The sequence below is a fragment of the Massilia sp. Root351 genome (genome assembly GCF_001425045.1).
Lineage (GTDB): Bacteria > Pseudomonadota > Gammaproteobacteria > Burkholderiales > Burkholderiaceae_D > Rugamonas.
Window position 1 is genome coordinate 55662 of sequence record NZ_LMDJ01000031.1, and the last position, 56174, is coordinate 111835.

49 protein-coding genes, 4 tRNA genes and 1 pseudogene (2 of these 54 cut by a window edge) are annotated in these 56174 nt (G+C 66.7%); 34 read left to right on the top strand and 20 right to left on the bottom strand.

Going from position 1 to position 56174, the window contains the following annotated elements; translation table 11 throughout:
• Window positions 1–412: the 3' portion of an Rrf2 family transcriptional regulator gene (locus ASD15_RS20300; RefSeq protein WP_057156858.1), read on the top strand. It extends 62 nt beyond the left edge of the window; only the last 412 of its 474 coding nucleotides appear in the window; its start codon lies off the left edge, out of view; it ends in the stop codon at window positions 410–412.
• A 4-nt stretch (window positions 413–416) separates the two neighbouring features.
• Here ASD15_RS20300 and ASD15_RS20305 read toward each other — a convergent pair whose 3' ends face one another.
• Together ASD15_RS20305 and ASD15_RS20310 are read right to left on the bottom strand one after the other, a co-directional pair.
• Complete coding sequence (locus ASD15_RS20305; RefSeq protein ID WP_057156859.1) at window positions 417–1256, bottom strand: HDOD domain-containing protein; 840 nt, start codon at window positions 1254–1256, stop codon at window positions 417–419.
• 107 nt (window positions 1257–1363) lie between these two features.
• A complete protein-coding gene (locus ASD15_RS20310; protein ID WP_057156860.1) occupies window positions 1364–2647 on the bottom strand; it encodes a D-amino acid dehydrogenase in 1284 nt (427 codons plus the stop codon).
• A gap of 106 nt (window positions 2648–2753) precedes the next feature.
• On the opposite strand from ASD15_RS20310, the gene ASD15_RS20315 reads away from it, so the two are divergent.
• The 3 genes from ASD15_RS20315 to ASD15_RS20325 all read left to right on the top strand — a co-directional run bounded on the left by ASD15_RS20315 (window position 2754) and on the right by ASD15_RS20325 (window position 5171).
• On the top strand, window positions 2754–3245 hold the full coding sequence (locus tag ASD15_RS20315; RefSeq protein ID WP_057156861.1) for an Lrp/AsnC ligand binding domain-containing protein: 492 nt from the start codon (window positions 2754–2756) through the stop codon (window positions 3243–3245).
• 71 nt (window positions 3246–3316) lie between these two features.
• A complete protein-coding gene (locus ASD15_RS20320) occupies window positions 3317–3622 on the top strand; it encodes a hypothetical protein (protein WP_057156862.1) in 306 nt (101 codons plus the stop codon).
• 7 nt (window positions 3623–3629) lie between these two features.
• Window positions 3630–5171: a hypothetical protein gene (locus tag ASD15_RS20325; protein ID WP_057156863.1), complete on the top strand. Its 1542-nt coding sequence runs from the start codon at window positions 3630–3632 to the stop codon at window positions 5169–5171.
• Between the two features lie 29 nt (window positions 5172–5200).
• On the opposite strand, the gene ASD15_RS20330 is transcribed toward ASD15_RS20325, so the two are convergent.
• Genes ASD15_RS20330 through ASD15_RS20345 form a run of 4 tightly spaced genes read right to left on the bottom strand, consistent with a single transcriptional unit; the run spans window position 5201 to window position 9889 of the window.
• A complete protein-coding gene (locus ASD15_RS20330; protein ID WP_057156864.1) occupies window positions 5201–6370 on the bottom strand; it encodes an HlyD family efflux transporter periplasmic adaptor subunit in 1170 nt (389 codons plus the stop codon).
• Window positions 6371–6382: 12 nt separating this feature from the next.
• Complete coding sequence (locus ASD15_RS20335; RefSeq protein WP_082552000.1) at window positions 6383–7933, bottom strand: TolC family protein; 1551 nt, start codon at window positions 7931–7933, stop codon at window positions 6383–6385.
• A 4-nt stretch (window positions 7934–7937) separates the two neighbouring features.
• Window positions 7938–9404, bottom strand: coding sequence for an MDR family MFS transporter (locus ASD15_RS20340; protein ID WP_057156865.1), 1467 nt, complete (start codon window positions 9402–9404; stop codon window positions 7938–7940).
• 50 nt (window positions 9405–9454) lie between these two features.
• Window positions 9455–9889, bottom strand: a complete 435-nt coding sequence (locus ASD15_RS20345) for a MarR family winged helix-turn-helix transcriptional regulator (protein ID WP_200954022.1) — start codon at window positions 9887–9889, stop codon at window positions 9455–9457.
• A 119-nt stretch (window positions 9890–10008) separates the two neighbouring features.
• Here ASD15_RS20345 and ASD15_RS20350 point away from each other — a divergent pair, with 119 nt between their 5' ends.
• The 3 genes from ASD15_RS20350 (at window position 10009) to ASD15_RS20360 (ending at window position 12733) form a co-directional block, all read left to right on the top strand.
• Window positions 10009–10815: a transporter gene (locus tag ASD15_RS20350; protein ID WP_229418281.1), complete on the top strand. Its 807-nt coding sequence runs from the start codon at window positions 10009–10011 to the stop codon at window positions 10813–10815.
• Window positions 10816–10898: 83 nt separating this feature from the next.
• Window positions 10899–11375, top strand: coding sequence for a hypothetical protein (locus ASD15_RS20355; protein WP_057156867.1), 477 nt, complete (start codon window positions 10899–10901; stop codon window positions 11373–11375).
• 23 nt (window positions 11376–11398) lie between these two features.
• Entirely contained in the window at window positions 11399–12733 is a 1335-nt protein-coding gene (locus ASD15_RS20360) for an NAD(P)/FAD-dependent oxidoreductase (protein WP_057156868.1), read from the top strand.
• Window positions 12734–12772: 39 nt separating this feature from the next.
• On the opposite strand, the gene ASD15_RS20365 is transcribed toward ASD15_RS20360, so the two are convergent.
• Together ASD15_RS20365 and ASD15_RS20370 are read right to left on the bottom strand one after the other, a co-directional pair.
• Window positions 12773–13477, bottom strand: a complete 705-nt coding sequence (locus ASD15_RS20365) for a sensor histidine kinase (RefSeq protein WP_057156869.1) — start codon at window positions 13475–13477, stop codon at window positions 12773–12775.
• Between the two features lie 95 nt (window positions 13478–13572).
• Window positions 13573–15216, bottom strand: a complete 1644-nt coding sequence (locus ASD15_RS20370) for a response regulator (protein ID WP_057156870.1) — start codon at window positions 15214–15216, stop codon at window positions 13573–13575.
• A gap of 190 nt (window positions 15217–15406) precedes the next feature.
• Here ASD15_RS20370 and ASD15_RS20375 point away from each other — a divergent pair, with 190 nt between their 5' ends.
• Window positions 15407–15829 (top strand): hypothetical protein, encoded by a 423-nt coding sequence (locus ASD15_RS20375; protein ID WP_057156871.1) that lies wholly within the window; start codon window positions 15407–15409, stop codon window positions 15827–15829.
• Between the two features lie 73 nt (window positions 15830–15902).
• Here the strand turns inward: ASD15_RS20375 and ASD15_RS20380 are convergent, their stop codons facing one another.
• From ASD15_RS20380 to ASD15_RS20390, 3 genes are all read right to left on the bottom strand, one after another.
• Complete coding sequence (locus ASD15_RS20380; RefSeq protein WP_057156872.1) at window positions 15903–16895, bottom strand: diguanylate cyclase domain-containing protein; 993 nt, start codon at window positions 16893–16895, stop codon at window positions 15903–15905.
• Between the two features lie 152 nt (window positions 16896–17047).
• Entirely contained in the window at window positions 17048–20041 is a 2994-nt protein-coding gene (locus ASD15_RS20385) for an ATP-binding protein (protein ID WP_057156873.1), read from the bottom strand.
• Between the two features lie 124 nt (window positions 20042–20165).
• Complete coding sequence (locus ASD15_RS20390) at window positions 20166–21008, bottom strand: response regulator (RefSeq protein ID WP_057156874.1); 843 nt, start codon at window positions 21006–21008, stop codon at window positions 20166–20168.
• A 322-nt stretch (window positions 21009–21330) separates the two neighbouring features.
• On the opposite strand from ASD15_RS20390, the gene ASD15_RS20395 reads away from it, so the two are divergent.
• The 7 genes from ASD15_RS20395 to ASD15_RS20425 all read left to right on the top strand — a co-directional run bounded on the left by ASD15_RS20395 (window position 21331) and on the right by ASD15_RS20425 (window position 24017).
• Window positions 21331–21407: transfer RNA gene (locus ASD15_RS20395), tRNA-Arg, on the top strand.
• Window positions 21408–21463: 56 nt separating this feature from the next.
• Window positions 21464–21540: transfer RNA gene (locus ASD15_RS20400), tRNA-Arg, on the top strand.
• Between the two features lie 35 nt (window positions 21541–21575).
• A tRNA-Arg gene (locus ASD15_RS20405) sits at window positions 21576–21652 on the top strand.
• A gap of 40 nt (window positions 21653–21692) precedes the next feature.
• Window positions 21693–21769 (top strand) — tRNA-Arg (locus tag ASD15_RS20410).
• Between the two features lie 102 nt (window positions 21770–21871).
• Complete coding sequence (locus ASD15_RS20415; RefSeq protein ID WP_057156875.1) at window positions 21872–23026, top strand: alpha-hydroxy acid oxidase; 1155 nt, start codon at window positions 21872–21874, stop codon at window positions 23024–23026.
• Window positions 23027–23029: 3 nt separating this feature from the next.
• Window positions 23030–23506, top strand: a complete 477-nt coding sequence (locus tag ASD15_RS20420; protein ID WP_057156876.1) for a cupin domain-containing protein — start codon at window positions 23030–23032, stop codon at window positions 23504–23506.
• A gap of 7 nt (window positions 23507–23513) precedes the next feature.
• Window positions 23514–24017: a VOC family protein gene (locus tag ASD15_RS20425; protein ID WP_200954024.1), complete on the top strand. Its 504-nt coding sequence runs from the start codon at window positions 23514–23516 to the stop codon at window positions 24015–24017.
• Here ASD15_RS20425 and ASD15_RS20430 read toward each other — a convergent pair.
• Window positions 24014–25000, bottom strand: a complete 987-nt coding sequence (locus ASD15_RS20430; protein ID WP_157201051.1) for a hypothetical protein — start codon at window positions 24998–25000, stop codon at window positions 24014–24016. The genes ASD15_RS20425 and ASD15_RS20430 overlap by 4 nt on opposite strands.
• A 275-nt stretch (window positions 25001–25275) precedes the next feature.
• Here ASD15_RS20430 and ASD15_RS20435 point away from each other — a divergent pair, with 275 nt between their 5' ends.
• Window positions 25276–25719: a YciI family protein gene (locus ASD15_RS20435; RefSeq protein WP_082552001.1), complete on the top strand. Its 444-nt coding sequence runs from the start codon at window positions 25276–25278 to the stop codon at window positions 25717–25719.
• Window positions 25720–25982: 263 nt separating this feature from the next.
• On the opposite strand, the gene ASD15_RS20440 is transcribed toward ASD15_RS20435, so the two are convergent.
• Together ASD15_RS20440 and ASD15_RS20445 are read right to left on the bottom strand one after the other, a co-directional pair.
• On the bottom strand, window positions 25983–26936 hold the full coding sequence (locus ASD15_RS20440) for a D-2-hydroxyacid dehydrogenase (protein WP_057156879.1): 954 nt from the start codon (window positions 26934–26936) through the stop codon (window positions 25983–25985).
• Window positions 26936–27883: a LysR family transcriptional regulator gene (locus ASD15_RS20445; protein ID WP_057156880.1), complete on the bottom strand. Its 948-nt coding sequence runs from the start codon at window positions 27881–27883 to the stop codon at window positions 26936–26938. The genes ASD15_RS20440 and ASD15_RS20445 overlap by 1 nt, the downstream gene beginning before the upstream one ends.
• A 123-nt stretch (window positions 27884–28006) precedes the next feature.
• Here ASD15_RS20445 and ASD15_RS20450 point away from each other — a divergent pair, with 123 nt between their 5' ends.
• The 7 genes from ASD15_RS20450 to ASD15_RS20480 all read left to right on the top strand — a co-directional run bounded on the left by ASD15_RS20450 (window position 28007) and on the right by ASD15_RS20480 (window position 39740).
• Window positions 28007–28216: a hypothetical protein gene (locus tag ASD15_RS20450; protein ID WP_057156881.1), complete on the top strand. Its 210-nt coding sequence runs from the start codon at window positions 28007–28009 to the stop codon at window positions 28214–28216.
• Window positions 28213–29067: an alpha/beta hydrolase gene (locus ASD15_RS20455; protein ID WP_373888194.1), complete on the top strand. Its 855-nt coding sequence runs from the start codon at window positions 28213–28215 to the stop codon at window positions 29065–29067. Before ASD15_RS20450 ends, ASD15_RS20455 begins: the two co-directional genes overlap by 4 nt.
• Window positions 29068–29247: 180 nt before the next feature.
• Window positions 29248–30492 carry an efflux RND transporter periplasmic adaptor subunit gene (locus ASD15_RS20460; RefSeq protein WP_057156882.1) on the top strand — a complete coding sequence of 415 codons (1245 nt, stop codon included), beginning with the start codon at window positions 29248–29250 and terminating at the stop codon, window positions 30490–30492.
• Between the two features lie 28 nt (window positions 30493–30520).
• On the top strand, window positions 30521–33706 hold the full coding sequence (locus ASD15_RS20465) for an efflux RND transporter permease subunit (RefSeq protein ID WP_057156883.1): 3186 nt from the start codon (window positions 30521–30523) through the stop codon (window positions 33704–33706).
• A 1-nt stretch (window position 33707) separates the two neighbouring features.
• Window positions 33708–35201 carry an efflux transporter outer membrane subunit gene (locus ASD15_RS20470; protein ID WP_157201052.1) on the top strand — a complete coding sequence of 498 codons (1494 nt, stop codon included), beginning with the start codon at window positions 33708–33710 and terminating at the stop codon, window positions 35199–35201.
• A gap of 142 nt (window positions 35202–35343) precedes the next feature.
• The gene (locus tag ASD15_RS20475) at window positions 35344–36555 is read left to right on the top strand and encodes an efflux RND transporter periplasmic adaptor subunit (RefSeq protein ID WP_082552002.1); all 1212 of its coding nucleotides are present in this window, start codon (window positions 35344–35346) and stop codon (window positions 36553–36555) included.
• The gene (locus tag ASD15_RS20480) at window positions 36552–39740 is read left to right on the top strand and encodes an efflux RND transporter permease subunit (protein ID WP_057156885.1); all 3189 of its coding nucleotides are present in this window, start codon (window positions 36552–36554) and stop codon (window positions 39738–39740) included. The genes ASD15_RS20475 and ASD15_RS20480 overlap by 4 nt, the downstream gene beginning before the upstream one ends.
• Before the next feature lie 13 nt (window positions 39741–39753).
• Here ASD15_RS20480 and ASD15_RS20485 read toward each other — a convergent pair whose 3' ends face one another.
• Window positions 39754–40551: an ABC transporter substrate-binding protein gene (locus ASD15_RS20485; protein WP_082552003.1), complete on the bottom strand. Its 798-nt coding sequence runs from the start codon at window positions 40549–40551 to the stop codon at window positions 39754–39756.
• 121 nt (window positions 40552–40672) lie between these two features.
• On the opposite strand from ASD15_RS20485, the gene ASD15_RS20490 reads away from it, so the two are divergent.
• From ASD15_RS20490 to ASD15_RS20500, 3 genes are all read left to right on the top strand, one after another.
• Complete coding sequence (locus tag ASD15_RS20490; protein WP_157201053.1) at window positions 40673–41338, top strand: polyphenol oxidase family protein; 666 nt, start codon at window positions 40673–40675, stop codon at window positions 41336–41338.
• Between the two features lie 214 nt (window positions 41339–41552).
• Complete coding sequence (gene ligD, locus ASD15_RS20495) at window positions 41553–44207, top strand: DNA ligase D (RefSeq protein WP_057156888.1); 2655 nt, start codon at window positions 41553–41555, stop codon at window positions 44205–44207.
• Window positions 44208–44251: 44 nt separating this feature from the next.
• Entirely contained in the window at window positions 44252–44608 is a 357-nt protein-coding gene (locus ASD15_RS20500) for a ribonuclease E inhibitor RraB (RefSeq protein WP_057156889.1), read from the top strand.
• A gap of 27 nt (window positions 44609–44635) precedes the next feature.
• Here the strand turns inward: ASD15_RS20500 and ASD15_RS20505 are convergent, their stop codons facing one another.
• Together ASD15_RS20505 and ASD15_RS20510 are read right to left on the bottom strand one after the other, a co-directional pair.
• Window positions 44636–45673, bottom strand: a complete 1038-nt coding sequence (locus ASD15_RS20505; protein ID WP_057156890.1) for a Ku protein — start codon at window positions 45671–45673, stop codon at window positions 44636–44638.
• Window positions 45674–45687: 14 nt separating this feature from the next.
• Window positions 45688–46674 (bottom strand): SDR family oxidoreductase, encoded by a 987-nt coding sequence (locus tag ASD15_RS20510; protein WP_057156891.1) that lies wholly within the window; start codon window positions 46672–46674, stop codon window positions 45688–45690.
• Window positions 46675–46834: 160 nt separating this feature from the next.
• Between ASD15_RS20510 and ASD15_RS20515 the strand changes: the two genes are divergently transcribed.
• A complete protein-coding gene (locus tag ASD15_RS20515) occupies window positions 46835–48319 on the top strand; it encodes a diguanylate cyclase (protein ID WP_057156892.1) in 1485 nt (494 codons plus the stop codon).
• A gap of 157 nt (window positions 48320–48476) precedes the next feature.
• Here ASD15_RS20515 and ASD15_RS31880 read toward each other — a convergent pair whose 3' ends face one another.
• The gene (locus ASD15_RS31880) at window positions 48477–48758 is read right to left on the bottom strand and encodes a hypothetical protein (protein ID WP_373888195.1); all 282 of its coding nucleotides are present in this window, start codon (window positions 48756–48758) and stop codon (window positions 48477–48479) included.
• A 65-nt stretch (window positions 48759–48823) separates the two neighbouring features.
• Between ASD15_RS31880 and ASD15_RS20520 the strand changes: the two genes are divergently transcribed.
• Complete coding sequence (locus ASD15_RS20520; protein ID WP_057156893.1) at window positions 48824–49411, top strand: TetR/AcrR family transcriptional regulator; 588 nt, start codon at window positions 48824–48826, stop codon at window positions 49409–49411.
• A 57-nt stretch (window positions 49412–49468) separates the two neighbouring features.
• On the opposite strand, the gene ASD15_RS20525 is transcribed toward ASD15_RS20520, so the two are convergent.
• Window positions 49469–50176 (bottom strand): DUF6622 family protein, encoded by a 708-nt coding sequence (locus ASD15_RS20525; RefSeq protein ID WP_373888196.1) that lies wholly within the window; start codon window positions 50174–50176, stop codon window positions 49469–49471.
• Between the two features lie 55 nt (window positions 50177–50231).
• Here ASD15_RS20525 and ASD15_RS20530 point away from each other — a divergent pair, with 55 nt between their 5' ends.
• The 4 genes from ASD15_RS20530 (at window position 50232) to ASD15_RS20545 (ending at window position 53825) form a co-directional block, all read left to right on the top strand.
• Window positions 50232–51893 carry a SulP family inorganic anion transporter gene (locus tag ASD15_RS20530; protein ID WP_057156895.1) on the top strand — a complete coding sequence of 554 codons (1662 nt, stop codon included), beginning with the start codon at window positions 50232–50234 and terminating at the stop codon, window positions 51891–51893.
• An 8-nt stretch (window positions 51894–51901) separates the two neighbouring features.
• Window positions 51902–52444, top strand: a complete 543-nt coding sequence (locus ASD15_RS20535) for a sugar O-acetyltransferase (protein ID WP_057156896.1) — start codon at window positions 51902–51904, stop codon at window positions 52442–52444.
• A gap of 94 nt (window positions 52445–52538) precedes the next feature.
• Window positions 52539–52955 carry a DUF2061 domain-containing protein gene (locus tag ASD15_RS20540; protein ID WP_057156897.1) on the top strand — a complete coding sequence of 139 codons (417 nt, stop codon included), beginning with the start codon at window positions 52539–52541 and terminating at the stop codon, window positions 52953–52955.
• Between the two features lie 60 nt (window positions 52956–53015).
• Window positions 53016–53825 carry a ferritin-like domain-containing protein gene (locus ASD15_RS20545; RefSeq protein ID WP_057156898.1) on the top strand — a complete coding sequence of 270 codons (810 nt, stop codon included), beginning with the start codon at window positions 53016–53018 and terminating at the stop codon, window positions 53823–53825.
• A 2-nt stretch (window positions 53826–53827) separates the two neighbouring features.
• On the opposite strand, the pseudogene ASD15_RS20550 reads toward ASD15_RS20545, so the two are convergent.
• Window positions 53828–54281: pseudogene (locus tag ASD15_RS20550) on the bottom strand (Rrf2 family transcriptional regulator); the annotation flags it as partial.
• A 103-nt stretch (window positions 54282–54384) separates the two neighbouring features.
• On the opposite strand from ASD15_RS20550, the gene ASD15_RS20555 reads away from it, so the two are divergent.
• Window positions 54385–55350, top strand: a complete 966-nt coding sequence (locus ASD15_RS20555; protein ID WP_057156900.1) for an NAD(P)/FAD-dependent oxidoreductase — start codon at window positions 54385–54387, stop codon at window positions 55348–55350.
• A 90-nt stretch (window positions 55351–55440) separates the two neighbouring features.
• On the top strand, window positions 55441–56174 hold the 5' portion of the coding sequence (locus ASD15_RS20560; RefSeq protein ID WP_057156901.1) for a sensor histidine kinase. The gene runs 517 nt beyond the window's last position; 734 of the gene's 1251 nt are visible here — the first part of the coding sequence; its start codon is at window positions 55441–55443; its stop codon lies off the right edge, out of view.

A 56174-nucleotide genomic window follows, 5' to 3' on the forward strand; every position in this document is an offset into this window, starting at 1 on the left:
CGACAAGCTGGTCACGATTCAGGACATCGCCGACTTGCACAGCATCTCCAAGAATCACCTGACCAAGGTGGTGCACCAGCTGGGCGTCAACGGCCTGGTGGAAACCGTGCGCGGGCGCAACGGCGGCCTGCGCCTGAAGCGCGAGCCGGCCGACATCAACATCGGCGCCGTGGTGCGCGAGAGCGAGAGCGATTTCTACATGGCCGAATGCTTCGACGGCGAGCACAACACTTGCGCCTTCAATGGCGCCTGCTACCTGAAGACCAAGCTGGAGGAGGCCACCGACGCCTACCTGAAGGTGCTGGACGGGGTGACGCTGGCCGACTTGCTGCCCAAGCGGGGCGCGCCGAAGGACGGCCAGCTGCATCCGCTGCAGCTGATGCCGAAAACCCAGGCCGAACGCCTGGCTTGACTCTTTAAACCAGCAGCGCCGCGTTCATGGCCTCGGCGTCCTTGCCGGCCTGGGCCAGTAGTTCTTCCATCATTTCCTCATCGATGAACAGGTCGATCACCGATTCCGAGTGCGGCGGCAGTTCGCGCGGCGCGGCTTGCAAAGGTGAAGCCACCGGCGACAGGTGATTGGCCAGCAGCAGCGTGTCGAGCAGCGATTCGGGCGGAATCTGCAGGAAGCTGTCGCGCATGCCCTGGATGGCGGTGCTGACCGGCTCGGGAATGTTGAGCTTGTTCAGCACTTCGCGCGTGATGATTTCCTCGCTGGCCGGCTGCCAGTTTTCCGGGTCGTCTTCCAGCAGGCCGGGAAACTCGTCGGCGCGCGACAGCAGGTAGAAATTGCCCACTTCATGCACGATGGCGGCAAACAGCGCCGTGTCCGGGTTGGTGTAGGTGACGTCGCGCGCGATGATGCGGGCCAGGCAGGCCACGTACACCGTGTGCTGCCACAGCTGTTCGGCCTTGGCGCGCAGGGCCGGGTCGGCGATCTTGCTGCCGAACTGGCGCACCACCATGGCGGCGGCCAGCGCAAACAGGTTGTGGTAGCCGATGCGCATGATGGCGGCGCGCACATTGGTCACCTCCGGGCCGCCGGTGCGGTTGAACATGGCCGAGTTGGCCAGCGCTACCGTGCGGGCGGCCAGCTGGGGCTCGGCCAGCACCAGGCGGATCGCTTCATCGATGGGGCATTCGGGGTCGTCCAGCGCGAGTTGCACGCGCAGCGCCGCGTTGACGCTGGTGGGGAAAACCAGGTCGCCGCGTATCGCCAGGGCGGCGATGTGGCCATAAGCTTCAAGTTTATTCATGCAAAAATTATACGCAGTGCGCGGTGGCCGCACAACGGCCAATCGCAGCCGCTGCCGGCCGGTGGTGCGGGCACAACGGCGGGCACGGCCGTTGGCCGCGCCGCAGCTTAGGCATTGACCAGTTGCGGGGCGCGCTGGCCGGGCTGCCGGCTGTAGCGGCTGACGGACAGGTCGTCGGCCAGGATGGCGGGGCGCTTGGCCGAGATGATGTCGGCCAGCAGCTGCGCCGAGCCGCAGGACATGGTCCAGCCCAACGTGCCGTGGCCGGTATTGATGAACAGGTTGCGCACGGCGCTGCGGCCCACCACCGGGGTGCCGTCCGGCGTCATCGGGCGCAGGCCGGTCCAGAAGCTGGCGCTGGCGGTGTCGCCGGCGCCGGGGAACAGGTCGTTGACCACCATTTCCAGCGTTTCGCGGCGGCGCGGGTTCAGCCGCGTGTTGAAGCCGGCGATCTCGGCCATGCCGCCGACGCGGATGCGGTCGTCGAAGCGGGTCACGGCGATCTTGTAGGTTTCGTCCAGGATGGTCGAGGCGGGGGCGCGCGCCGCGTCCACGATGGGCACGGTGATCGAATAGCCCTTCAGCGGGTAGACCGGGATCTTGACGATGTCCTGCAGCAGCTGGGTGGAGTAGGAGCCCATGGCCACCACGTAGCTGTCCGCATGCACCAGGCCGGCGTCCGTGACCACGCCCTTGATCTCGCCGCCGTCCATGACCAGGCTGCGGACCGCGGTGTTGTAGCGGAATTTGACGCCCAGCTCTTCGGCCATGGCGGTCAGGCGGGTGGTAAACAGCTGGCAGTCGCCGGTTTCATCGTTCGGCAGGCGCAAGCCGCCCACCAGCTTGTCCTTGTCCAGGCCGGGTTCGGCGCCGACCAGCTGCTCGCGGCTCAGCAGTTCGTAGGGCACGCCGGTGTCCTTCAGTACTTCGATGTCCTTGGCGGCGCCGTCCATCTGCTGCTGGGTGCGGAACAGCTGGGTGGTGCCTTGCTGGCGGCCCTGGTATTCGATGCCGGTGGCGGCGCGCAGCGCCTTGAAGCAGTCGCGGCTGTATTCGGCCAGGCGCACCATGCGCTCCTTGTTGACCGCATAGCGCTCGGCATTGCAGTTCTGCAGCATCTGCCACATCCATTGCAGCTGGAACAGGGTGCCGTCCGGCGTGATGGACAGCGGCGCGTGGCGCTGCAGCATCCATTTCATGGCTTTCAGCGGGATGCCGGGGGCGGCCCAGGGGGAAGCGTAGCCGGGGGAGATCTGGCCGGCGTTGGCGAAACTGGTTTCCTGCGCGGACGCGGGCTGGCGGTCCAGCACCGTGACGTCGTGACCGGCCTGGGCCAGGTAGTACGCGGTGGTGACGCCGATGACGCCGCTGCCAAGAATCACGATACGCATAACGCTCCCTTATAGATTTTAATGGCTTGCGCCAGATATAACGCTATGATAAGTTGCTTCAACCAGTATTTGTTACTATATAAAAGCCGATATTCAGTAAAAAATCATGCGAACACAGAAAGATTCGGTCCGTACCCTGGACAAGCTGGACCGCAAGATCCTGCGCATCCTGCAGGAGGACGGGCGGATTTCCATGAAGGATTTGAGCGAACAGGTGGGGCTGTCGATCACGCCGGCCATCGAGCGGGTCAAGCGCATGGAGCGCGACGGCGTCATCACCGGCTACCATGCCCGCATCGACCCGCCGGCGCTGGGGGCCAAGCTGCTGGTGTTCGTCGAGATCACGCTGAACACCAAGTCGGCCTCGATGTTCGAGCAGTTCCGGCGCGAGGTGCTGCGCATCCCGGAGGTGCAGGAGTGCCACCTGGTGTCGGGCGACTTCGACTACCTGATCAAGGCGCGCATCCACGAAATGGCCGAGTATCGCAAGCTGCTGGGCGAGATGCTGCTGCAGCTGCCGGGGGCGGCGCAAAGCAAGAGTTACGTGGTCATGGAAGAGATCAAGGAAACGCTGTTCCTGTCCACCGAAGCGGTCTGATACACGGTTGAGCGTTATCAAGGTTGCCACATCCTGTAAGATCACTATAATGATTTCGACTAGGGGGCGCCATGTCCGCCTACGAATTCGATCTGAGCCGGTACGCCGAACGTCTGGAAATGGCTGGCGTGCCAGGGGAGCAAGCCTTGCTGCATGCTGAACTGACCGCTGAAACGCTGCAGCAACTGGTCACGAAGGACTATTTGCACAGCGAGCTGCTTGCGCAGGAAGCGCGCATGGATGCCCGCTTTGCCGCGTTCGAAGCACGCATGGAGACGAGCCTGGCAAAGTTGCAGGCTGATCTGTTCCGCTGGCTCTGTATCGCAGTCTTCGTGCAAGGCGGTTTCATACTCGCCTGTTTGAAATTACTAGCTTGAGTACTGGATGGATGCCGAAAAACCCTTAGAAATCCGCACGCTGGACGAACACCTGTCCTCCGATCAAAGCTTTGCCTCCGCGCTGGCGCGTACCGTGGGCGCGCTGGCCGCTGCCGACGGCACCGTCACGCTGGGCCAGTTTGCCGCCGTGACCGACCTGGCCGGCGAAGGCAAGGCTTCCGCCGTATTCACCGCACTGGTACTGAACGCCATCGAGTCGGGCGTGAGCGTCGATTGGGCGCTCAATGCGCTGGCGCGCTGCGCGCCGGCGGTGGACCTGCAGACCCGCGAGCATGCCTATGACATGCTGCGTCCGCTGGTGGCGCTGCAGGGAGCCAAGGCGCGCGCGCTGGCGCAGCGCGTGGCCAAGGCGCTCGACCTGCGCCTGCGCACCGACGAGCTGGCCATGCTGCCGCCCGATGACGAGCGCGGCCTGCTGGGCAGCATCGGCCAGCAGGCGCGCAAGCTGGTCAAGGGGCGCGGCCTGGGCGACGTGGTGGCCGACTTCGGCCGCAGCACCGGCCACACGGAATTGATGGACGGCGCGCGCCGCTTCCAGGGCGGCAAACTGGACCAGGCGCAGTTGCGCGGCATGGTGCAGCAGGCCACCGCCAGCATAGGGCAGGGCATCCGCGCCTATCAGGAACTGGCTGCCAGCATGGCCGCGTCGGCCGCCAACGCGGACCGCATGATGGCCTCGGCGCTGGAACTGCGCCACCAGGTGCAGCAGCGGCTGGCGCTGGTGGACGCGCGCGTGGCCTACGAGCGCAGCATGCTGTTCCAGGATATCGACGATGCGGTGCACGATGCCGGCAACGCCATCGAGCTGGCGATTGCCGACCGCCTGGCCACCGACCAGTGGAAGGACGGCGACGTGTGGGAAAGCATAGGCCGCAACCAGTTCGGCCAGGAGATGGAGCGCCGGCTGGACCGCGTGGTGCGGCGCAAGGAAGAGGCGCTCAAGCTGATGCAGCACGACTTGCGCCTGTTCCAGTCCGGCATGCGGCTGGGGCAGACCAATGTGTTCCAGCGCGAACACCATGCGGCGCTGGCCAAGCTGATGCCCAGCTTGCGCATCGGCACGCGGCTGGTCAACACGGTCGATACGGCCGCCAGCCTGACGCTGATGGGCGGCGCGGTGGCGGCGGCGGGCACCGGCACGGTGGCCTACCTGTTCGGCGTGGCGGTGGTGATGCCGGTGCTGGCGCCGGCGGCGCCGTTTGTCGGCGGCGCGGTGCTGCTGGCGGGCGCGTTCAAGTGGTTCGCCGACGGCGGCAAGCGCAAGCGATCGGAAATCCGCGACAAGCGCCGCGCCTTCGAGGAGGAACTGCGCGCGCGGCTTAAGGTGGCCGAGCAGTCCTACCTGGCGCAGCTGGACGAGGTGGCGCAAGGCTTCCATGAATCGGCCCGGCAGATGCTCACGCCGCTGTTGCTGGAGGCCGAGGCCGCCGGGCGCGTGCAGGGCATGCGCGAACGCATCGCCAGCAAGGTGATCGCCCAGTCGCAGGCCGCCATCGAACAGCTTGAGAACCAGCTGCAGCAGGATTGAGGCAGGATAGATGTCCCCGTCATGCGGCCTCAGTGCGCCATGTTGCGCGCGATGATGGCGTCGGCGGCCGCGCTGGCCTGCTGCAGCGGCTGGGCCAGCGCGCTGGTGCTGTAGATCGGCGCCCGCGGCATCGGGGCACCCAGCATGGGGCCGTCGGTCTTGCTGATGTCCACCTTCACCGTGGTGGACAGGCCGATGCGCAGCGGATGCCTGGCCAGCTCTTGCGCATCGAGCGCTATCCTCACCGGCACGCGCTGCACCACCTTGATCCAGTTGCCGCTGGCGTTCTGCGCCGGCAGCACCGAGAACGCGCTGCCGGTGCCTGCCGACATGCCCAGTACTTTGCCGTGGTAGGCCACCTTGCCGCCGTACAGGTCCGCCTCCACCGTGGCGGGCTGGCCGACGCGGATGTCGCGCAGTTCCGATTCCTTGAAGTTGGCGTCCACCCACAGCTGGTCCAGCGGCACGATGGACAGCAGCGGCATGCCGGGCGTGACGCGGGCGCCCACCTGCACGCTGCGCTTGGCCACGTAACCGGACACCGGCGCCACGATGGCGTTGCGGCGCGCGGCCAGCCAGGCTTGCATGTAGTCGGCGCGCGCCGCCTGCACGGCCGGGTGCTCGGCCAGTGCCACACCGGCCACGCCCGCGTGCGCCGCCGCGCTTTGTTGCAGCGCCACTTCGATCGCCGCCTGCGCGTTGGCCACGGCCTGGCGCGCGTGTTCCACCTCCTCGCCGGAGACGGTGTGGTCGGCCGCCAGCGGCGCGCGGCGGGCCAGGTCGTCCTGCGCGTTGTTCAAGGCCAGCCTGCGCTGGGCGACGGCGGCGTCGAACTGGCCGGCGTCGGCGTAGCGCTGGCGTTCCTGGCGCACGGCGGCGCCCAGGCGGGCCCGGGCCAGTTCCAGCGCCACCTCGGCGTCCACCGGGTCGAGCTTGACGATTTGCGCGCCGGCCTGCACCAGCTGGGTTTCGTCGGCGCCGATCTCGGCCACGTTGCCAGCCACTTGCGAGGATAGCGTGACGAGATTGCCGCCGACGTAGGCGTTGTCGGTTTCCTGCTGTCTGGACAGCACGGATTCGTAGTAGAAGGCGTAAGCGGCGCCGGCGGCCACGAAGGCCAGCGTGATGCCGGCCAGCACGCGGGTGCGTTTTTTGTTGTTGGCTGGGGCTGCGGCGGTGGTTTCGGGTGCGGTGGTCATGGCGAGCTCGGATTAGTTCAGGGTAAGTGCGGTGCCGGCGCGGTAGCCGCCGCCGAGCGAGTGGATCAGCGCGACTTCGGCTTGCAGCTGGATTTGCCGGAGGTGCAGGGCGGCATCCTGCTGGCGCAGCGCGTTCAGTTGCGCATTCAGCACGGCGTGCCGGGTGGCCAGGCCGCCTTGCAGCCTGGCCTGGGCGGAGCGCAGCAGGGCTTGCGCGGCGGTGCTGGCGGCGGCCTGTTCGCTGGTTTCGGCTTCCAGCGCTTGCACGGCGGCGGCGTCCTGCGCCACGTCGCGCACGGCGGCCACCACGGCGCGGTTGTACTCGGCCACCAGCGCGTTGCGCTCGCTGCGCGTACCTTCCAGTTGCGCGGCCAGGCGTTTGCTGTCGAACAGTGGCAGGGTGATGGTGGGGCCGACGAACAGCGTGCGGCTTGGTGCTTCCAGCAGGCGCTCAAGGGAGATCGAATTCAGGCCGGCGGCGGCGCTGATGTTGATGTCCGGGTAGAACGCGGCCTTGGCGGCGTCGATGCGGCTCAACGCGGCTTCCACGCGCCAGCGCGCGGCTTGCAGGTCCGGCCGGCGCGCCAGCAGCTCCATGCCGAGGCGCGACGGCAGCGCGTGCAACCCCTCGGGCAATGCGCGCTGCTGCAGCGCGGCCAGCAATTGCGCTGTGCTGGCGCGGGGCGCAGCGGGGGCTGCAGCGTCCGCCGTGCCAGGTGCACGCGTGCCGCCGGCGTGGGCGTCGGACTGGCCGGCGTTCGGCGCGTTGTCGCCGCCGAGCAGGGCGCGCAGGGCCTCGCGTTCGCGCAGGTTGTCGCCGTCAAGCTGGGCGAGCTGCTGCCTGAGCTGCGACAGCTCGGCGCCGGCTTGCCGCGCTTCGTCCTGCACGCCCAGGCCGCGCGCGATGCGCTTGGCGGCATCGGCGATCACGGCCTGCTGCGCGGCGATCAGCTGTTCCAGGTTGGCGCGCCGCGCCCAGCCGCCCTGCAGGCGGAAGTAGCTTTGCGCGATGGCCGCCGACAGCGCGCGCTCGGCTTGCGCGTAGCCGGCCCGGTGCGCGTTGAGCTCGCCCGCCGCCGCCGCCACTTGCGCCTTGTTGCGGCCCCACCAGTCGAAGTTGTAGCGCGCATCCACGCGCACGGTCTCTTCGGTGAAGTAGCTGCCGCCGATGGGCGCCGGGAACAGGCCGGTGCCGGAGTAGCGCTGGCGGTTCATGCCGCCGTACACGCCGGCTTCCAGCCCCGCCGCCGCGCGCGTGCGGTCCAGCGAAGAATGCGCCGCAGAGATGTGCGCGGCGGCCGCATCCAGGTCCGGGCTGGCGGCGAGGGCGGCCGAGATCAGGCGGTCCAGCTGGGCGTCGTGGTAGACCTCCCACCAGCGCGCTTCCGGCCAGCCGTCGCGCGCCAGCTTGATGTCGGCGGCGACCGTGGCGGCCGGCACGTCGCGTTGCGCCAGCGGGGCAGTGCGCTCGGCGGGAACGTGGGCGCAGCCGGCCAGCGCGAACGCGCAGGCAAGGGCGCTGGCCAGTGCGGACGGCGGGAGCAGGGGAGTACTTGTTCTCATAGTCTCAATCCATGGCCGCATGGCCGGCAGGCGCAGGTGCGGCGGTTTTGGCTGCGGGACGCACCAGCAGCAGAAGCGGAATCACCGCCAGGGTCAGCAGCGTCATCAGCCAGAAGTCGTCCACGTAGGCGATCATCGAAGCCTGGCGCGTCACTTCCGCGTTCAGCAGCGCGAGCGCGTCGGGCGCGGTGTCGGTCACGGCCACGCGCGCCACCAGCGCCGCATGCACGGTTTGCGTGTTGCGCACCAGCAGCGTCTGCACCAGCGCGATGCCGACGCTGCTGCCGATGTTGCGCACCAGGCTGTAGATCGCCGTGCCTTCGGCGCGCATTTCGGGCGCCAGCGTGGCGAAGGTGGCCGCGCTCAGCGGTACAAACACCAGTCCCAGCCCCAAGCCCTGGATCACGCCCGGCCAGACGATGTCGGCGGCGGACAGCACCAGCGTGTAGCCGCTCATCTGCCATAGCGAGAACGCGGTGACGGCGAAGCCGATGGCCAGCAGCAGGCGCACGTCGTAGCGGCCCACCAGGCGCCCGACCAGCAGCATCGCCACCATGGTGCCCAGGCCGCTCGGCGCCGTGACGAGGCCGGCCAGCGCGGCCGGATTGCCCATCAGCCCCTGCAGCAGCGAGGGCGTGAGCGCGCGGGTGGCGAACAGCACCAGGCCGACGATGAAGATGAACAGCAGGCCGCTCACGTAGTTGGCGTTTTTCAGCAGGCGGTAATTGAAGAAGGACTTGCCGGCGGGGGTGAGCGCGGTGTGCGCCACGAACCAGGCCAGGCTGAGCGCCAGCACGGCCGCTTCGATCCAGGTTTCGGTGGCGGCGAACCAGTCGTTCTGTTCGCCCCGGTCCAGCAGCATCTGCAGCGCGCCGATGGCCAGGCTGAGGGTGGCGAAGCCGAAGGCGTCGAAGCGCATGCTGCGCGCGGCGGGCGTGGGATGGATGTATTTCCAGATCCCGTAGAACGCCATCGCTCCCACCGGCACGTTGATGAAGAACACCCAGCGCCAGTCGTAGCTGTCGGTCAGCCAGCCGCCCAGCGTGGGACCGAGGATGGGGCCTATCATCACGCCCATGCCCCACACGGCCATGGCCGAGCCGTGCTTTTCGCGCGGGTTGATGTCCAGCAGCACGGCTTGAGATAGCGGTACCAGCGCGGCGCCGAAAACGCCCTGCAGCAGGCGGGCGGCGACGATCTCGCCCAGCGTGGCGGACAGGCCGCACAGCACCGAGGCCACGGTGAAGCCTGCCACCGACACCAGGAACACATTTTTCTGGCCGAAGCGGTCGCACAGCCAGCCGGTCAGCGGGGTGGCGATGGCGGCGGCCACGATGAAGGAGGTCAGCACCCAGGTGATCTGATCCTGCGAGGCCGACAGGCTGCCTTGCATATGCGGCAGCGCCACGTTGGCAATGGTGCCGTCCAGCGCCTGGATGATGGTGGCCAGCATGATGGACAGCGTGATCATGCGCCGGTTCAGCGGCGCTTGCCTGGCTGGACCGGCTGCGGCGGCAGGGCTCACAGCTTGGCCTCGACCGCCGCTTGCAGCTGTTCGAGAAAGCCGGTGACGATGGCCAGCGTGGCTGGATCGGTGTTGCCCAGCAGCTCCTGGCGGAAGGCGTTGGCTTCCTTCTTCACGCGGGTGTAGATGTCCTGGCCGGCCGGCGTGAGGCTGACCAGCTTGACGCGGCGGTCGCTGCCGGACGGCGTGCGCTGCAGGTAGCCGGCTTTCACCAGGCGGTCGAGCATGGCAACCATGGTGGGGTCTTCCACGCCCAGGTGGCGCGCCAGTTCGGTTTGCGACAGCGGCTGGGCCTTGGCCACGGCGGCAATCGCCATCCAGCTGGCCTGGCCCATGCCCAGGTCTTTCAGGCGCCGGTCCAGCGCCAGGCGCCAGGCGCGGGCGGTGGTGTGCAGGGCGTGCGAGAAGCGTTCGTCGAGGGAAAGTGACATGTCTATGGGATAATGGTTAGATATCTAATCATTAGTCTACCATGGTATTTTTCTGAATTGCAATGCCGGCCAGGCATGGTAGGCTGCGGTATCGACTCGGAGGACTGATGAGACTGCGAATGACGATGCGGCGGGGCGCGCTGGCCGCTGCCATCCTGGGACTGGCGGCGGCGGGGTGCGGGCCGGCGATGGCGCAGGCTGCGGGGGACGACAGCACCGGCAGCGCGCCGCCGGTGCTGCCATACCGCCCGTCGGTGTCCAGCCCGGCGCAACTGCCGGCTCCCGGCCAGCTGGAACTGGAACTGGGCGGACTGGCCAGCCGCGACGGCGGGGCGCGCCGCGCCAGCCTGCCCTATACCCTCAAGCTGGCGTTCAGCCCGCAGTGGGGCGTGCTGCTGGGCGGCGAAGCCTGGGTGTCGGACCGGCAGGACGGCGCGCCCCGGCTGCGCGGCGCGGGCGACACGCTGGTGGTGCTGAAGCGCGCCTGGAGCGCCGGCGGCGAGGGCGGCCCGGGCCTGGGCCTGGAGCTGGGGGCCAAGGCGCCCACGGCGCGGGACGGCATCGGCAGCGGCCGCGCGGACTACAGCATCAACGGCATCGTCAGCCGCGATTTCGGCACCGTGCACATGGACGCCAATCTGAACCTGACCCGGCTGGGGGGCGCAGAAGCGGGACTGGGACGCGTGCAGCGCGGCGCCTCGGCATCGTTCTCGGTGCCGCTGGACGCGCAATGGGGGGCCACGGTCGAACTGGCGGGCACGCGCCGCAGCGGGGCGGGCAGTACGGCGCAGCTGCTGCTGGCTGCCGCCTACAGTCCCCATCCGCGCCTGGCCATCGACTTCGGCCTGGCGCGCGGCTTGAACCGGGCCACGCCCGAGTGGCAGTTTTTCAGCGGCGTAGTGTTGCCTTTGGCCAAAATTTGGTAGCTTGTGTGCGCAAGCGTACATACGGAAAGTCACTGTCGGCTTAGAATAAAGGTGCAGTAAACCCATAACCATAAGATGACACCATGAAAAAACTCCTCATCGCCGCCAGCCTGCTGGCAATTTCCCTGACCGCCGCTGCGCAAAATGTCTCCATCAGCGTGGGTCAGCCCGGCTTCTACGGCCGTATCGATCTGGGCAACATGGCGCCGCCGCCGGTCATCTATGCGGAACCCATCATTGTGCACCGCCCGGTGCGCGTGATCGAGCAGCCGCTGTACCTGCGCGTGCCGCCCGGCCATGCCAAGAAGTGGTCGAAGCACTGCGGCGCGTACAACGCCTGCGGCCGCCGCGTCTACTTCGTGCGCGACGACTGGTATGTGAACGACTATGCGCCGCGCTACCGCACGGAACACGGCCGTGGCGGCCAGCATGACGGCCGCCGGGACGACCATCGCGACGACCACCGCGACAAGCATGACAAACACGACAAACACGACAAGGGCCATGGCAACGGCCATGGCAATGGCCACGGCAACGGCAAGGGCCACGGCAAGGACTGAGTTCGATCCACTTCAGGAGCCACATGCATAGCAAAATCGTCGTCGTGGGAGGCGGGGCCGGCGGACTGGAGCTGGCCTGCAAACTGGGCCGCAAGCTGGGGCCGCGGCAGGTGATGCTGGTCGATAGCCGGCTGTACCACATCTGGAAACCTTCGCTGCACGAGGTGGCGGCGGGCACCCTGGATATCCACCAGGAAGGCCTGTCCTACCAGATGCTGGCGCACGACAACGGTTTCACCTATGTCTATGGCGCCCTGACGGCGCTCGACGCGCCCGGCAAACAGCTGACGGTGGCGGCTATCGCCACCTCAGAGCATGAGGAACTGCTGCCCGAACGGCGCATCGGCTTCGAGTCGCTGGTGCTGGCCATCGGCAGCACCTCCAACTACTTCGGCGTGCCCGGCGCCGAGCAGCACACCATTTCCCTGAACGCCACCGAGGACGCCGAGCGCTTCCGGCTGACCCTGCTCAAGCTGCTGACCAAGGCCGCGCTGAAGAAGGGCGCGCCGGGCGCGACCGAGGTGGTCGAACCAGCGGCCGCGCCGGCCGGGGCGGGGGTGGACATTGTCATCATCGGCGGCGGCGCCACCGGCGTCGAGCTGGCGGCGGAATTGCGCGAAGCGAGCGGGGTGTACGCCGCCTACGGCTTCGGCCACCTGAAACCAGAGCAGGACGTGCGCATCACGCTGCTGGAGGGGGCGCCCCGCATCCTGGCGCCGCTGCCCGAGCGCGTATCGGCAGCCGCCCTCAAACTGCTGCAAGAGCGCGCCATCAAGGTGGTGACCGGCACGCGCGTGACAGCCATCGACGCCGAGCGTGTGACGACAGGCGAGGGCGCGCACTACGCGGCCGACATCGTGGTGTGGGCGGCGGGCATCAAGGCGCCCGCGCTGCTGGCCACGCTGGGCCTGCCGACCGCCAAGGGCGGCCAGCTGGAGGTGGACGGCCACCTTGCCGTCAAGGGCCAGACCGGCATTTACGCGCTGGGCGACTGCGCCCTGTGCCTGGGGGTGGACGGCAAGCCGGTGCCGCCGCGCGCGCAGGCCGCGCACCAGCAGGCCGGCTACCTGGTGCAGACCTTGCTGCGCCAGGCGCAAGGCAAGGCGCCGCCGAGCGCGCCGTATGTCTACAAGGATTATGGCTCGCTGGTGTCGTTCGGCCAGACCTCGTCGGTCGGTAGCCTGATGGGTTCGCTAAAGGGCTTGAGCTGGTTTGTCGACGGCTTCGTGGCGCGGCTGATGTACACCAGCTTGCACCTGATGCACCACCAGGCGGTGCTGGGCACGGTGCGCACCGGCGTGCTGGCGCTGGCGCGCTTCCTGATCAAGCGCACCACGCCGCTGGTGAAGTTGCACTAGGGGAGGGCTGCAGCCGGCCAGGGCCAGCCCGGCCGGGCGCTAGGGCGCCGGCTTGGGCAAGACCACCGTCAGGACGGCGCCGCCGCCGCTGCCGGCCACCAGGGTCAGCGTGCCGCCCAGGTAGGCGGCCCGTTCGCGCAGCACGCGCAGGCCATGCTTGGCGCTGTCGGCGCCGATCACGTCCGCCTGCGGCGCCGGCCCCACGCCGTTGTCCTTCACCGTCAGCATGATTGCGTCGTCGTTGTCGTCCACGATCACGTCCACCGTGCTGGCCCGGGCATGGCTGACGATGTTGCGCAAGCCTTCCTCCAGCGCGCGCAGCAGCACCACGTTGTGGCTGCGCGGGCAGCGCGGCTCGTCCTCCGGCAGGCTGCAGCTGGCCGCCACGCCGTGCTGTTCGCCGAACTGCGTCACCAGCTCGCCCAGCGCCACGCGCACGCCGAGGAATTCCAGCTTGTCGTTCCACAGCCGGTGCTGCATCTGGCGGTTGGTTTCGATGATGGTGTGCAGCAGATTTTTCATCTGCGTGGCGCGCTCGAGCAGCGCCGGATCCGGCGGCAGCTTTTGGGTCAGCAGGCCGAGGTGCATGGTCAGCGCCGTCAGCGAGGAGCCCATGCTGTCGTGCAGCTGGCGCGACAGCGAGCGGCGCTCGTTGTCCCAGCAGGCGTTGACGTGGCCGAGCAGTTCGCTCAGCTCGGCGGCGCGCTGGCTGTCGTAAGGGGCGGGATGTGCCTGTGCGGACATAAGAAGGGTCTCAGAGTAAGATGATCTGTTTTTATGCGGCGATCATACCTGAGGTTGATTTTCTTTGTCGCACTGCCACATGGCGTGCGGCATGCTCACGGCCGCGCGATGGCCGGGTCGGCGCCGGCGCCTGCCGGGGCCGCGCAACTGCCGATCGCTTTCATCAGGTTGTCGATGTCGACCGGCTTGACCAGGTGCATGTCGAAGCCGGCCTCCAGCACGCGGCGCTGGTCTTCCGCCAGGCCGTAGCCGGTCAGCGCGATCAGCTTCATGCCGCGCGTGTCCTCGCTGGCGCGCAGCCGCCGCGCCACCTCGTAGCCGTCGATGCCGGGCAGGCCGATGTCGACCAGCGCCAGGTCAGGGCGGTAGGTGGCGGCCAGCTCCAGGCCCTGCAGGCCGTCGGCCGCATTGCGCACTTCATAGCCGTAGCAGCTCAGCATCATCGACATCATTTCGCGGCCGTCGTCGTTGTCTTCGATCAGCAGCACGGTGGGCTTGCCGGTTTCTGGGGTGTTCATAATCTCTTGCCTCGGTTCGGATGGCCGCTCGCCGCGCGGCAGCCGGATGGTAAAGATGCTGCCTTCGCCGCTGCCGCCGCTGAACGCGGTGACGCTGCCGCCGTGCAGTTCGGCCAGGCGCCGCACCAGCGCCAGGCCGATGCCCAGCCCGCCTTGCGCGCGGTCCAGCGTGCTGGAGCCCTGGACGAAGACGTCGAAAACATGGGGCAGCAGCGTGGCCGGTATGCCGACCCCGCTGTCCTCCACCGACAGCAGCATGTCGTCGCCGTCCGCCTCGCAGCAGACCGCGATGCTGCCGCCGGGTTGCGTGTATTTCAACGCGTTGTCCATCAAATTGCAGAATAGCTGTTCCAGCCGGGTGGCGTCGCCATGCACCCAGCCGGGCCCCGCTTCCAGCGTTACCGCGTAGCCGGCGGTGCGGCCGGTGGTGCGGTAGGTTTCCAGGCAGGTGCTGAGCAGGCCGGACAGTTCCAGCGGCGCCCGGTTCAACAGAATCTTGCCCGACATGGCGCGGCTCAGGTCCAGCAGGTCGTCGACGATGCGGCCCAGGTGGCGGCTCTGGCGCTGGATGATGTGCTTGGCGCGCGCCACGGCGTCGGCCGCCACGCCCGGCAGGGCGATCAGCGAGGCCGCGCTGCTGATGGCGCTGAGCGGATTGCGCAGTTCGTGGCCCAGCATGGCCAAAAATTCGTCCTTGGCATGGTTTTGCTGCTCGGCCATCTTGCGCTCTTCGATCTCGCGCGTGAGCTTCTTGTTGGTGGCGGTCAGCTCCGTGGTGCGCTGGCTGAGCTGGCGCGCCTGCCGCTTCAGCTCTTCGTTCTTGACGGCCAGCGCCACGAACACGGAGATCTTGGCGTGCAGGATTTGCGGGATGACGGGGGTGAACAGGAAGTCCACCGCGCCGCGCTGGTAGGCCTTCAGGCGGTCCAGCTCGTCGGCCACGAAGGCCGTCACGAAGATGATGGGGATGTCGGCCGAGCGGGCCCGCTGGTGGATCGCCTCGGCGGTCTCGAAGCCGTCCATGCCGGGCATGTTCACGTCCAGCAGGATCACGGCGAAATCGTGCATCAGCACCTGGCGCAAGCCTTCCTCGCCCGAGCGCGCAGCCAGGACATCATAGCCTTCCTGCTCCGACCACTGGGCCAGCAAACTGGTCAACGCGAACAGGCTGTTGGCGTCGTCGTTGACGACCAGGACTTTGGGTTTGTCTACTTTAGGCACGTTGTTGTTGGAGCCACGGAAAGGAAGAATTTCGCCTGACAAACTATTGACCGATCATAACAACCTGATAAGTGAAAGTCAAAAGCGCGCACGGCTATCGCGCGCGGCCAGTGTTCGGCTGCGCACATACAGCGCCGGTTGCGCGTGCCATAGTCGTGCCGTGCCGACCAACCCCTGGAAAGGATGCATCATGAATATCGATACCGTTGTGGACAAAGAATACATGGGTAAGTGCTTCCGCGAATTGGCGGCAGCGCCGGTGAGCGCACTGAAAGGCGTCAGCGCCGCCGACGCGAAGGCGCTGGCCAAGGCTTTCAACGTCAGCACGGTGCGCGAGCTGGCCGAGCTGGACTTCGTCAAGTGGGCGCAGGCGATTACCATCCTGGCCGACCATGAGCAGGAAACGCCGGCCCAGATCGCCAAGGAAACCCTGCTGGACGAAGCGGTGGAAATGACTTTCCCGGCCAGCGACCCGATTTCGGTCGATGCCGGCATTACCCGCATCGAAGTGGCGCCGGAGATGGTGGACGCGCATAGTGACCACCAGCATGCCGGCAAAGTCGAACAGTCCACGGAAGAGGGCGCGGCCAAGGAAACAGCCGCCGCGCACTGATACGGCCCGCGCCGGTGCAGCGCACCGGGGCCGCGCAGTTCGCTGCGCGGCCTTGCTGCGTGGCGCGCGGCGTTCACGCGACCGAAGCGCTGTGCAAGGCCGGATGGCTGGGGATGTAGGCCTCGGCGGCGGCCGCCTCGGGCTGCGCCGCGCAGTGGCGGTTCTTGCCGCCGCGCTTGGCGTCGTACAGCGCCTGGTCGGCTTTCTCGATCAGGGCCTGCACGTTGTCGGCATGGTCGGGATAGAGCGCGATGCCGATGCTGGTGGACAGCTTCAGCGTCAGTGCGCCCACCTGGTAGGGCTCGGACACTACTTCGATCAGCTTGGAAGCCGGTTCCTGGGCGTCGGACAAACTGCCCACTTCGCCCAGCACGATGACGAATTCGTCGCCGCCGACGCGGGCCACGGTGTCTTCCTTGCGCGAGGAGCCGACCAGGCGGCCGGCCACCAGTTTCAGGATCTCGTCGCCGCAGGCATGGCCGTGGGTATCGTTGATGGCCTTGAAGCCGTCCAGGTCCAGGTACATGACGGCGGCCTTGTGCTGGTGGCGCGCGGCGTGCTGCAAGGTGGTGGCGATGCGGTCTTCCAGCAGGCGGCGGTTGGGCAGTCCGGTGAGCGGATCGTGCAGCGCCAGTTCCTGCTGCTGCTTGCTGTATTGCGCCAGCTCCTTGTACAGCAGGCGCACTTCCAGCATGTTGTGGATGCGCTTGTGGACTTCCAGCAGGTCGAAAGGCTTGCTGATGAAATCGCGCGCGCCCGCTTCCAGCGCGGCGATCTTGAAGCTGGGCTGGGCGGTCAGCGCCAGGACAGGCAAATAGCCGTCCTGCTCGATCTCCTTGAGTCCCTTCATGACCTGGAAGCCGTTCAGCTCGGGCATTTGTAAATCCAGCAAGATCAGGTCGTAGCAGTGCTGGCGGTGCAGGCCGCATACCTGCTCGGGCAGCATGGTGGACGAGACATTGCTGTAGCCGGCATCGCGCAGGATCTCAAGCATCAGGTCGATGTTGTCGGCGCAATCGTCCACCACAAGTATCTTGGCGTTCAGAATTTCGTCCGGGCTAGGCATAGTAATGTCTCGTCAAAACAGTTGGGGCGGTCATATTTCTTAAGCTCTAAGTTTAGCAAAGGATAGCAGCGTTGCTTGTAGGACAGCGCCGCGTCTTCAGGTAGGAGCGCAAGTTATTCCCTATGGCAACAAAGATTTCTCTTGGTAAAAAATTATCGCTTTTGTGCCGCCAGCGCAACAGCCCGCACCAGTTCGGCCGGTTCCACCGGCTTGGAGACGTGGTCGCGGAAGCCGCACTCCAGGGCGCGCAGCCGGTCTTCCGAGCGGGCAAAGGCGGTCAGCGCGATGGCCGGCACCGCGCCGCCGCGTTCCGGCCCCAGTGCACGCACCTGGGCCAGCAGTTCAAAACCGTCCACGTCCGGCATGCCGATGTCGCTGACCAGCAGGCTGGGGCGCTCGCGTTGCACCAGCTGCAGCGCCTCGGCCGCATTGGCGGCTGTCAGCACGGTGGCGTTGCAGTCACTCAGTATGCGCTTGATCAGGTCTCTTGCGTCGATTTCGTCGTCGACCACCAGCACGCGCATGCCGGCCAGGTCGCGCAGGCCGCTGTCGGACGGCACAGCCGGCAGCGGAGGCGGCTGCGGCGCCTGCGCGCGGGCCTGGCGCGCCGCCCCGCCGGGGGCGGTGGCCAGCGGCAGGCTGACCGTGAAGCTGGCGCCGCGCCCCTCGCCCGCGCTGGCCACGGACACCGTGCCGCCGTGCTGCTCGACCAGGTGCTTGACAATGGACAGCCCCAGTCCCAGGCCGCCATGGCGGCGCGTGGTGGTGGAATCGGCCTGGCGGAAGCGTTCGAACACGTGGGCCAGGAATTCCTCCCGGATGCCGATGCCGGTGTCGGCCACGGTGATGGCCACATGGCCCTCGGCCTCGCCGACCGACACCCGCAGCGCGCCGCCCCTGGGCGTGAACTTGATGGCGTTGGTGAGCAGATTCCAGACCACCTGCTGCATCCGGCTGGGGTCGGCCGCTACCAGGCCGGTGCTGTGGAAGTCGCGTTCGATCTGGATGCCCTTGGCGTCGGCTGCCGGGCGCACCGTCTCGATGGCAGCATCGACCACCGTCAGCGGCGACAGGGTTTGCATATCCAGCAACACTTTGCCGGAGGTGATGCGGCTCATGTCCAGCAGGTCTTCGATCAGCTGCGCCTGTGCCCGGGCGTTGCGCTCGATGGTTTGCAGTCCGCGGTGCAGGTCGGCCTCGTCGCGGCTGCCGCGCCGCAGCACCTGGGCCCAGCCCAGGATGGCGGTCAGCGGCGTGCGCAGCTCGTGCGACAGCGTGGCCAGGAATTCGTCCTTCATCTGGCTGGTGCGCTCGGCCTCGGCGCGCGCGCTGCGTTCGCTGTCCAGCAGGATCTTGCGCTCCTCGGCGGCTTGCTGGGCCGCTTCGTACAGGCGGGCATTGTCGATTGCCACGGCGGCCTGGGCCGCGATGCCGCCGATGATGCGCTCGGTGCGCTCGTTGAACATGTGCGGCTCGGGGTGGCCGAAGAACAGCGAGCCGATCACCTCGCCCGAGCGCGACACCACCGGCACCGCCAGGTAGCTGCGCACGGCCGGGTGGCCCTTGGGCACGCCGGTGTGGGGCGGGTTCCGGCCGTAGCGCGGGTCGCGCAGCAGGTCGTCGCTGCGCAGCGTGCCTTCGCCGCGCATGCTGGGGCCGAACAGGGTGGTGGCGCGCGGGTGGGGGAAGTGGGCAAAGGCCTCGGGCGGCATGCCCGACAGCGTGTACAGGGTGAGCACGCCGCCGTCGGCGCTGGTGCTGTTGTAGAAGAAGGCGCCGAAGCGGGCGCCGCTGATGCGGGTGGCCGCGTCGGTGACTTCCTGCAGCAGCGAGCGCAGGTTGCGCTTGGACGCCAGCGCGTTGCCGGTGGTGTTCAGCAGCTCCAGGATGGCGCTCTCGTCGCGCAGCGCCTCCTGCACCCGCTTGACCTGGTCGACGTCGGTGCTGGTGCCGAACCAGCGCACCAGGCGGCCGGTGCTGTCGCGCACCGGGTTGGCGCGCGACAGGAACCAGCGGAAGTGCCCGTCCGCGCCGCGGATCGGGAATTCCATTTCAAACGGCATGCCGGTGCGCAGCGATTCCTGCCAGTGCTGGCGGATCGCCGGCAGGGTCTCCGGGTCGTACGCTTCTTCCCAGCCGGTGGGCGGCGCGTCGTCGCGCGCCAGGCCGGTGTATTCGTACCAGCGCTCGTTGTACCACACCACGGCGCCGTCGAAGCGGGCGATCCAGGCCAGCTGCGGGATCGAGTTGGCCATGGCCTGCAGTTCTTCCTGGCTCTGGCGCAAGGTGTTTTCGGCGGCCTTGCGGTCGGAAATGTCCTGCACCATGCCGGTCATGCCCAGCACCGCGCCGTCCTCGGCGTAGTTGCCGTGGCCGACCACGGACAGCCAGCGGCGCTCGCCGCCGGCGCGCTCGACCCGGCATTCGATGTTGAAATCGGTGCGCTGTTCGAAGGCGTCGAGGAAGGCGGCGCGGGCCGGGGCGCGGTCCTCTTCCAGGATGTGTTCGCTCAGCGCGTCCCAGGTCAGGCTGGTCTCGGCGGGCAGGTTCAGCAGTTCCGCGGCGCGCCGGCCCAGCGTCACCAGGTTGGTGCCGGCGTCCCACAGCCAGTCGCCCAGCTTGCCCGCCGCCAGCGCCACCTGCAGCCGGTTGGCGCTTTCGCGCAGCGCGCGCTCGTCCAGCTTGCGCTTGGTGATGTTCTGGATGGAGCTGGTGAGGCCTTCGGCGGACGGGTAGGCGCGCACATCGAGCCAGATCTGGCGCGGCAGGTAGTACAGCTCGAAGCCTACGCTCTGCTGCATTTCCATGGCGCGCCGGAACTGCGCTTCCAGTACGGTGCCGCGCAGTTCGGGGAAGGCGTCCCACAGGATGTTGCCCAGCACGTGCTGGCCGCCGCTCTCGAGCGGATGGATGATGTTGGCAGCCTGCGGATTGATATAGGTGATGGTCCAGTCGTGGTCGAGCACGATGAAACCGTCGGTAATGCTCTCCAGGACGGTTTTCATGCGGGCGTTGGAACGGCGCAGTTCCTCGCGTGCCTCCTGCATTTCGTGCTCGGCGCGCTGGCGGGCCAGCAGCACGCTGTTGGCGCTGCGCATGGCCGCCGAGTGCATGCGGGCTTCCTCTTCTTTGTCGAGCTTGGCCACTCAGGCTCTCCTGGAAGTAGGCGCCTGTGCTGCGCGGTGGTGGGGTTCACAGTAAATCATCGGTGTCTGCATCTAGGGGACGGCCGAACCGGACCGTAGCTTCATTGTAGCCGTCTTGTGCGCTTTACAACCGCACCGTTGGTACGCGCGCGGCGGCGCTGGCCAGCACTTGCCGCAACTGGTCGATTTCATACGGCTTCTGCATGGAAACGGCTGCGAAGTCGAGCTGGCTGGTGAAGCCGCCGCCGTAGCCGGAGGCGAACACCACCTGCAGCTGCGGCTGGCTGCGCAGCGCGGTGCGCGCCAGCTCCACGCCGGACATGCCCGGCAGGCTGACGTCGCTGAACAGGATGCCGTAGCGGCTGTCGCGCAGCATGGCCAGGGCCTGCTCGCCGTCGCCGGCGGACTCGACCTCGTAGCCCAGCGCGCGCAGCATCTCGCACACCAGGTAGCGCGCGTCCGGATTGTCCTCCACCACCAGGATGCGGGCGTGCGACGGCGGCTCCTGCGCGGCCGGCGCGGGCGCGCCCGCCAGTTGCATGGCGCACAGCACGCCGCGCACCGCGCCGCCTTCGTCGCGCAGCGGCGTGTAGTGCAGGTCCAGCAACAGTTCGCTGGGCGCGCCGTCGCGCCACAAGGGCATGGCCTGGCCGGCATAGGCCAGCGCCGCGCCGCCCCAGACCGCTTCAAGGGCGGCGCCGTTCCAGCCGAACACCGGCGGCTGCATGATGGGCACGGTGCCGCCGGGCACCGACTCGAGGCGCATGCCCATCAGCGAGGCATAGGCCCTGTTATACAGCAGGATTTTCTCCGGCCCCCAGGCAATGGCCATCGCCAGCGGGCAGTTGAGCAGGATATCGACCGGCAGCCGCAGGCAGGGCGGCCAGCAGGAAGGCGGCCCCAGCGCGGTGCGGGACCAGTCCAGGGGCGGCAGGGTATGCAGGCTGATGCTGTCTTGTTGTGTCATCCGGGGCGCCCGTCGTTGCGAAATTGACTATTTGGCTGATGCTACACCAGCGACGGGCGAAAAAAAAGCCCGCTGCGGGAGCGGGCTGAATCTATTTCCCGTTAGGAGAATAGAGGAGACAGGTGCAACTATGCGGGATGCCCCATGGAAAATCCAATTGCCGTTCGTGATGAACAGTATCCGTTTGGTGAATGAGGCGGATATGCTGCGCGGAAGTGATTTCCCTCTGGACAAGCAGGATGGATATGCCTATAATCTTGCTTCTTTCGACGGGGAACCAGAGAAAGAAAGCGAAAACTGCAAGTTATCAGCGGTTTGCGACGCGGCTGTAGCTCAGCTGGATAGAGTACTTGGCTACGAACCAAGGGGTCGTGGGTTCGATTCCTGCCAGCCGCACCAGTTTGTTGTAGTAAAATGCGCTGATCGTACAGCGCATGCAGTAACAGTAATGACAGGCGGCTGTAGCTCAGCTGGATAGAGTACTTGGCTACGAACCAAGGGGTCGTGGGTTCGATTCCTGCCAGCCGCACCAGTCTTGCTGTGTTGTATCGATGTGTAGCGTTTTTTGCGGCTGTAGCTCAGCTGGATAGAGTACTTGGCTACGAACCAAGGGGTCGTGGGTTCGATTCCTGCCAGCCGCACCAGTTTTCCGTAGTTTCGTTGTAGATGCACCAGTAGTAAATAGCGGCTGTAGCTCAGCTGGATAGAGTACTTGGCTACGAACCAAGGGGTCGTGGGTTCGATTCCTGCCAGCCGCACCAGAATACGAGGGCCAGATCGGAAGATCTGGCCCTTTTCGTTTGTCCTTGCCTTTCTGCGCTTCCTGTTATCATTTGCTGAAATAGCAATTCGGGGGAGACTGCATGACCATCATCACCTGCGTCGAAGACTTGCGCGTGCTGGCGCGAAAGCGCGTGCCGCGCATGTTCTACGACTACGCCGACGCCGGTTCGTGGACCGAGTCCACCTACCGCGCCAACTGCAGCGACTTCGAAGCCATCAAATTCCGCCAGCGGGTGGCGGTCAACCTGGAAAACCGCAGCCTGGCCGGCAGCATGGCGGGCCAGGCCGTGTCGATGCCGGTGGCGCTGGCGCCGACCGGGCTGACCGGCATGCAGCACGCCGACGGTGAAATCCTGGCCGCCCGCGCCGCCGAGGCGTTCGGCGTGCCGTTCACGCTGTCGACCATGAGCATCTGCTCGATCGAGGACGTGGCCGCGCACACCAGCAAACCGTTCTGGTTCCAGCTGTACGTGATGAAGGACCGCGACTTCATCAACCGCCTGATCGACCGCGCCAAGGCCGCGCGCTGCTCGGCGTTGGTGCTGACGCTGGACCTGCAGGTGCTGGGCCAGCGCCACAAGGACATCCGCAACGGCCTGTCGGCGCCGCCCAAGCTGACGCTGGCCAACCTGCTCAACCTGGCCACCAAGCCGCGCTGGTGCCTGGGCATGCTGGGCACGCGGCGGCGCAGCTTCGGCAATATCGTCGGCCACGCCACGTCGGTGTCGGACATGTCCTCGCTGTCGTCGTGGACCAGCCAGCAGTTCGACCTGAGCCTGTCGTGGAAGGACGTGGAATGGATCAAGCAGCGCTGGGGCGGCAAGCTCATCATCAAAGGCATCATGGACGCGGAAGACGCGCGCCATTGCGTGGAGGCCGGCGCGGATGCGCTCATCGTGTCCAACCACGGCGGCCGCCAGCTGGACGGGGCGCAGTCGTCGATCGGCGCCTTGCCCGCCATTGCCGAGGCGGTCGGCAAGCAGATCGAAGTGCACATGGACGGCGGCATCCGTTCCGGGCAGGACGTGATCAAGGCGCTGGCGCTGGGCGCCAAGGGCGTCTACATCGGGCGGCCGTTCCTGTACGGGCTGGGGGCGATGGGCGAGCAGGGCGTGACGCGCTGCCTGGAGATCATCCGCAACGAGCTGGACCTGACGATGGCCTTCTGCGGCCTGCGCGACGTGGCGCTGGTGGACCAGAACATCCTGCTGCCGGGCAGCTACCCCGCGAGGTGAACCATGGCGACGCCAACTGAACTGCTGACGGCCGCCGCCATCGCGGCCATGCCGGGCAAGACCAAGACCCACCTGCTGAATCCGGACGCGGTGCGCACATCCAGGTCGCTGGGCGCGGCCACGGGTTTGAGCGGGCTGGGCTTTCACCTGATGACGGTGCCGCCCGGCCGCGAGTATGCCGAATACCACCGCCACCTGTATGAAGAGCAATGCTTCTACATCCTGTCCGGCTGCGGCGAGGCGGTGATTGACGAGCAGCGCCACGCCATCGGCGCCGGCGACTTCCTCGGCTTTCCGAAGAACGGCGCCGCGCACACCATCCACAACACCGGCAGCGCGCCGCTGGTGATGCTGTCCGCGCGCACCAACCTGGAACAGGATATCTGCGACTATCCGCGCCGGCAGAAGCGCCTGTATATGAACGGCAGCGACGAAGCGGTGGTTGATTTTGCCGATATCCTGTCCATTCCCCCTAACTGAGGAACCCATGCTAGACCAACCACCCGGCCATGTATTCCCTTCCAGCGCAAGCGCCACCCTGGCGCCCAGCCAGCGCATGCACCTGATACTGCTGGGTGTTGAAAGCGTGCCGAAAGCGGCGCACTTTTATGAGGCGCTGGGCTGGACGAAGTCGCCGACCGGAAATGATGGATTCGTCAAATTCGATATGGGCGGCTACGCGCTGTGCCTGATCAACAGGGCCGACCTTGCCAGCGATGCGCTGGAGCCGGCGCCGCACAAGATCGGCTTTTCCGGCATCGCCCTGATCCACCTGGCGCCAAGCGCGGAAGACGTGCCGCGCATCCTGGCCAGGGCGGCGGCGGCCGGCGGCAGCATCGTCAAGCCGGCTACCCGCACGCACTGGGGCGTAGCGGGCTATTTCAAGGACCCGGACGGGCATCTGTTCGAAGTGGACTATGAAACGGTGTGGGTGTTCGACGACGCGCACCGCCTGGTGGTCGACGAGGTGAACCCGGCCGGCCCGGTCTAGCGCCGCGCGGCAGTCCCGCCCTTGCATACGAGTCCGTATTTGGTGGCATTGCAGCCGAGCTGGACGCACCGCGCCGCGTGGTAGCCTGCGGCGCGGCATTGCCTGAGCGTTTCCTTCAGCGGGTCGCCCGATGCCATTCCGCTGTCGCGTTCCGGCCTGCCGGCGCGCGCCGACTTGTCCTGGCGCCTGGTGTTCTCACTGGCATACCTGGCTTGCGGCGGCGCGGCGGGCGCCGCCTTCGATTTCGCGGCGGCGCGCTTGCGGGGCCGTTCCAGCTCGGGCGCGGCACCGGCCTCGTTTGTCTCCTGGCCGGCGTCCTTTTCCGGCGCGCTGCCGGCAAGGCGCGGCGCGGGATCGGCTGGCGGCGCGGCGGCGGTGGCGGCTGGTTCGGCCAGCGTGGCTGGACTGGCCGGAATTGCCGAGTTCGCCAGCTCCGGCGGCGCGGCGGCTAACGGCGTCGCCGCCGGCGTGCCGGCTGGCGCCGCGAGGGCTGCCTGCGTGGCGCCTGGCTGCGGCGGGATGCTGGGCGCAGGCCTGAGCTGCCGCGCGGGGATGGGCGCCTTGGCCAGCACGGAAAGCGATTTGTCCATCTTGGTCTCGTTGTACAGCCATAGGCCGGCGCCGCCAATGGAGAGCGTGGCCAGCACTACTGCGGTTGCCGTCGCGGCACGGCGGCCCCAGCGGTCGAACCAGTGCGGCTCATCGGGCGCGGGCGAGTAGGCGGGGCCGCTCGGGACGTGCCAGACGGGCGGCGGCTCGGACACCCACGGATTGTCGGACCATGGCGGCGGCGATGCGGGAGCTGCCGGCGCCGCCGGCGCGCCATCCTGGGCTGCCTCTGGTGCAGCCGCCGTCGCGGCATCCTGCGCAGCCGGGGGCGCGGCTTGTGGTGCAGCCTCCTGCGCGCGTCTCCAGACGCCCTCGCGCGCAGGTTGCGCTGTGCCTTGCGGCGCGCCGGCCGCGCGCGGGGCCACTGGCGGCATTGCTGGCGGGGGCGGAGGCCAAGGCAGTGATGGAGGCGAGGGCGGCGTACGCGCCGCTTGCTGCTGCCTGGACGGTAATGGGGGCAGCGGTGGCGGCGGGTGGCTATCGCCTATATCTTCCAGCAGCTGAGCTTTCATTCATTAAACCTGACAATCTTGTATCGATCAAAGATACTAGCGGATCTGCACCGGCAGCGGTGCGCGCTTGCACGCCATGGCGCCGGCGGACGCTGTGTTAGTGTGCTGAAATATTCTTATAAGAAGGGAGCAAAACCATGTGGAAACAATCCTTGGCCATCCTGTGCGGCCTGCTGGCCCTGTCGTCACTGCCGGCCGCAGCGCAAAGCGACCCGGAACTGGCCAAGTCGCTGGGCGGCGATGAAATGGGCATGAAGAAGTACGTGCTGGTCATTCTCAGGTCCGGACCGAAGAAGATGCCCGCCGGCGCCGAGCGCACCGAGATGTTCAAGGGCCACTTCGCCAATATGCAGCGCTTGTCAGACGAGAAAAAGCTGGCGCTGGCCGGTCCGCTGGACGGCGTCGACGGCTGGCGCGGCCTGTTCGTGATGGCGACTGCGGATATCGCAGAAGCGAAACAGCTGGTGGCCACCGATCCCGTCATCGTCAACGGTGAAATGGTCGCCGAATACCATGCCTTTTACTCGTCCGCCGGCTTGATGGCGGTCGGCGAGATTCACAAGAAAATATCGAAGAAATGAAGCCGGCGGCCAGGCTGTTGGCCGCTTGCATGAGGCACGCGCCGCGCCGGCAAGCCTGCGGCTGAGCTACAGCTTGATGCTGCTCAGGCATGTCTGCAGCATGCCGGCGCACAGTGGCTGGAGCTGGCTTGACAGGGCGACCTGAAATAGGAAATCGACAAGCTGCGGACCTGGATGAGCGGCGTGGCGATCGGCCTGTCCTTTTCACAGGCCGGCATGAGCATCACGCTGTTTTTCCTGTTGCAACAGTCTTTGGCCGGCCCCTATGCCACGACATTGGCCGGTTTGCCGGCCACGAAAGCCTCGATGTTGTCGATCAGCTGGTCGGCCAGGATCTGCATCGCTTGCGTGCTGGCCCAGGCGATGTGCGGGGTCAGGATGAAGTTGGGCAGGTGCAGGTTGAGCAGCACGTTGTCCTCCGGCGGCGGCTCCTTGACCAGCACGTCGAAGCCCGCGCCGGCGATCACGCCGGTGGTCAGCGCCCTAGCCAGCGCGGCCTCGTCCACCAGGCCGCCGCGCGCGGTGTTGATCAGCAGGGCGGAGCGCTTCATCCGTTTCAGCTCGGGCGCAGCGATGCAGTTGCGGGTCTGGTCGTTCAGCGGGGCATGCAGGCTGAGCACGTCAGAGCTTTCCAGCAGCTCGTCCCACGACACGTTCCTGACGCCGTCTTCTTCCACCGGGGTGCGCTTGTGCACCAGGATGTCCATGCCGAAGGCGCGCCCCAGCCGGGCCACCGCCTGCCCCAGTGCGCCATAGCCCAGCAGGCCCAGTTTGCTGCCGGCCAGGTCGGCGATGGGGTGGTCGAACAGGCAGAACTTGTCGGACTTCTGCCACTTGCCGGCCTGCACGTCGGCCCGGTAGGCCAGCAGATTGCGGCGCAGCGCCAGGATCATGGCGAACACGTGTTCCGGCAAGGTGGCGTAGGCGTAGTTGCGGATGTTGGACACCACGATGCCGCGCTCCCGGCAGGCGGCCAGGTCGATGATGTCGGTGCCGGTGGCGGCCACGGCGATCATCTTCAGGTCCGGCAGCCGCGCCAGCGTGTCCGCGCGCAGCGGCACCTTGTTGGTGATGGCGATGCTGGCGCCGGCCAGGCGGCTGGCGGCGTCGCCGGCCGCGGTGGCCGCGAACTCGGTCCAGCTATGGCTGAAGCCGGGGCGGCGCACGTTGGCGATCAGGCTTTCGCGGTCGAGGAAGACTATATTGTGATCGTTCATCAGGCTGCCTGCTGTGTGGGAAGGAAGTTGGGCGTGGTCCGGATGCGCATGCCGGGATGGGCGGCAAAATGCTCGGCCACCCATTCCACGAACACGCGGACCTTGGCCGACAGGTGGCGGTTCTGCGGATAGACTACATGAATCGGGATCGGGTCGGTAATCCAGTCGGCCAGCACCTGCACCAGGCGGCCGTCGCGCAGGTATTCTTCCAGCGCAAAGTCGGTCATCTGCACGATGCCCAGCCCGGCCAGCCCGGCCGCCACGTAGGCGTTGCTGTCGTTGAGCGCGATGACGCCCGGCAGCGGCGTCTGGATGCGTTCGCCGTTCAGCGTAAAGTCCCAGTCGTAGATTTTGCCGGTCTTGGCCGAGAAGTAATTGACGCAGCGGTGGCGCTCGAGGTCGCGCGGGTGCTGCGGCACGCCGTAGCGCTGCAGATAAGAGGGGGCGGCGCAGGTGACGAAGCTGAGCACACCAATGCGGCGCGCGATCAGCGCCGAATCGCCCAGGACGCCGCCGCGCACCGCGCAATCGACGCCTTCCTCGATCAGGTCCACCGGGCGGTCGCTGCAGCCCAGTTCCAGCGTGATGTCCGGGTAGCGCTCGAAGAAGTCGGGCAGGGCAGGCACCAGCACTTCACTGGCCAGGCCGGTGGGCGCGTCCACCCGCAGCCGTCCGCTGGGGCTGAGCTTGGTGCGCGACAGCGATTCCTCGGCCTCGCGCACGTCGGACAGGATGCGCAGGCAGCGTTCGTAATAGGCGGCGCCGTCGGCGGTGACGCTGATCTGGCGCGTGGTGCGGTGCAGCAGCTTGACCGCGAGGACGGTTTCCAGTCCTTGCACCAGGGTCGACACGGTGGCCTTGGGCAGTTGCATGTTTTCGGCGGCACGCGTGAAGCCGCCCGCGTCGACCACCTGCACGAACACTTCCATTGCTAGCAGTTTGTTCATCTATTTCCTTATTGTTCGGGATTCTGAACAATCAATTCGACTTCGAGCTATTTATCGGATTGTAGATCAAGACTATAGTTCATGCATGCAGAAATGTAACGCAGTGCCACTAGGAGTTTTACCATGAAACATCGGGATGGAATCTTTGCAACGATCGCGTTAGCGCTGAGCTCGTTCGCCTTGGCCGGAATGATGTACACCGACTTGTACTCGGCCGCTGCCGGTACGGAAGTTCGTGGCGTCAACGCGCTGACCCACGAGGTCATCGGCGGTGGCATGGTGGCCAATGCGGACAGCCTGGCCAAGAGCAATTCTGCGGCGGTGCAGCAATGATGGATCCGGTGCCGGCGCAGCTGAAGATGCGTGATATCGAAGTGGCCGGGGCCCATGGCCCGTTGGCCGCCCGCCTGTACAGCGGCGCATTTTCGGGTGCGCCGACCGGCAAGCGCGATACGCTGATCGTCTTTTTCCCCGGCGGCGGTTTTGTCAGCGGCGACCTGGACGAGGCGGACGAGTTCCTGCGCGGCCTGGTCAGCTGCAACTCCGGCTACCTGGTACTGGCCAGCAATTACACCCTTGCCACCACCAGCCCCTTCCCGGCGGCGGTGGAAGATGCCCACGCGGTACTGCTGTGGGCCAAGAAGAACAAAACCAAGCTGGGCTGGAATGGCAAGCGCCTGGTGGTGGCCGGCATCGAAGCCGGCGCCAACCTGGCCGCCGTCAGTTCGCTGATGTCGCGCGACCGCGGCGGCCCGGCGCTGTCGGGCCAGATCCTCATCATGCCCATGCTGGACCCGGGCCTGTCGAGCAGCTCCATGCGGGAGCTGCCGACATGCACCGACAAGGCCAAGGCGGCCGATGTCTGCGCCGCCGGCTATCGCGGTTATCTGCCCAATGCGGCCGACCGTACGCATCCTTATGCTTCGCCGCTGCAGTCGAGCCGGCTGAAGAACCTGCCGCCGGCGCTGATCCTGTCCGGCGAGGACGACCCCTTACGCGATGAAGCTGAACAATACGGCACCAAGCTGATCTCCTGCGGCATCAAGACCACCGTGCGGCGCCTGCCCTCGGCGCCCGTGTCCGACGTCGAGGCACGCAACGAATGTGCGTGCAAGGTGTTCGCACTGAGCGAAATTGCCGGCTTCATTGCCGCCCTGGATGGGACGGAGCTGCCGCCGTCATGAGTAAATAAACATTTAAGTTTACTTATTGCCGGCCTGCCGGTATATTGGTAAACGTCCGATTTCCATGCAGTAACAATTTTCCGCGCCGTGTGCGCGGTGGGGCTGTCTTGTCCCTACGATTTGCAGTGCCGGGCGGTATCGCCGCATCTATTAAAAATTTTCATACAAAAAGGGATTAATATGAAAAACGAAAAATCATTCACCGCCTTGCTGCGCCCGTTGGCCGCCGCAATGGTTGTAGCAGGGCTGGCAGCGGTCAGCCTTGCAGGATGCGATACCGCCAATGGCAAGACCGCCGAAGCGCCGGCCGCCGGCGGCCCGCCGATCTCCGCCGCCGCCGTGGTGGAGAAGAACATTACCGAGACCCAGGAGTTTTCCGGCCGCCTGGAAGCGATCGAGCGCGTCGAGATCCGTTCCCGCGTGAGCGGCTTCATCACTGCCGTCAACTTCAAGCCGGGCAGCGAAGTCAAGAAGGGCGACGTGCTGTTCCAGATCGACGCCCGTCCTTACCAGGCTGAACTGAGCCGTGCCGAGGCAGCCGCCAATTCGGCGCGCGCCAAGGCCGACCTGGCCAAGCTGGAACTGGCCCGCGCCGAGAAGCTGCTGGCCGACAAGGCCATCGCCCAGCGCGAGTACGACGAGAAATCCTCCAGCCTGAAAGAGCTGGACGCCAATGCGCGCGCCGCCACGGCGCAAGCCGAAGCGGCGCGCCTGAACGTGGCCTACACGCAGGTGACCTCGCCGATCAACGGCCGCGTGTCGAAAGCGGAAATCACGCTGGGCAACCTGGTCGATGCGTCGGCCGTGCTGACCTCCGTGGTCTCGCTGGAGAAAATCTACGCCAGCTTCGACGGCGATGAAGACACCTTCCTGCGCGTGGGCACCGCCGCCAACAAGGGCCAGCCGGTCACCGTGAAAGTGGGCCTGGCCAATGAAACCGGCTTCCCGCACGAAGGCAAGCTGGAATTCGTGGACAACCAGCTCGACCCGCGCAGCGGCTCGGTGCGCATGCGCGCCACCTTCGCCAACGCCGACAACGCGCTGGTGCCCGGCCTGTTCGCCCGCGTGCAGCTGGAAGGCGCCGGCGCCGGCAAGCCAGCGCTGCTGATCAACGACCGCGCCGTGGGCACGGACCAGAACCGCAAGTTCGTGTTCGTGGTCGGCGCCGACAGCAAGGCCGAATACCGTCCGGTCACGCTGGGCCCGCAAATCGACGGCCTGCGCGTGGTGCGCGACGGCCTGAAGCCGGGCGAGAAGATCGTGGTCAACGGCCTGCAGCGCGTGCGTCCAGGCGCCCCGGTGACGGCGGAAATCGTGAAGATGGATTTCGATCCACTGGCCCCGGCCCCCGCCAAGCCTGAAGCTAAAAAAGAAGAGAAAGTCGCCGCCGCAGCCGCCAAGGCAGGCAGCACTTCGAAGCAGTAACTTCGAAGCTATAACGAAGGAATAACCCATGAACTTTTCACGCTTCTTTGTCGATAAACCGATCTTCGCGGCGGTTTTATCGATCATCATTTTCGTCGGTGGATTGATCTCCATCTTCAAGCTGCCCATCTCCGAGTATCCGGACGTGGTGCCGCCCTCCGTGGTGGTGCGCGCGCAGTATCCGGGCGCCAATCCGAAGATCATTGCCGAAACCGTGGCCGCGCCGCTGGAAGAGCAGATCAACGGCGTCGAGAACATGCTCTACATGTCGTCGCAGAACACCTCGGACGGCGCGCTGGCGCTGACCGTGACGTTCAAGATCGGCACCAACGTCGAGCAGGCCGAAACCCAGGTGCAGAACCGCGTCCAGCGCGCGCTGCCGCGCCTGCCGGAAGAGGTGCGCCAGATCGGCGTGACGACCGTCAAGTCATCGCCCAACCTGACCATGGTGGTCCACCTGCAGTCGCCGGACGGCCGTTATGACGACCTGTACCTGCGCAACTACGCGGTGCTGAACGTGAAGGACCAGCTGGCCCGCATCAACGGCATGGGCGAAGTCCAGCTGTTCGGTTCCGGCGACTACGCCATGCGCGTCTGGCTCGACCCGCAGAAGGTGGCGGCGCGCAACCTGACCGCCGGCGACGTGGTGGCTTCGATCCGCGAGCAGAACGTGCAGGTCGCCGCCGGCGTGATCGGCCAGGGTCCGGCCAAGGACGCCGACTTCCAGCTGACGGTCAACACCCAGGGCCGCCTGCAAAGCGTCGAGGAATTCGGCAACATCATCGTCAAGACCAACGCCGACGGCGCTGTCACCTTGCTCAAGGATGTGGCGCGCCTGGAAATGGGCTCGAACTCCTACGCCCTGCGCTCGCTGCTGAACAACAAGTCCGCCGTGGCGATCCCAATTTTCGAAGCGCCCAACGCCAACGCGCTGCAGCTGTCCTCGGACGTGCGCGCCAAGATGGCCGAGCTGTCGAAAGATTTTCCGGAAGGCGTCGAATACAGCATTGTGTACGACCCAACCCAATTCGTGCGCGAGTCGATCGACTCCGTAATCCACACGCTGATCGAAGCGATCGTGCTGGTGGCGCTGGTGGTGATCATCTTCCTGCAAACCTGGCGCGCCTCCGTCATCCCGCTGCTGGCGGTGCCGGTGTCGGTGGTGGGCACCTTCGCGGTGATGATCGCGTTCGGCTTCTCGATCAACACGCTGTCGCTGTTTGGCCTGGTGCTGGCCATCGGTATCGTGGTCGATGACGCCATCGTGGTGGTGGAGAACGTTGAGCGCAACATCGCCAACGGCCTGACCCCGCGCGACGCGACCATCCAGGCCATGAAAGAGGTGAGCGGCCCGATTATCGCCATCGCGCTGGTGCTGTGCGCCGTGTTCGTACCGATCGCTTTCGTGTCCGGCCTGACCGGCCAGTTCTACCGCCAGTTCGCGCTGACCATCGCCATCTCGACCGTGATCTCGGCATTCAGCTCGCTGACGCTGGCCCCGGCCCTGTCGGCAGCCCTGCTGAAACCGCATGACGCGCCGAAAGACGCGCTGACGCGCGGCATGGACAAGATCTTCGGCCGCTTCTTCGCCTGGTTCAACCGCTTCTTCGGCCGCGCGTCGGACAAGTATGAAGTGGGCGTGAAGGGCGTGCTGCGCCGCAAATCGGCGGCAGTGGGCGTGTACCTGCTGCTGGCCATTGCCGCCGTGTTCATGTTCAAGGCCGTGCCGTCGGGCTTCGTGCCGGGCCAGGACAAGCAGTACCTGGTGGGCTTTGCCCAGCTGCCGGATGCCGCTTCGCTGGACCGCACCGACGCCGTGATCAAGAAAATGTCGGCCATCGCCCAGGAAATCCCTGGCGTGGAAGCCAGCGTGGCGTTCCCCGGCCTGTCGATCAACGGCTTCACCAATGCGCCTAACTCGGGCATCGTGTTCACCACGCTGAAACCGTTCCACGAGCGCAAGGACAAGAGCCAGTCGGCCGAAGCCATCGCCGCCGAGATCAACAAGCGCATGGGCGCCGTGCAGGACGCGTTCGTGATGGTGTTCCCGCCGCCGCCGGTCAACGGCCTGGGCACCATCGGCGGCTTCAAGATGATGCTGGAAGACCGCGGCAACGTCGGCTACGACGAACTGTATAAGGCCAGCCAGGCGATGCAGATGAAGGCGTGGGGCAATCCGCAGCTGCAAGGCGTGTTCTCCAGCTTCCAGATCAACGTGCCGCAGCTGTTCGCGGACGTGGACCGCACCAAGGCCAAGCAGCTGGGCGTGCCGCTGGCGACCATCTACCAGACCTTGCAGATCAACCTGGGTTCGCTGTACGTGAACGACTTCAACCAGTTCGGCCGCACCTATCAGGTGCGCGTGCAGGCTGACGCGCCGTTCCGTTCGCAGGCCGAGCAGATCTCGCAGCTGAAAGTGCGCAACGACAAGGGCGAGATGATTCCGCTGTCGTCGCTGATGCGCGTCAAGGACAGCTACGGCCCGGACCGCGTGCAGCGTTACAACGCCTACGTGTCGGCCGACATGAACGGCGGCCCGGCGCCGGGCGTTTCTTCGGGCACCGCGCAAGCCATCTTCGAGCAGATCGCCAAAGAGACTCTGCCAAAAGGGATAGCCTACGAGTGGACTGATTTGACTTTCCAGGAGATCCTGTCTGGTAACACCATGATCTACGTGTTCCCGCTGTGCGTGCTGCTGGTGTTCCTGGTGCTGGCTGCCCAGTACGAGAGCTGGACCCTGCCGCTGGCGGTGATCCTGATCGTGCCGATGTCCATCCTGTGCGCCCTGATCGGCGTGAAGGTGACCGGCGGCGACAACAACATCTTCACCCAGATTGCGCTGTTTGTGCTGGTGGGGCTGGCCTCGAAGAATGCTATTCTGATTGTGGAATTCGCCCGCGAACTGGAAGACCATGGCCGCACCGTGCTGCAAGCCGCCCTGGAAGCGTGCCGCCTGCGCCTGCGTCCGATCCTGATGACGTCGATCGCCTTCATCATGGGCGTCGTGCCCCTGGTGTTCTCGAGCGGCGCAGGTTCGGAAATGCGCCACGCGATGGGTGTGGCGGTGTTTGCCGGCATGCTGGGCGTGACCTTCTTCGGCCTGTTCCTCACGCCTGTGTTCTACGTCCTGCTGCGCACGCTGGCCCAGCGCATGGAGAAGCAATCCCCGGCCGACGCCGCTGCGGCGCCAGCCAAACTGGAAGGGACTCACTAATATGAATATGATCGCGAATATGATCGGCAAGGGCGTCGCCCCACTGGCCGCAGCGCTGCTGCTGACCGCCTGCGCGGCGCCAACGTTCAAACAGCCTGACATCGCCGTGCCGACGGCGTTCAAGGAAGGCCAGAGCTCGGCCAACGCGGTGCAAACCGCGGCCGACGGCAGCCGCTGGAAGCAGGCGCAGCCTGCCGAACAGCAGCCGCGCGGCGAATGGTGGCTGGCCTTCAACGATCCGGCCCTGAACCAGCTGATCGGCGAAGCCACCAAGGCCAACGCCAACCTGGCCGTGGCGGCCGCCCGCGTCAAGCAGGCGCGCGCCATCGCCGGCATCGCCGAAGCGGACCGCATTCCGCAAGTGGGCGTGGGCGTGGGCGCCCAGCGCGCCCGCAACTCGGCGCAGTCGCTCGGCCTGCCGGCCGGCTCGCCGGTGGCGCCGCAAACCAGCTACACCGCCAGCCTGACCGCCAGCTACGAGGTCGACCTGTTCGGCCGCGTTTCCTCCGGTGTGGACGCGGCCCGCAGCGACGCCGCTTCCGTGGAAGCGACCTACCGCTCGGTGCTGCTGGCGGTGCAGGCCGACGTGGCGCAGACTTACTTCCGCCTGCGCGCCACGGACGCCGAATTGGCCACCCTGGAGCAGACCGTGCGCCTGCGCGAAGAAAACGTGAAGGTCAACCAGCGCCGCTTCGACCTGGGCGACATCGGCGAATTCGACCTGTCGCGCGCCAAGACCGAACTGGCCACCTCGCGCGCCGAAGCCATCGGCCTGCAGCGCACCCGGGTGACCACCGAGCACGCGCTGGCCGTGCTGCTGGGCAAACCGGCGGCCGACTTCACGGCAGGCGTGAGTCCGCTGCTGGACTCGTCGCTGCTGCCGGCCATCCCGGCCGGCCTGCCGTCGGCGCTGCTGGAGCGCCGCCCGGACATTGCCTCCGCGCAGCGCGCCATGGAGGCGTCCAACGCCCGCATTGGCGTGGCCCGCGCGGCCATGTTCCCGGCGCTGAACATCAACGCCAACGGCGGCGGCGCAGCCGGCACGTTCTCGGAAGTGTTCAAGTGGAGCAGCCGTTCCTGGGTACTGGGCGCGCTGATGTCCATGCCGCTGATCGACGGCGGCCGCAACAAGAACAACGTGGTGCGCAGCGAAGCGGCGCTGGAAGAATCGGTCGCCAGCTACCGCCAGAGCGTGCTCACCGCGTTCGCCGAGGTGGAAGACAACCTGGCCGGCCTGCGCATCCTGTCCGGCCAGACCCAGGAAATCGACGACGCGCTGGTCTCGGCGCGCCGCTCGGCGGACCTGGCGCAAAAGCTGTACACGGCCGGCCGCTCCAGCTACCTGGACCTGCTGGACGCGCAGCGCAACCTGGCCAGCGTGGAACGCGCGGCGGTACAGCTGCGCGGCAGCCGCGCGGTCACCACCGTGGCGCTGATCCGTTCGCTGGGCGGCGGCTGGGATGCCGGCGCACCGCTGGCTGTTGCATCCAAGTAATTTTGAGTTAATCCTATACCGGTAGTTCTCGTTTTGCCCTTGACGGCGCCAGTGATGGCGCCGTTTTTTTTAACATCGTTTAACTCGCGTTTCATTGCTTTTCTCGCTAGACTCTTTGCAGAATCGACAGCGAAGGAAAGCCATGAAACAGTCATTGCTGGCCGTATTGCCGTTTGTTTTGCCGCTCGCCTTGCCGCTCGCCTTGTTAGGCGCTTGCGGCGAGAAGCCGAAGGAGGCGCCGCCGCAGGGCGGGGCGCCGGTGTCCGCCGCGCTGGTGGTGGAGAAAGAAATCACCGAGACCCAGGAATTTTCGGGCCGGCTGGAGGCCATCGAGCGGGTCGAAGTGCGGCCGCGCGTGGGCGGCTATATCACCGCCGTCAACTTCACGCCGGGCAGCATCGTGCGCAAGGGCGACGCGCTGTTCGTGATCGATACGCGTCCCTACCAGGCGGCGCTGAGCGGGGCCGAAGCGGCGGTGGCATCCAACCGCGCCAAGGCCGAACTGGCCAAGCTGGAACTGACCCGCGCCGAGCGCCTGTACGCCGACCGCGCCATCGCCCAGCGCGAGCTGGACGAGCGCGCCGCCGGGCTGAAAGAGCTGGACGCGGACCTGCGCGGCGCCCAGGCGGCATTGGAAACGGCGCGCCTGAACATGGGCTACACGCGGGTGCAGTCGCCCATCGCGGGCCGTGTCAGCAAGGCTGAAATCACCGTCGGCAACCTGGTCGACACCACGGCGGTGCTGACTTCCGTGGTCTCGGTCGACAAGATCTACGCCAGCTTCGACGGCGACGAGGAAACCTATCTGCGCGTGGCGCCGCTGGCGCACAAGGGCACGGCGGTACCGGTGCGGGTGGGGCTGGCCAACGAGCAGGGCTTCCCGCACGAAGGCAAACTGGAGTTCGTCGACAACCGGCTCGACCCGCAGTCCGGCAGCGTGCGCATGCGCGCCACCTTCGTCAATGCGGACAACACGCTGGTGCCCGGCCTGTTCGCGCGGGTGCAGGTCAGCGGCGGCAAGGACGGCAAGGCAAGCCAGGCGCTGCTGATCAACGAGCGCGCCGTGGGCACGGACCAGAACCGCAAGTTCGTCTTCGTGGTGGGCAAGGACAGCAAGGCCGAATACCGCCCGGTATCGCTCGGCCCCACGGTCGACGGCCTGCGGGTGGTGCGCTCCGGCCTGCAGCGCGGGGAGAAGATCGTGGTCGGCGGCCTGCAGCGCGTGCGGCCGGGCGCGCCCCTCGCGCCGCAGATCGTCGGCATGGATTACGACCCGGCGGCGCCGCCCAAGCCGGCCAAGGAAACCAAGGTGGCCGACGCTGCCGGCGCTGCCAGGGCGGAGGGGACGAAATGAACTTCTCCCGCTTCTTCGTCGATAAACCCATCTTCGCCGCCGTCCTGTCCATCATCATCTTCGTGGCGGGGCTGATCGCCATCATCGAACTGCCCATTTCCGAGTACCCGGACGTGGTGCCGCCCTCGGTGGTGGTGCGCGCCCAGTACCCGGGCGCCAACCCCAAGATCATTGCCGAAACGGTGGCCGCGCCGCTGGAGGAGCAGATCAACGGCGTCGAGAACATGCTGTACATGGACTCGAAGAACACCTCCGACGGCTCGCTGGCGCTGACGGTGACGTTCAAGATCGGCACCAATGTGGAGCAGGCCGAGACCCAGGTGCAGAACCGCGTGCAGCGCGCCTTGCCGCGCCTGCCGGAAGAAGTGCGGCAGATCGGCGTGACCACCGTGAAGTCCTCGCCCAACCTGACCATGGTGGCGCACCTGGTCTCGCCCAACGGCCGCTACGACGACGTCTACCTGCGCAACTACGCGGTGCTGAACGTGAAGGACCAGCTGGCGCGCATCCAGGGCATGGGCGAGGTGCAGCTGTTCGGCGCCGGCGACTACGCCATGCGCGTGTGGCTGGACCCGCAGAAGGTGGCCGCGCGCAACCTCACCGCCAACGACGTGGTGCAGGCCATCCGCGAGCAGAACGTGCAGGTGGCGGCCGGCGTGATCGGCGCGGCGCCGTCGCGCGGCTCCGAGTTCCAGCTCACGGTCAACACGCAGGGACGGCTGAAAACACTGGAAGACTTCGGCGCCATCGTGGTCAAGACCAGCGGCGACGGCGCCACCACGCTGCTGCGCGACGTGGCGCGGGTGGAGCTGGGCTCCAACTCCTATTCGCTGCGTTCTCTGCTGAACAACAAGTCGGCCGCCGCCATCGGCATTTTCGAGGCGCCCGGCGCCAACGCGCTGCAGCTCTCGACCGACGTGCGCAAGACGCTGGCGGAACTGAAGAAGGACTTCCCGGAGGGCGTAGACTTCGACGTGGTCTACGACCCGACCCAGTTCGTGCGCGAATCGATCAAGGCCGTGATCCATACGCTGCTGGAAGCGGTGGCGCTGGTGGTGCTGGTGGTGATCGTGTTCCTGCAAACCTGGCGCGCCTCCATCATCCCGCTGCTGGCGGTGCCGGTGTCGATTGTCGGCACCTTCGCGGTGATGCTGATGTTCGGCTTTTCCATCAACACGCTGTCGCTGTTCGGCCTGGTGCTGGCGATCGGCATCGTGGTGGACGACGCCATCGTGGTGGTGGAAAACGTGGAGCGCAATATTGCCAACGGCCTCACGCCGCACGACGCCACCATCCAGGCCATGAAGGAAGTGAGCGGGCCCATCATCGCCATTGCGCTGGTGCTGTGCGCCGTGTTCGTGCCGATCGCCTTCGTGTCCGGCCTGTCCGGCCAGTTCTACCGCCAGTTCGCGCTCACCATCGCCATCTCGACCGTGATCTCGGCCTTCAGTTCGCTCACGCTGGCGCCGGCGCTGGCCGCCTCGCTGCTGCAGCCGCACGACGCGCCGAAAGATCCGCTGACGCGGCTGATGGACAAGCTGTTCGGCCGCTTCTTCCACTGGTTTAACAAGGTGTTCGGGCGCGCCTCGGCGCGCTACGAGGACGGCGTGGGAGGGGTGCTGAAACGCAAAGCGGGCGCGGTCGGCGTCTACCTGCTGCTGGTGGTGGCGGCCGGCCTGATGTTCCGCGCCGTGCCGGAAGGTTTCGTGCCGGGGCAGGACAAGCAATACCTGGTCGGCTTCGCGCAACTGCCGGACGCCGCGTCGCTGGACCGCACCGACGCGGTGATCCGGCGCATGTCCGATGTCGCCACCGGCGTGCCCGGCGTGCAGGACTCGATCGCATTTCCCGGCCTGTCGATCAACGGCTTCACCAACGCCCCCAACGCGGGCATCGTCTTCATCGGCCTGAAACCCTTCCATGAACGGCACGGCGACGCCGAATCCGGGCTCGGCATCGCTGCCGAAGTAAACAAGCGCATGGGCGCCATCCAGGACGCGTTCATCATGGTGTTCCCGCCGCCGCCGGTGAACGGCCTGGGCACCATCGGCGGCTTCAAGATGATGATAGAAGACCGGGGCAACCTGGGCTATGACGAGTTGTACAAGGCGGTGCAGGCCCTGCAGATGAAAGCCTGGCAGGAGCCGAAGCTGGCGGGCGTGTTCTCCAGCTACCAGATCAATGTGCCGCAGCTGTTCGCCGACATCGACCGCACCCGCGCCAAGCAATTGGGGGTGGCGCTGCCCACCATCTACCAGACCTTGCAGATCAACCTTGGCTCCCTTTACGTGAACGACTTCAACCAGTTCGGCCGCACCTACCAGGTGCGGGTGCAGGCCGATGCGCAGTTCCGCTCGCGCGTGGAGCAGATTGCCCAGCTCAAGGTGCGCAGCGACCGCGGCGAGATGATACCGCTGTCGTCGCTGATGCGGGTCAGCGACACCTACGGGCCGGACATGGTGCAGCGCTACAACGCTTACGTGGCGGCGGACCTGAACGGCGGCCCGGCGCCGGGCGTGTCTTCCGGGCAGGCGCAGGAAGCGCTGGAGAAGCTGGCGCGCGAAGTGCTGCCCAAGGGGATCGGCTACGAATGGACCGAGCTGACCTACCAGGACATCCTGTCCGGGAACACCATGGTCTACGTGTTCCCGCTGTGCGTGCTGCTGGTGTTCCTGGTGCTGGCGGCGCAGTACGAGAGCTGGACCTTGCCGCTGGCGGTGATCCTGATCGTGCCCATGTCCATCCTGTGCGCGCTGGCCGGCGTGAAGCTCACCGGCGGCGACAACAACGTGTTCACGCAGATTGCGCTGTTCGTGCTGGTGGGATTGGCGTCGAAAAACGCCATCCTGATCGTGGAATTCGCGCGCGAGCTGGAGGACCACGGCCGCACCATCCTGCAGGCGGCGCTGGAAGCCTGCCGCCTGCGGCTGCGGCCCATCCTGATGACGTCCATCGCTTTCATCATGGGCGTGCTGCCTCTGGTGTTCTCCAGCGGGGCCGGGTCGGAAATGCGGCACGCGATGGGTGTGGCCGTGTTCGCCGGCATGCTGGGCGTGACCTTCTTCGGCCTGTTCCTCACGCCGGTGTTCTACGTCATCCTGCGCACCTTCGCGCGCAAATTCGAGCGCAAGCCGCACGCCGGACCGGCGCCGGCAGCGCCACATACAGGGGGCGAGGGGCACTGAGCGCGTGCCCGGCTTAGCGCGGCGCTGCGGCTTTCAGGCCGTGTTTGCGGGCGATGGCGGCCACCGTGCCGTCACGCTGCAGCTGGCGCAGCGTGGCATGAAACAGTTCGGCCTGCCGCACCGACATTTTCTTGCGCGACAGGCCGATGTAGTATTCAACCTTCTGCACTTCACCGACCTGCTTCAGGCCCGCGTCGCCTTCCTGCTTCATCAGGTGCAACGCCAGGTCCAGGTTGATGAACACCGCGCCCTTGGCGCCGTAGCGGCCCAGCCGCAGTTTGCGCAGCGCGGTGGGATTGTCCATCTCCACCTCCAGGCGCGCATCCGGTATGGCCTGGATCAGGTCGGTGGCGGCGTAGGAGGTGCCGGACGGTCCGTACGCCCCTATGGTGTAGCCGGCCAGGTCGGCCGGGCCGGTGTAGCGCATGGGATTTTGCTGCTGGGCGTACAGGACGTAGGACGACTGGATAACCGGGGCGCCCATGTGGAAAATCTGTTCGCGCTGCGGCGTCTTGAGCAGCAACAGGATGCCGTCGGCCATGCCGCTCTGGGCCAGCGCGTAAGCGCGCCGCCAGGGATAGACCTCGAGCTTGCACTCGGTCTGCATGGCCGCGCAGACTTCCCGCAAGACTTCGGGGAAGACGCCGACAGGCTGGCCGCCCTTGACGTCGTTAAATGGCGGGAAAACCTGCATGACGAAAGTCAGCGGCGGCGCGGCAAGCGCGGCGGCCGGCAGCAGCGCGGACAGCAAAACAGCCAGCAGGGGGAGCCGTGTCGGCCGTAGCGATGGCCGCGAGCATGTCCTGGTCATGGCTCGTCCTTTTGAGGGAGGGATGGCTCCAGACTATAGGCGCATTTCACGCTCCGATCAACTGCGGCCCCGCGGCCATTGGTTTATCATGCTGGCTGGCTGATTTGATAAAGAGGGCAGTTTGATAACGAGTGCTTTGCTGGCGGCAGTGCCGGGTATTCAACATGGTTTTGGCACCGCTTCCGCGCTGGTGCCGGAGCCGCTGCAAGCGGCGTGGGAGCTGCGCCCGGCCAAGCGCCAGGTGCACGGCACGCGATCGGTGCGCATCACCGCGATGCAGCAGGCTGCGGGCGAGGCCGATGCGTTCTACACCTCCGCCAGCGGCATTCCGGTGAGCGTGATCACCGCCGATTGCGTGCCGCTGCTGATGGCGCGGCGCGACGGCGCCATGGTGGCGGCGCTGCACGCCGGCTGGCGCGGCCTGTACGCCGGCATCATCGGCCAGTTCTGGCATGGGCTGCGCGAACGCGGCGAACGGCCGTCCGACTGGGTGGCCGCCATCGGCCCCACCATCTGCGCAGCGTGCTATGAAGTGAGCGAGGAACTGGCGCAAGACTTCCTGCGCCGCTACGCGGCGCTGCCGTCGGCCACCATCCTGCCGAGCGAGCGCCACCTGGATTTGCGGGCCCTGGCGCAGCACGAGCTTGAACGCGCGGGGCTGGGCGGATTCGAGCACGTGGGCGGCTGCACTTGCTGTGCGCGCGGCGCGGATGGGGCGCTGACCTTCCGCAGCTACCGCCGCGGCGACCGCAATTCTCAGCAGCATGCCGGAGTGTTGCGTCTTTGAAACGGTGTCGATGCGCCGCCGACCATCCGCTGGATGCCGTTGCGGCCCGGGCATAGCATGGTTGACCACCATAAGCGTCCGGGAGACGCAACAATGAAATTCCTGCAATCCATGCTGACGGCGCCGCTGGCCGCCCCAAGTTGGCTGGCTAAGTTGGCTGGCTAAGTTAGCTGGCTAACCGTAGCGCAATGGCTGCGGGCGTAGAGTTTGCGCTATGAGCGACGCACTGAAAACCTACAAGGCCAAGCGCAACTTCGCCGTGACGCCCGAACCGGCCGATGGCGGCGAGGAGGGTGGCGAGCACCTGTCGTTCGTCATCCAGAAGCACTGGGCCTCGCGCCTGCACTACGACTTCCGGCTGGAGCTGGACGGCGCCATGAAAAGCTGGGCGGTGCCGAAAGGCCCCAGCTACGACACGCATGACAAGCGCATGGCCGTGCACGTGGAAGACCATCCGATTTCCTACAATGCCTTCGAGGGCACCATCCCGGAAAAGCAGTACGGCGCCGGCAAGGTCATCATCTGGGACAAGGGCACCTGGCATCCGCTGGACGATCCGCGCAAGGGCTACAAGGCAGGCAGCCTGAAGTTCGAGCTGCGCGGACACAAGCTGCACGGGCGCTGGGCGCTGGTGCGAATGAAAGGGCGCGGCGAAAAGCAGGAACCCTGGCTGCTCATCAAGGAGAAGGACGAGTATGCGCGGCCGGCCGCCGAGTTCAGCGTGGTCGACGAGATGCCGGACAGCGTAAAAAAGCTGGGCATGCCGAAGGCGCAGAAGCGCAGCGCCGCCGCGTCCAGCCCCGCCGCCAAGCGGCCCGCCGCAGCCGCCTCGGACGCCGGCGCCGGCGTGGCTGCTGAAAAAGCCGAACTCCCCGCCACGCTGGCCCCCGAACTGGCCACGCTGGTGGACAAGGCCCCGGGCAATCCGGAAGACTGGCTGTTCGAGATCAAGTTCGACGGTTACCGCATCCTGGCGCGGGTGGATGGCAAGGATATCAAGCTGTTTACGCGCAACGGCAACGACTGGACCCACAAGCTCAAGCCACTGCACGCCGCGCTGCTGAAAATGAAGCTGCCGCGCGGCTGGTACGACGGTGAAATCGTGGTGCACGACGAGAACGGCCGGCCGGACTTCGGGCTGCTGCAGCAATCGTTTGACAACGAGAAGACCAGCAATATCGTTTACTTTGTTTTCGATGCGCCTTACCTGGACGGCTATGACTTGCGCAGCGTGCCGCTGGTGCAGCGGCGCGAGCTGCTGGCCGCCGTCATGGCCAAGCACGAGGCGGCCATGGTGCGCCTGAGCGCGCAGCTGGACGCGCTGCCGGAAGAGATGGTGGCGGCGGCCTGCAAGATGGGACTGGAGGGCATCATCGGCAAGCGCCGCGATTCGGGCTACACCTCGCGCCGCTCGGGCGACTGGATCAAGCTCAAATGCGGGCAGCGGCAGGAGTTCGTCATCGGCGGCTATACCGACCCGCAAGGCTCGCGCACCGGCATCGGCTCGCTGCTGCTGGGTACTTACGACAAGGGCGGCAAGGGCGGCAAGCTGCATTACGCGGGCAACGTGGGCAGCGGCTTTAACCAGGCCAGCCTGACAACACTGAAGGCCAGCCTGGACAAGCTGGCGGCCGGCGAGAGCCCGTTCGCGCCCACCCGGGCCATCGCCAAGAAAGCGCACTGGGTCAAGCCCACCCTGGTGGCGGAAGTCAGCTTCGGCGAGTGGACGCGCAGCGGCTCGGTGCGGCACGCCGTGTTCCAGGGCCTGCGCAACGACAAGGCGCCGAAGATGATCACGCGCGAACAGCCGGCGCACGTGGAAGACCTGGCCTACGCTGAGCCTGACAAGCCCGCGCGCAAGAGCGCCCGCAGCGGCGCCGGGGCCAAAGCCGGCGGCAAGGCCGGTGGCAAGGCGCCTGCGCAGGGCGGCGGCCAGCCCGAGCCAGGTGCCGCTGCCGCCCCGGCGGCGCTGCACGGCACGCTGCCCGAGACGCTCAAGGTCACCAACCCGGAGCGCGTCATCGATGCCGAAAGCGGCACCACCAAGATCGCGCTGGTGCGCTACTACGCCCTGGTGGGCGGGCTGATGATGGAACATCTCAAGGGGCGCCCGGTATCGCTGGTGCGCGCGCCGGCCGGCGTGGGCGGGGAACTGTTCTTCCAGAAGCATGCCGACGTCACCAGGATGCCCGGCCTGATGCACCTCGACCAGGACCTGGACCCCGACCATCCGCCCATGCTGGCGGTCAAGAGCGTGGATGGCCTGCTGTCTGCCGCGCAGTGGAATGTGGTGGAGATCCACACGCAGAACGCCGTGGCCCGCACCTACGAAAAGCCCAACCGCATGGTGTTCGACCTCGACCCCGGCAAGGGCGTGGACTGGCCGGCCATCCAGGAGGCGGCGGAACTGATGCGCGCCTTCCTCGACCAGCTGGGCCTGCCAGCCTTCCTGAAGACCAGCGGCGGCAAGGGTCTGCACGTGGTGGTCCCGGTCAAGCCCGGCTACGACTGGGACACGGTGAAGTCCTTCTCCAAAGCCGTTGTCGAGCACATGGCCGCCACATTGCCGGACCGGTTCGCGCTCAAGAGCGGGCCAAAGAACCGGGTGGGCAAGATATTCATCGACTACCTGCGCAACGGACGGGGCGCGACCACGGTCTGCGCCTGGTCCGCGCGCACCCGGCCCGGGCTCGGCATTTCGGTGCCGGTGCGCTGGGAAGAGCTGTCCCATCTGAAGGGGGGCGACCACTGGAGCGTGAGCACGGTACACACCCGGCTTGACGAAGGCAACCTGCCATGGGAGGGTTACGACAGCGCCGCCAGGAGCATAGGCGCGGCCATGAAGGAACTGGGTTTTGTGGCAGAGTAGCAGCGCACTGTCATGGACCCGCAATGCATCCAGCGGAGGTAAGTATGTTACGCGACTATTCCCAATTTCCAGACGATGAAAACGGTGGCGTGCTGTGGGGCATGGACCAGGACGGGGACGACCTGGAAATTCCCAGGGAGATGGATTTCTCCGTCATCTTCCCCTCTGAAGAGGGGGCGCTGAAGTTTGCCACCCAGCTTCTGCGCGACGGGCAGAAGGTCTCGTTTGCGCCGTACGAAGGCAATGCCGACTTGCCATGGCAAGTGCAAGCTCATCCCTTCATGGTGCCCACCCACGAGAGCATCACCGGTTACGAGGATGAACTGGCCAGGGCCGCCAAGCTGTTCGGCGGCCGCAATGACGGCTGGGGCTGCGTGTCGCAGGCCGCCTTGCCGGAATAGCGCGGGCGGCCGCGGCGCTGTGGCTGTTCAGGCGGCCTTGCGGCGCGAGGCGGCGGCGCTGCGGGGCTTGGCCTTTGCCGCAGTCTTGGCGGCAGTCTTGGCTGCGGTTTTGGCTGCCGTGCCGGCGCTCCTCGCCGGCCGCGCCTTGCTGGCGCCGGCCTTGGCTGCGGCCGGCTTGCGCGCGCGCGGGGCGCTGTCCACGTCCTCGTCCGATTGTTCCGACACTGCCGCCTGCTCCGGCTCTTCGGCCGGGGCGGCCTTGCCTTTGCCCTTGCCGCCCAGGCTCTGCTTGAGCAGCGCCACCAGGTCCACCACGTTGCTGCTGGCGGCCTGCTTCTTCTCCGGGGCCGGCACGGTGATCGACTTGGTCTGCCTGGCCTTGACCTTTTTCTCCACCAGTGCCAGCACGTCGTTCTTGTACGTGTCGTGGTACTGTTCGGGATCCCATTCCTCCGTCATGCCTTCCACCAGCGACAAGGCCATCTGCAGCTCCTTGTCCGTGATGCCGGCCGACTTGACCGTCCTGGGCGGCAGCTTCAGTTCCGCCTTGCTGCGGATTTCCTCGGCGAAGCGCAAGGTGTTGAGGATGATCGCGTCGTCCACGCACACCAGCGCGCACAGGTGCTGGCGCACCCGTATCACCACCGTGGCGATGGCAATGCGGCCGGCTTTGCGCAAGGTTTCGCGCAGCAGCGCGTAGACCTTGTCGCCGCCGCGTCCCGGCGCCAGGTAATAGGGCGTTTCAAAATAGGTCAGCGGCACGTCGGCGGCGTCCACAAAGGCCAGGATGTCGATGGTTTGCGTCGCCTCCACGTTGGCCTGGCGCAGGTCCTCGTCCGACAGCACCACGTACTCGCCGTCCTTGTACTCGTAGCCCTTGATGATGTTGTCCCAGGTGACTTCCTTGCCCGTCCCCTTGTTGTAGCGCTTGAAGCCGATGGGCGAGAAGTCGCGCTTGTCCAGCATGGTCAGGTCCAGGTCGTGCGACTGCACGGCCGTGTGCATCTCGACCGGGATGTGCACCAGGCCGAAGCTGATGGCGCCTTTCCACAATGAGCGAGCCATGGCGCCATTCCTCCCTATCCGCCCACGCTGCCGGTGATCGGCAGCACGATGCCCGAGATGTAGCTGGAGCAGCTGGGTGCGGCCAGGAACACATATGCCGGCGACAGCTCCTCGGGCTGGGCAGGGCGCTTCATGTCGGTCGTGGCGCCGAACTGGGCGATCTTGTCGGGCGGCTGGTCGGCCGGGTTGAGCGGGGTCCAGACCGGCCCCGGCGCCACGGCGTTCACGCGGATGCCCTTGTCCAGCAGGTTGGACGCCAGCGACATCGTGAAGGCGTGGATGGCGCCCTTGGTGGTGGAATAGTCCAGCAGGTGCGCCGAGCCCTGCAGCCCGGTCACCGAACCGGTGTTGATGATGGCGGCGCCGCGCTGCAAGTGCGGCACCGCCGACTTGGCCATGTGGAAGTAGCCGTAGATATTGGTCTTCATGGTCAGATCGAAGCGCTCCTCGCTCAGTTCCGTCAGCGAACCGGCATGCTCCTGGAAGGCCGCGTTGTTGACCAGGATGTCGAGATGGCCGAATTCGGCCACCGTCTGCTGCACGGCGCGGCGGCAAAATTCCGGGTCGCACACGTCGCCCGGCAGCAGCAGGCAGCTCTGGCCCTCGGCCTCCACGTAACGCTTGGTTTCGGCCGCATCGTCGTGTTCGTTCAGGTAGACGATGGCCACGTCGGCGCCCTCGCGCGCGTACAGCACCGCCACCGCGCGGCCGATGCCCGAATCGCCGCCGGTGATGATGGCCGCCATGCCGCTCAGCTTGCCGCTGCCGCAATAGTCCGGCGCCAGGAAGCGCGGTTTCAGTTCCATGTCCGCTTCGCTGCCCGGTTTCTCCAGGTGCTGCTGGGGCAGCGGCGGGCTGGGCTGGTCGTGGCGGCTGGTTTGCACCGCGTCCTGGCTTTCCTTGTGCTGGCCCTGGATCTGGTCGCGCCGGTCCTGCTCTTGCTGGACAGCACGCTGCATGCTGCCGGCGGATTCCGCCGACCTGTTTTCCGAATTTGGCATGACGCTCTCCTTCCTCTCCAAGCAGCCAGTATTCAGACGGCGTGCTGCGCTGACCGTGCGGTTTCACACATAAAGCTGTATTTTTAGCCCACCTACGTTGCTAATTGTGAACTTTATGGCAAACTGTAGAAGAATCTATAAGAATACTTGGGGATATCTCATGACCGCAGACATCGACAGCCATGCCCGGCGGGTAGGGCTTTTTCTCAATCTGGCCAGTGAACGGCGGGGCGAGTTCCAGGCCAGCTGCGGCGAGCTGTTCAACCGCCTGTTGCTCACGGAAACGTTCGACGGCGCCACCGCCATGCTGGCGCGCCAGCCGGTGGACCTGCTGGTGCTTGACCTGGACGGCTTCGCCGACAACGGCGACCTGGCTGCGGCCAGCGTACTGATCCGTGCCCGGCACGGCGCGCCGGTGCTGGTGTTGTGCCCCTACGGGAACACGTCGTGGCTGCCGGAGCTGATGGCGGCCGGGCCGCTGACCTACCGCATCAGCCCGCTCCTCAGCGAAGACTTGCAGCAATCCGTGAGCCAGGCGCTGACCGCGCCGCTGGATGCGGCGGCCAGCGCGCAGCAGGCACTGCTGGACAAGGAGAAGGAGCTGCGCGACCTGCTGGCCATCCAGCGCAGCGTGCAACGGGCGCTGGTCGGCATGGACGAGCTGGACGTGATGGCGGCGCGCATCTGCAACGCGCTGTGCAGCTTCCCCGGCGTGCGGCACGCGGCGCTGTTCCATATGCGGGAGCGCGGCAACCTGGTGCTGGCCGCGCAGGAATCGCGCAACCATCTGGACATGGTCCGGCTGCTGCAGCGCAGCGAGCGGCTGTTGCAGGCGGAGCTGTCCCACAGTTTCCCGCCGCTGATGGCGGTGGGCAGCGGCGAGATGGTGCTGCTGGACGCGCCGGAAAAGGCCGGCGATCCCGAACTGGCGATGACGCTGCACGACAAGGGCGTGCGCATGGTGCTGGCGCTGCCGCTGCGCAGCGAGGCCGGCGGGCCGGTGCAGGGTGCGGTCAGCCTGATGTTCGACCGCCACATCGGGTTTTCGCGCGAACAGTTTTGCGGCTTGGGCAGCCTGGCCCAGTTCATCAGCTTCGGCCTGGCGATGAGCGAGCTCAAGCATCAAAACGACGCGCTGGCCGGCAAGCTGACCCAGATCACCACGGTGGACGCGCTGACCGGCGCGTACAACCGGCGCCACGGCGAGGGCGAGCTGGCCAATGAGATGCGCCGCGCGCGGCGCTACGGCATGCCGCTGGGCGTGATCGCCTTCGACATCGACAATTTCCGTTCGGTCAACGACATCTACGGCTATCCGTGCGGCGACCAGGCGTTGCGGGCGGTGGCGCAGACCGTGCTGGGCCGGCTGCGCACGTCGGACATGCTGGTGCGCATGCGGGGCGAAGAATTTCTCATCATCGCCACCCACACCGCCGCCATCGACGCGCTCAAGCTGGCCGAAAAGCTGCGCGAAACGATAGCCGGCACCGAGCTGCCGGGTTGCGAAGCGGTGACCATCAGCCTGGGCGTGGCGCAGGCCGGTCCCGAAGAGGGCGCCGCCACCCTGCTCGAACGCCTGGACGCCGCCCTGCACCGCGCCAAGCGCGCCGGCCGCAACTGCGTCGAACTCGCCATGGCCTCCTAAGCCCAACCAGCCTCAGCCGCACCCCCCCACTTCGGGGTCAGACCCCGGGGTGTGGAAAATGCGGCTCAGTTCGCTTTGTTGACAGGGGCGTGCGCGCGGTAGGCGAAGGCGTTTCCTACGCGTTCTGGTGTCAACTCCTTCGAGTTTGCCGTATTTCCTACACACGGACTGAGCCGCATGCTGCCTGCTGCGGGGTCTGACCCCGAAGTGGGGGGATGCGGCTGAGATTGCTTGCATTAGGGGGCTTCGAGGGCGGTGGCGACGCCTTGGCCGCCGCCGACGCATTGGGTGGCCTGCGCGCAGCGGCTTTGCCGGTGATGCGCGCGCCGGTGGCGCCCAGCGGGTGGCCGATAGCCATGCCGCTTCCGTCGATCTGCACCACCGCCGGATCGATGCCCAGTTCGCGCACGCTGGCCGTCGGTTGAATGGCGATCGTCATCAATACTTCATATATTACGTTCATAATGTATAATGTCAGGCAGAACTTTGCGGAAGGAGAGCAACATGAAGGTGAGCAGGGAGCAGGCGGCGTTGAACCGCGAACGCATCGTGGAGACAGCGGCCAGGCTGTTCCGCGAAAAAGGTTTTGACGGCATCGGCGTGGCCGACCTGATGAAGGGCGCCGGCCTGACCCATGGCGGCTTCTACGGCCATTTCGGCTCCAAGGAGCTGTTGCTGGCCGAAGCGGCCGCCAAGGCGCTGGAAAAGTCGGTGACGACGTGGCGCAAGCTGGCCGACCGGGCGCCGGAACAGCCGGTGGCGGCGATTGCCGCATCCTATCTGTCGGTTGCGCACCGCGACGCGCCGGGCAAGGGCTGCGCGGTCAGCACGCTGGGCACGGATGCGGCGCGGGCCGGGCCGGAAGTGCGCAAGGCGATGTCCGACGGCGTGCAGGCCCAGCTGAAACTGCTGGCCGAGCTGGAGCCGGGCGCGGATGGCGCTGCGAAACGGCAGCAAGCGATCGCCGACTATGCCAGCATGGTGGGCGGCCTGGTGCTGTCCCGCGTGATGGCCGACCCGGCCCAGTCGGAGGAAGTGCTGGCGGCGGTGGTGGCGGCGCTGGAGCGGGGACGGCAGGCGCGGTCCGCCTGACCGCCGCAGGCCGCTGCGCCCGGCGGCGCGCCGCGCTGGCGGGCCGGAGGAGCGGCCTCAGGCGGGGCTGGCGGCGGCCGGGCGCAGCGCCTGCCAGGCGGCGGCGGTGCGCAGCAAGCGGCCCAGGAGGATGCCGTTGAACAGCCCGAACGCCATGCAGGCGGGCACCGCAAAACGCATGTCGCCGCGCAATGCGGGCTGCACTGCCAATGCGGCGCCGACTGCGTACTTACAGCAGAACACCGCCATCATCAGCGCCAGCGGCATCCAGCTGCCGCGCTGCGTCACGGTGCCGGCCGCGTGGTCCACGGCCTTTGCGCCATCGCCGCCCGCCCGGGTCCGGGCCAGCGCCGCGCCCGCCAATGTTGCCGCCAGCCAGGCGGCCCCGGCCGGCGTCCAGAGACCAAAGCCGGTCGCCACGCTGTTCAGTCCCAGCACCAGCATCCCCCCCGGAATGATGAACACGCTGCGGTAGCGGACCACGCGGTCCTGGCTGGCCGCTACGCCGCGATAGACCAGGAAGGCGAGGATGGCCCAGACGTAGGCCGGGGTGTGGGACAGGATTTGCTGCAGCATGTGGACTCCGTTGGTGTCGGGTGGAATAAGGCAAGTGGGCTCACTATGCGGCGCGGCGCGCGGCCGGGCCACCGGTTTGCGACGAAACCGGCGTGCGGCGGAGCGAAACCGGCCGTGGCGGCGGTACAAGCTGGCCGGCATAGCCCGGCCGCCAGGCGCAGGCGCCATATCCGTTTTCCGTATATCCATATGCGTTGCCCGTATGGTAGGCTTCGCTTATTTTCAAGGCGGAACAGGCTAGAGCATGCTGCATTGGTTGAGGCAATACCGGCGTGCCATGTTGCCGGGCGACATCAGCGCCGGCATCGTGGTGGCGATGATGATGATCCCGCAGGGCATGGCGTATGCGCTGGTGGCCGGCTTGCCGCCGGTGGCGGGGATTTACGCCAGCATCCTGCCTCCGGTGCTCTACGCCCTGTTCGGCAGCAGCATGACGCAGTCGGTCGGCCCGATGGCCATCGTGGCGCTGATGACGGCGGCCGTGATCGGGCCGCTGGCGCCGGCGGGCTCGGCGCTGTATGGCGTGCTGGCGGCGCAGCTGGCGCTGGTGGCCGGCGTGGTGCTGCTGTTGTGCGGCGCGCTGCGCATGGGCTTCCTGGCTAATTTCTTCTCGCGTCCGGTCATGAGCGGCTTTACGGTCGGTTCCGTCGTCATCATCGCCGCTGGCCAGGTCAAGCCGCTGCTGGGCGCGACTTTGCCCGCCTTCCACGCGCCCAGCGCCGTGCTGGGCGGCGTGTCATTGCTGCTGCTGGTGCTGGGCAAGCGCTATGCGGCGGGCCTGCTGCGGCGGTGCGGCCTGCCGGCCGCGCATGCGGAGCTGGGCGCGCGCCTGGTGCCGATGCTGGTGGTGCTGGCTGCCACGGCCGCCGTGCCGCAGCTGGGCCTGCAGGCGCTGGGCATCCAGACCACGGGCGCGGTGCCGTCCGGCCTGCCGCAGCTGAACCTGGCTACCTCGTCCAGCCATTGGCGCGCGCTGCTGCAGCCGGGCCTGCTGATCGGCTTTATCATCTTCCTGCTGAGTATGTCCGCCGCGCAGTCGCTGGCGCTCAAGCGCAACGAGAAGCTGGTGGCCAACCAGGAGCTGTTCGGCCTGGGCGCGGCCAACGTGGCCAGCATGGTGTCCGGCGGCTTCCCGGTCACCGGCGGCATGTCGCGCTCGGCAGTCAATTTTTCGGCCGGCGCCAACACGCCGCTGGCCAGCATCATCACGTCGGGCCTGCTGACGCTGGCCTTGCTGGCACCCACCGGCTGGCTGGCGCTGCTGCCTTTGCCGACGCTGGCCGCCACCATCATCGTGGCCGTGCTGGGCTTGCTGGAATTCGACACGCTGCGCATGGCCTGGCGCTACGACAGGGGCGACGCCGCCGCCTGGGGCGCCACTGCCGCCGGCGTGCTGGCGCTGGGCGTGGAAGCGGGCGTGGTGGTCGGCGTGTTATTGTCGATGGGCACGCTGATCTGGCGCGCCAGCCGGCCGCACATCGCGGTGCTGGGCCGTATTCCGGGCAGCGAGCACTACCGCAATATCGAACGCTACCGGGCTGAAACGCAGGCCGAGGTGCTGGTGCTGCGCATCGACGCCAATCTGTTCTTCGGCAACGTGGAAGCGGTGGGCGAGCGTATCGAGGACGAACTGCGGGCGCATCCGTCGGCGCGCCACCTGGTGCTGGCGATGACGGCCGTCAGTTCGATCGACACCACGGCATTGTTTGCGCTGTCGGAATGGAATGCGGGCATGCGCCGGCGCGGCGTGGCGCTGCACCTGGCGGAGGTCAAGGGGCCGGTGCTGGACCGCCTGCGCCAGAGCGATCTGCTGCAGCAGTTGAGCGGCCCCATTTTCCTCAGCACGGCGATGGCGTGCAATGCGCTGCAAGAGGGCCGCGAAGGCGGCATGGCGGAACACATTTAGGAGTAGACATGCAGGACCAGCAGGACAAACCTTACCGCCCCGGCGAATCGCCGGGCAGCGTGGAACGCCGCGCAGCCAAGCTGCTGTGCGCCGCCTTCAACCGCGAGGACGACGTGGCCAAGCGCGCCGCGATCCTCGAGCAATTGCTGCGCAAGCCGAACAATGCGCATTTCGAGGCGCCATTCTTCTGCGACTATGGCTACAACATCAGCGTGGGCGAGCATTGCTTCGCCAACCATAACCTGGTGATCCTGGATTGCGCGCCGGTGACCCTGGGCAGCCATGTGCTGATCGGCCCGAACACCGTGATCTCGGCCGCCAGCCACCCGGTGGACCCGGTGGCGCGCGCGGCCGGCGTGTTCGAGGCGCTGCCCATCACCATCGGCAACCATGTGTGGATAGGCGCCAACGTCACCATCCTGCACGGGGTCACCATCGGCGACAACTGCACCATCGGCGCCGGCAGCGTGGTGAGCAAGTCGATTCCGGCCAATAGTTTGGCGGTGGGCAATCCTTGCAGGGTGGTGCGCGAGATTGCCCAGGCGTCTTAGGAAAAATCTATCGATGCGGTAAAAACAATTGTCTTTCAAAGTTAAATGAGAATCGTTATTATTTGCTGACACGCTCAGTCAATAAGAGGTTCTCATGCTCACCGCCGCGAAAAAAGTCAGCCAGGTAGCCGCCCATACGGGTATTGCGTTCAGCCTGATGTATGTGATGACCGGCTCGGTCGTCTTCGGCGGACTGGCCGCAGTGCTGGAACCGGTGGTCAATGTGCTGCTGCTGCCCTTCCATGAACGCGCATGGCATCAGCTGCGCTCCCGCGCCGTGGCGGCCCGCGCCCGCTATGCCGCCCTGGCCGGCGAGAAGATCAGCCAGACCCTGATGCACGCGACCGTGGCCTTCCTGATGCTGTGGTGGGCTACCGGTTCGATGGCCATGGGCGGCCTGGCGGCGGTGCTGGAACCCATACTGAACGTGATCGCCTTGCCTTATCACGACCGGCTGTGGGACAAGCTGCAGCTGCGCATGGCGCCGGCCGGCGCCGCTGCTGCCGCCTGACACCCTGCGGGCGCGGCGGTTTGGTACACTGCGTCCTTTTCTTCGCCGCAGGTTTGCCTCATGCCGTACCCATCACAATTGCAGGAGCTGCGCGCGCTGGCGCTGCAATGCTTGCTTGAAAACGATCCCGCCGCCAAGGCCCAGGCTGTCGCCGCCATGGCGCAAGCCTGGGCCGGCGGCGCGTTGACGCTGGATCCGGCCGCCGGCCCGCAGCCCGACGGCGCCATCCCGGGCCGTCCGGCGCGACCCGAATTGGTGCCGCCGCGCCTGGTGGGGCGCCGCTCGATGGCCACGCTGGAGGGCAGGGCAATGCTGGTGCACGCGCTGTCGCACATCGAATTCAACGCGGTCAACCTGGCGCTGGACGCGCTGTGGCGCTTCCCCGGCATGCCGGCCGCGTACTACACCGACTGGCTGCGCGTGGCGAAAGAGGAGGCTTACCACTTCTCCATGCTGTCGGCGCACCTGCAAACGCTGGGCTACCAGTACGGCGATTTCACGGCCCATGACAGCCTGTGGGAGATGGTGGAGCGCACCCGCGAAGACATCACGGCGCGCATGGCGCTGGTGCCGCGCACGCTGGAGGCGCGCGGGCTGGACGCGATTCCGCCGCTGCGCGCCAAGATTGCGCAGGCCGGCGACATGGCGGCGGCCGCCATCCTGGACATCATCCTGCACGACGAGATCGGCCATGTGGAGATCGGCAACCGCTGGTATCGCTATATGTGCGAGCTGCGCGGGCTGGAGCCGCGCGCCACATATGACGAACTGGCACTGCGCTACCGGGCGCCGGTGCTGAAAGGCCCGTTCAACCTGGCGGCGCGCCGCCTGGCCGGCTTCACCGAGGCGGAACTGGGCCAGCTGGGCTGACGCGCGGCGCATGTCCCGCGCCGGCCCGGCCTAGCCGCAGAAGCGGCGGTCGACGTCGGTGGCCAGGTCGGCCAGCGTGACGCTGCCCAATCGGTCCAGCAAGATCTGTTCCGCTTGCCGCATGGCGTCCGCCAGCGCGGCGTTGACCGCCTGTTCCACCAGGCAGCTGGGATTTTCCTGCTCCACGCCCATGGCGAACACGGACGGGTTGCCGAGCGCGCGGTGCACGTCCAGCAGCGTGATGGCCTTCAGCGGGCGCGCCAGCGCCCAGCCGCCGCCGTGGCCTTTTCCCGACCTGACATAGCCTTCATTGCGCAGCCCCGCCATGGTGCGGCGCACGACCACGGGATTGGTGCCCAGCATCTGGGCGATGTCTTCCGAAGTGGCGGGTTCGCCGCGGCGCTCCATGTGGATCAGCACGTGGAGCATGCGGGATAGGCGGCTGTCTTGTCTCATGCACCCATCTTAGCGTTTTCCAGTTTGCGTAACAAGAAAAGTTACGTTAGCCGGCATTGCTGCTATCATGTAACTTTCAATGATACGTAAACCGGAGGGCGGCATGAATCAGTACGATGCAATTGTGGTGGGTGGCAGCTTTGCGGGCTTGTCGGCGGCGATGCAGCTGGCGCGGGCGCGGCGCAGGGTGCTGCTGATCGATGGCGGCCAGCCGCGCAACCGCTGGTCGCCGGCGGTGCACGGCTTCCTGGCCCTGGATGGCATGGCGCCGGCGGACATCCGCGCGCAGGCGCTGCGCCAGTTGCGGGCTTATCCGACGTTTTCCTATGCGGCGGGGACGGCGCAGTGCGCCGACAGGGATGCCGACGGTTTCGTGGTCCAATGGACGCCGGCCCATCCGGCGGACGCTGGCGGGGACGCGGCCAAGGCGCACGGGCTGCCGCCAGGGGCGGCCGCAGCGCAGCGCGCGGCGCGCCTGGTGCTGGCCACCGGCGTCAAGGATACGCTGCCCGCGATCGACGGCCTGGCAGAACGCTGGGGGCGGACGGTGCTGCATTGCCCGTATTGCCACGGTTTCGAGGTGAGCGGCGGCGCGCTGGGGGTGCTGGCGGCGTTCCCGCAATCGGTGCACCAGGGCTTGCTGCTGCCCGACTGGGGCGATACCACTTACTTTACGCAAGGCTTGCACGAACCCAGCGCCGAGGAGGCTGCGCAATTGCAATCGCGCGGCACGCGCGTGGAGCGGGTGCCGGTGGTGGCCCTGCTGGGCAGTGCGCCGCAGCTGGAGGCGGTGCGCCTGGCCGATGGCCGCGTGCTGCCGCTGCGCGCGCTGTTTACCGCGCCGGTCACCAGCATGGCGTCGCCGCTCGCGGAACAGCTGGGCTGCGCCTTCGAGCAGGGCCCGACCGGCCCGCATATCCAGGTCGATGCCGGACAGCAGACCAGCGTGCCAGGCGTGTTCGCGGCGGGCGACGCGGCCGCCGCGCGCCACAACGGCACGCTGGCCAGCGCCGCCGGGGTGCTGGCCGGGGTGTCGGCGCATGCTTCGCTGATCATGGCCACACTGTAGCGCGGCGGCCACACACGCTTGCAATATACCGTCGTGGCCGATATCGTCTGGGCACCGCGCGTGCGGGCGACGTCGTAGACAGGAGCGGGAATGGAAGCAGCAGGGCGGCGGGAGCAAGCCAGGGACGAGGCACAGCAGGTGCGGGCCGACGCGCAGCCGGACCCGGTGCGCGGCGATATCCTGGTGGTCGAGGACACGCCGGCATCGCTGCAACTGTTGTCCAAGCTGCTGACCGACGCCGGTTACCGCGTGCGCGAGGCACCCAACGGCGAACTGGCGCTGTGGAGCGCGCAGGCCCAGGCGCCCGAACTGGTGCTGCTTGACATCCGCATGCCGGGCATAGACGGCTACGAAGTGTGCAGCCGCCTGAAGAAGATGCCCGGCCTGGACGAGGTGCCGGTGATCTTCCTGTCGGCCCACAGCGACACTGACGACAAGCTGCGCGGCTTCCAGGTGGGCGGCGTGGATTTCATCTCCAAGCCCTTCCAGTTCGAGGAAGTGAATGCGCGCGTCATGGCGCACCTCAAGATCCGCCGCCTGCAGCAGCAGCTGGCGGCGCACAACGACCAGCTGCAGCGCGAGTCGCGCCAGCGTTTGGCCGAAATCGCCCACATGAACCGCAACGCCAGCGCCTCGGTGTATTGCGCGGCGCTGGTGCACGAGCTGAACCAGCCGCTGGCGGCCATCATGAGCAATGCCGAGGCGGCCGAGCTGTTCCTGAAGATGGATCCGCCGGCGCTGGCCGACGTGGAGGAAATCCTGGGCGACATCCGGCGCGACGACCGCCGCGCCAGCGAGCTGATACAGCGCATGCGCGAAATGCT

Bases quoted from the DNA above. Each gene is read 5' to 3' on its own strand.
- ASD15_RS20305 (WP_057156859.1), bottom strand. From the start codon at position 1,256: ATGAATAAACTTGAAGCTTATGGCCACATCGCCGCCCTGGCGATACGC.
- ASD15_RS20310 (WP_057156860.1), bottom strand. From the start codon at position 2,647: ATGCGTATCGTGATTCTTGGCAGCGGCGTCATCGGCGTCACCACCGCG.
- ASD15_RS20315 (WP_057156861.1), top strand. From the start codon at position 2,754: ATGCGAACACAGAAAGATTCGGTCCGTACCCTGGACAAGCTGGACCGC.
- ASD15_RS20320 (WP_057156862.1), top strand. From the start codon at position 3,317: ATGTCCGCCTACGAATTCGATCTGAGCCGGTACGCCGAACGTCTGGAA.
- ASD15_RS20325 (WP_057156863.1), top strand. From the start codon at position 3,630: ATGGATGCCGAAAAACCCTTAGAAATCCGCACGCTGGACGAACACCTG.
- ASD15_RS20330 (WP_057156864.1), bottom strand. From the start codon at position 6,370: ATGACCACCGCACCCGAAACCACCGCCGCAGCCCCAGCCAACAACAAA.
- ASD15_RS20335 (WP_082552000.1), bottom strand. From the start codon at position 7,933: ATGAGAACAAGTACTCCCCTGCTCCCGCCGTCCGCACTGGCCAGCGCC.
- ASD15_RS20340 (WP_057156865.1), bottom strand. From the start codon at position 9,404: ATGATCACGCTGTCCATCATGCTGGCCACCATCATCCAGGCGCTGGAC.
- ASD15_RS20345 (WP_200954022.1), bottom strand. From the start codon at position 9,889: ATGTCACTTTCCCTCGACGAACGCTTCTCGCACGCCCTGCACACCACC.
- ASD15_RS20350 (WP_229418281.1), top strand. From the start codon at position 10,009: ATGACGATGCGGCGGGGCGCGCTGGCCGCTGCCATCCTGGGACTGGCG.
- ASD15_RS20355 (WP_057156867.1), top strand. From the start codon at position 10,899: ATGAAAAAACTCCTCATCGCCGCCAGCCTGCTGGCAATTTCCCTGACC.
- ASD15_RS20360 (WP_057156868.1), top strand. From the start codon at position 11,399: ATGCATAGCAAAATCGTCGTCGTGGGAGGCGGGGCCGGCGGACTGGAG.
- ASD15_RS20365 (WP_057156869.1), bottom strand. From the start codon at position 13,477: ATGTCCGCACAGGCACATCCCGCCCCTTACGACAGCCAGCGCGCCGCC.
- ASD15_RS20375 (WP_057156871.1), top strand. From the start codon at position 15,407: ATGAATATCGATACCGTTGTGGACAAAGAATACATGGGTAAGTGCTTC.
- ASD15_RS20380 (WP_057156872.1), bottom strand. From the start codon at position 16,895: ATGCCTAGCCCGGACGAAATTCTGAACGCCAAGATACTTGTGGTGGAC.
- ASD15_RS20390 (WP_057156874.1), bottom strand. From the start codon at position 21,008: ATGACACAACAAGACAGCATCAGCCTGCATACCCTGCCGCCCCTGGAC.
- ASD15_RS20415 (WP_057156875.1), top strand. From the start codon at position 21,872: ATGACCATCATCACCTGCGTCGAAGACTTGCGCGTGCTGGCGCGAAAG.
- ASD15_RS20420 (WP_057156876.1), top strand. From the start codon at position 23,030: ATGGCGACGCCAACTGAACTGCTGACGGCCGCCGCCATCGCGGCCATG.
- ASD15_RS20425 (WP_200954024.1), top strand. From the start codon at position 23,514: ATGCTAGACCAACCACCCGGCCATGTATTCCCTTCCAGCGCAAGCGCC.
- ASD15_RS20430 (WP_157201051.1), bottom strand. From the start codon at position 25,000: ATGCCGCCAGTGGCCCCGCGCGCGGCCGGCGCGCCGCAAGGCACAGCG.
- ASD15_RS20435 (WP_082552001.1), top strand. From the start codon at position 25,276: ATGTGGAAACAATCCTTGGCCATCCTGTGCGGCCTGCTGGCCCTGTCG.
- ASD15_RS20440 (WP_057156879.1), bottom strand. From the start codon at position 26,936: ATGAACGATCACAATATAGTCTTCCTCGACCGCGAAAGCCTGATCGCC.
- ASD15_RS20445 (WP_057156880.1), bottom strand. From the start codon at position 27,883: ATGAACAAACTGCTAGCAATGGAAGTGTTCGTGCAGGTGGTCGACGCG.
- ASD15_RS20450 (WP_057156881.1), top strand. From the start codon at position 28,007: ATGAAACATCGGGATGGAATCTTTGCAACGATCGCGTTAGCGCTGAGC.
- ASD15_RS20455 (WP_373888194.1), top strand. From the start codon at position 28,213: ATGATGGATCCGGTGCCGGCGCAGCTGAAGATGCGTGATATCGAAGTG.
- ASD15_RS20460 (WP_057156882.1), top strand. From the start codon at position 29,248: ATGAAAAACGAAAAATCATTCACCGCCTTGCTGCGCCCGTTGGCCGCC.
- ASD15_RS20465 (WP_057156883.1), top strand. From the start codon at position 30,521: ATGAACTTTTCACGCTTCTTTGTCGATAAACCGATCTTCGCGGCGGTT.
- ASD15_RS20470 (WP_157201052.1), top strand. From the start codon at position 33,708: ATGAATATGATCGCGAATATGATCGGCAAGGGCGTCGCCCCACTGGCC.
- ASD15_RS20475 (WP_082552002.1), top strand. From the start codon at position 35,344: ATGAAACAGTCATTGCTGGCCGTATTGCCGTTTGTTTTGCCGCTCGCC.
- ASD15_RS20480 (WP_057156885.1), top strand. From the start codon at position 36,552: ATGAACTTCTCCCGCTTCTTCGTCGATAAACCCATCTTCGCCGCCGTC.
- ASD15_RS20485 (WP_082552003.1), bottom strand. From the start codon at position 40,551: ATGACCAGGACATGCTCGCGGCCATCGCTACGGCCGACACGGCTCCCC.
- ligD (WP_057156888.1), top strand. From the start codon at position 41,553: ATGAGCGACGCACTGAAAACCTACAAGGCCAAGCGCAACTTCGCCGTG.
- ASD15_RS20500 (WP_057156889.1), top strand. From the start codon at position 44,252: ATGTTACGCGACTATTCCCAATTTCCAGACGATGAAAACGGTGGCGTG.
- ASD15_RS20505 (WP_057156890.1), bottom strand. From the start codon at position 45,673: ATGGCTCGCTCATTGTGGAAAGGCGCCATCAGCTTCGGCCTGGTGCAC.
- ASD15_RS20510 (WP_057156891.1), bottom strand. From the start codon at position 46,674: ATGCCAAATTCGGAAAACAGGTCGGCGGAATCCGCCGGCAGCATGCAG.
- ASD15_RS20515 (WP_057156892.1), top strand. From the start codon at position 46,835: ATGACCGCAGACATCGACAGCCATGCCCGGCGGGTAGGGCTTTTTCTC.
- ASD15_RS31880 (WP_373888195.1), bottom strand. From the start codon at position 48,758: ATGACGATCGCCATTCAACCGACGGCCAGCGTGCGCGAACTGGGCATC.
- ASD15_RS20520 (WP_057156893.1), top strand. From the start codon at position 48,824: ATGAAGGTGAGCAGGGAGCAGGCGGCGTTGAACCGCGAACGCATCGTG.
- ASD15_RS20525 (WP_373888196.1), bottom strand. From the start codon at position 50,176: ATGGATATACGGAAAACGGATATGGCGCCTGCGCCTGGCGGCCGGGCT.
- ASD15_RS20530 (WP_057156895.1), top strand. From the start codon at position 50,232: ATGCTGCATTGGTTGAGGCAATACCGGCGTGCCATGTTGCCGGGCGAC.
- ASD15_RS20535 (WP_057156896.1), top strand. From the start codon at position 51,902: ATGCAGGACCAGCAGGACAAACCTTACCGCCCCGGCGAATCGCCGGGC.
- ASD15_RS20540 (WP_057156897.1), top strand. From the start codon at position 52,539: ATGCTCACCGCCGCGAAAAAAGTCAGCCAGGTAGCCGCCCATACGGGT.
- ASD15_RS20545 (WP_057156898.1), top strand. From the start codon at position 53,016: ATGCCGTACCCATCACAATTGCAGGAGCTGCGCGCGCTGGCGCTGCAA.
- ASD15_RS20555 (WP_057156900.1), top strand. From the start codon at position 54,385: ATGAATCAGTACGATGCAATTGTGGTGGGTGGCAGCTTTGCGGGCTTG.